The sequence below is a fragment of the Streptococcus sp. HMSC062D07 genome (assembly GCF_001814215.1).
GTDB classification, from domain to species: Bacteria; Bacillota; Bacilli; order Lactobacillales; family Streptococcaceae; genus Streptococcus; species Streptococcus infantis_I.
This window is the reverse complement of sequence record NZ_KV815326.1, coordinates 1-54,569: the sequence shown is the minus strand read 5'-3', so window position 1 is coordinate 54,569 and position 54,569 is coordinate 1. Positions and strand designations below refer to the sequence as shown.

At 39.6% G+C, this 54,569-nt stretch carries 63 protein-coding genes, 1 tRNA gene, 1 other RNA gene and 1 pseudogene (1 of these 66 running past the window's edge); 48 read left to right on the top strand and 18 right to left on the bottom strand.

Translation table 11 applies throughout. The annotated features are described in order from the left end of the window. The 3 genes from HMPREF2957_RS03475 to pdxT form a co-directional block, all read left to right on the top strand. On the top strand, positions 1–550 hold the 3' portion of the coding sequence (locus HMPREF2957_RS03475; protein WP_070677545.1) for a Pr6Pr family membrane protein. 83 nt of this gene lie to the left of the window's left edge; the window shows 550 of its 633 coding nt (coding positions 84–633); its start codon lies beyond the left edge, outside the window; the stop codon is at positions 548–550. Between the two features lie 139 nt (positions 551–689). Beyond that, positions 690–1,565, top strand: coding sequence for a pyridoxal 5'-phosphate synthase lyase subunit PdxS (gene pdxS, locus HMPREF2957_RS03470; RefSeq protein ID WP_004253907.1), 876 nt, complete (start codon positions 690–692; stop codon positions 1,563–1,565). Then, positions 1,566–2,138, top strand: coding sequence for a pyridoxal 5'-phosphate synthase glutaminase subunit PdxT (gene pdxT, locus HMPREF2957_RS03465; protein ID WP_070677543.1), 573 nt, complete (start codon positions 1,566–1,568; stop codon positions 2,136–2,138). A 32-nt stretch (positions 2,139–2,170) separates the two neighbouring features. Here the strand turns inward: pdxT and HMPREF2957_RS03460 are convergent, their stop codons facing one another. Together HMPREF2957_RS03460 and HMPREF2957_RS03455 are read right to left on the bottom strand one after the other, a co-directional pair. After that, entirely contained in the window at positions 2,171–2,818 is a 648-nt protein-coding gene (locus tag HMPREF2957_RS03460; protein ID WP_070677541.1) for a PAQR family membrane homeostasis protein TrhA, read from the bottom strand. Then, positions 2,808–3,263: a DUF1836 domain-containing protein gene (locus HMPREF2957_RS03455; RefSeq protein ID WP_070677539.1), complete on the bottom strand. Its 456-nt coding sequence runs from the start codon at positions 3,261–3,263 to the stop codon at positions 2,808–2,810. Before HMPREF2957_RS03455 ends, HMPREF2957_RS03460 begins: the two co-directional genes overlap by 11 nt. A gap of 134 nt (positions 3,264–3,397) precedes the next feature. Here HMPREF2957_RS03455 and HMPREF2957_RS03450 point away from each other — a divergent pair, with 134 nt between their 5' ends. The 7 genes from HMPREF2957_RS03450 to trxB all read left to right on the top strand — a co-directional run bounded on the left by HMPREF2957_RS03450 (position 3,398) and on the right by trxB (position 7,752). Next, entirely contained in the window at positions 3,398–3,898 is a 501-nt protein-coding gene (locus HMPREF2957_RS03450) for a GNAT family N-acetyltransferase (protein WP_070677537.1), read from the top strand. Continuing rightward, positions 3,891–4,403 (top strand): methylated-DNA--[protein]-cysteine S-methyltransferase, encoded by a 513-nt coding sequence (locus HMPREF2957_RS03445; RefSeq protein ID WP_398577645.1) that lies wholly within the window; start codon positions 3,891–3,893, stop codon positions 4,401–4,403. The genes HMPREF2957_RS03450 and HMPREF2957_RS03445 overlap by 8 nt, the downstream gene beginning before the upstream one ends. Before the next feature lie 11 nt (positions 4,404–4,414). After that, entirely contained in the window at positions 4,415–4,771 is a 357-nt protein-coding gene (locus HMPREF2957_RS03440; RefSeq protein WP_004253927.1) for a Spx/MgsR family RNA polymerase-binding regulatory protein, read from the top strand. A 156-nt stretch (positions 4,772–4,927) separates the two neighbouring features. Then, complete coding sequence (locus HMPREF2957_RS03435) at positions 4,928–5,728, top strand: amino acid ABC transporter permease (protein WP_049494837.1); 801 nt, start codon at positions 4,928–4,930, stop codon at positions 5,726–5,728. Further along, on the top strand, positions 5,728–6,471 hold the full coding sequence (locus HMPREF2957_RS03430; RefSeq protein ID WP_004253930.1) for an amino acid ABC transporter ATP-binding protein: 744 nt from the start codon (positions 5,728–5,730) through the stop codon (positions 6,469–6,471). Before HMPREF2957_RS03435 ends, HMPREF2957_RS03430 begins: the two co-directional genes overlap by 1 nt. 79 nt (positions 6,472–6,550) lie before the next feature. Continuing rightward, positions 6,551–6,775 carry a DUF4059 family protein gene (locus HMPREF2957_RS03425; RefSeq protein WP_004253933.1) on the top strand — a complete coding sequence of 75 codons (225 nt, stop codon included), beginning with the start codon at positions 6,551–6,553 and terminating at the stop codon, positions 6,773–6,775. A gap of 65 nt (positions 6,776–6,840) precedes the next feature. Beyond that, on the top strand, positions 6,841–7,752 hold the full coding sequence (gene trxB / locus HMPREF2957_RS03420) for a thioredoxin-disulfide reductase (RefSeq protein ID WP_049494833.1): 912 nt from the start codon (positions 6,841–6,843) through the stop codon (positions 7,750–7,752). 32 nt (positions 7,753–7,784) lie between these two features. On the opposite strand, the gene rlmB is transcribed toward trxB, so the two are convergent. Together rlmB and def are read right to left on the bottom strand one after the other, a co-directional pair. Next, positions 7,785–8,513, bottom strand: a complete 729-nt coding sequence (gene rlmB, locus HMPREF2957_RS03415) for a 23S rRNA (guanosine(2251)-2'-O)-methyltransferase RlmB (RefSeq protein ID WP_070677535.1) — start codon at positions 8,511–8,513, stop codon at positions 7,785–7,787. 44 nt (positions 8,514–8,557) lie between these two features. Next, on the bottom strand, positions 8,558–9,169 hold the full coding sequence (gene def, locus HMPREF2957_RS03410; protein WP_070677533.1) for a peptide deformylase: 612 nt from the start codon (positions 9,167–9,169) through the stop codon (positions 8,558–8,560). Positions 9,170–9,316: 147 nt separating this feature from the next. Between def and HMPREF2957_RS03405 the strand changes: the two genes are divergently transcribed. The 5 genes from HMPREF2957_RS03405 (at position 9,317) to HMPREF2957_RS03385 (ending at position 14,173) form a co-directional block, all read left to right on the top strand. Further along, a complete protein-coding gene (locus HMPREF2957_RS03405; RefSeq protein WP_070677531.1) occupies positions 9,317–10,636 on the top strand; it encodes a CapA family protein in 1,320 nt (439 codons plus the stop codon). A 24-nt stretch (positions 10,637–10,660) separates the two neighbouring features. Further along, complete coding sequence (locus tag HMPREF2957_RS03400) at positions 10,661–11,488, top strand: Cof-type HAD-IIB family hydrolase (protein ID WP_070677529.1); 828 nt, start codon at positions 10,661–10,663, stop codon at positions 11,486–11,488. Between the two features lies 1 nt (position 11,489). Then, positions 11,490–12,125: an SGNH/GDSL hydrolase family protein gene (locus HMPREF2957_RS03395; RefSeq protein ID WP_070677527.1), complete on the top strand. Its 636-nt coding sequence runs from the start codon at positions 11,490–11,492 to the stop codon at positions 12,123–12,125. 60 nt (positions 12,126–12,185) lie between these two features. Continuing rightward, positions 12,186–12,533: a transfer-messenger RNA gene (ssrA, locus tag HMPREF2957_RS03390) on the top strand. Positions 12,534–12,838: 305 nt separating this feature from the next. Then, complete coding sequence (locus tag HMPREF2957_RS03385) at positions 12,839–14,173, top strand: Nramp family divalent metal transporter (RefSeq protein WP_000094597.1); 1,335 nt, start codon at positions 12,839–12,841, stop codon at positions 14,171–14,173. 79 nt (positions 14,174–14,252) lie between these two features. Here HMPREF2957_RS03385 and HMPREF2957_RS03380 read toward each other — a convergent pair. Beyond that, positions 14,253–14,340: transfer RNA gene (locus HMPREF2957_RS03380), tRNA-Ser, on the bottom strand. Positions 14,341–14,501: 161 nt separating this feature from the next. On the opposite strand from HMPREF2957_RS03380, the gene HMPREF2957_RS03375 reads away from it, so the two are divergent. The 4 genes from HMPREF2957_RS03375 to HMPREF2957_RS03360 all read left to right on the top strand — a co-directional run bounded on the left by HMPREF2957_RS03375 (position 14,502) and on the right by HMPREF2957_RS03360 (position 20,526). Continuing rightward, positions 14,502–15,242, top strand: a complete 741-nt coding sequence (locus tag HMPREF2957_RS03375; protein ID WP_070677525.1) for a DeoR/GlpR family DNA-binding transcription regulator — start codon at positions 14,502–14,504, stop codon at positions 15,240–15,242. Continuing rightward, entirely contained in the window at positions 15,239–16,150 is a 912-nt protein-coding gene (gene pfkB / locus HMPREF2957_RS03370; RefSeq protein WP_006148803.1) for a 1-phosphofructokinase, read from the top strand. The genes HMPREF2957_RS03375 and pfkB overlap by 4 nt, the downstream gene beginning before the upstream one ends. Further along, positions 16,147–18,102, top strand: coding sequence for a PTS fructose transporter subunit IIABC (locus tag HMPREF2957_RS03365; protein ID WP_070677523.1), 1,956 nt, complete (start codon positions 16,147–16,149; stop codon positions 18,100–18,102). Before pfkB ends, HMPREF2957_RS03365 begins: the two co-directional genes overlap by 4 nt. Before the next feature lie 141 nt (positions 18,103–18,243). Beyond that, positions 18,244–20,526 carry a DNA translocase FtsK gene (locus HMPREF2957_RS03360; RefSeq protein WP_398577644.1) on the top strand — a complete coding sequence of 761 codons (2,283 nt, stop codon included), beginning with the start codon at positions 18,244–18,246 and terminating at the stop codon, positions 20,524–20,526. Between the two features lie 40 nt (positions 20,527–20,566). Here the strand turns inward: HMPREF2957_RS03360 and HMPREF2957_RS03355 are convergent, their stop codons facing one another. Further along, positions 20,567–20,971, bottom strand: coding sequence for a DUF6556 family protein (locus HMPREF2957_RS03355; RefSeq protein ID WP_070677518.1), 405 nt, complete (start codon positions 20,969–20,971; stop codon positions 20,567–20,569). A 136-nt stretch (positions 20,972–21,107) separates the two neighbouring features. Between HMPREF2957_RS03355 and HMPREF2957_RS03350 the strand changes: the two genes are divergently transcribed. The 10 genes from HMPREF2957_RS03350 (at position 21,108) to HMPREF2957_RS03305 (ending at position 31,255) form a co-directional block, all read left to right on the top strand. Next, entirely contained in the window at positions 21,108–22,250 is a 1,143-nt protein-coding gene (locus HMPREF2957_RS03350) for a cysteine desulfurase family protein (protein WP_070677516.1), read from the top strand. 8 nt (positions 22,251–22,258) lie between these two features. Beyond that, positions 22,259–23,473: a tRNA uracil 4-sulfurtransferase ThiI gene (gene thiI, locus HMPREF2957_RS03345; protein WP_070677514.1), complete on the top strand. Its 1,215-nt coding sequence runs from the start codon at positions 22,259–22,261 to the stop codon at positions 23,471–23,473. Positions 23,474–23,608: 135 nt separating this feature from the next. Then, positions 23,609–24,433, top strand: a complete 825-nt coding sequence (locus tag HMPREF2957_RS03340) for an alpha/beta hydrolase (RefSeq protein WP_070677512.1) — start codon at positions 23,609–23,611, stop codon at positions 24,431–24,433. Positions 24,434–24,454: 21 nt separating this feature from the next. Further along, positions 24,455–25,195 (top strand): esterase family protein, encoded by a 741-nt coding sequence (locus HMPREF2957_RS03335; protein WP_036754292.1) that lies wholly within the window; start codon positions 24,455–24,457, stop codon positions 25,193–25,195. Between the two features lie 12 nt (positions 25,196–25,207). Continuing rightward, entirely contained in the window at positions 25,208–26,374 is a 1,167-nt protein-coding gene (locus HMPREF2957_RS03330; protein ID WP_070677510.1) for an ATP-grasp domain-containing protein, read from the top strand. A gap of 158 nt (positions 26,375–26,532) precedes the next feature. Further along, on the top strand, positions 26,533–27,438 hold the full coding sequence (gene gla, locus HMPREF2957_RS03325; protein ID WP_004253806.1) for an aquaglyceroporin Gla: 906 nt from the start codon (positions 26,533–26,535) through the stop codon (positions 27,436–27,438). Between the two features lie 163 nt (positions 27,439–27,601). Further along, the gene (locus HMPREF2957_RS03320; RefSeq protein WP_070677507.1) at positions 27,602–28,135 is read left to right on the top strand and encodes a YutD family protein; all 534 of its coding nucleotides are present in this window, start codon (positions 27,602–27,604) and stop codon (positions 28,133–28,135) included. Between the two features lie 16 nt (positions 28,136–28,151). Continuing rightward, complete coding sequence (gene rlmN / locus HMPREF2957_RS03315; RefSeq protein WP_004253810.1) at positions 28,152–29,237, top strand: dual-specificity RNA methyltransferase RlmN; 1,086 nt, start codon at positions 28,152–28,154, stop codon at positions 29,235–29,237. 1 nt (position 29,238) lies between these two features. Then, entirely contained in the window at positions 29,239–29,712 is a 474-nt protein-coding gene (locus HMPREF2957_RS03310; RefSeq protein WP_070677505.1) for a VanZ family protein, read from the top strand. A 1-nt stretch (position 29,713) separates the two neighbouring features. Next, complete coding sequence (locus HMPREF2957_RS03305) at positions 29,714–31,255, top strand: ABC-F family ATP-binding cassette domain-containing protein (protein WP_070677503.1); 1,542 nt, start codon at positions 29,714–29,716, stop codon at positions 31,253–31,255. A gap of 101 nt (positions 31,256–31,356) precedes the next feature. Here the strand turns inward: HMPREF2957_RS03305 and HMPREF2957_RS03300 are convergent, their stop codons facing one another. The 8 genes from HMPREF2957_RS03300 to HMPREF2957_RS03265 form a co-directional block, all read right to left on the bottom strand. Further along, the gene (locus HMPREF2957_RS03300; protein ID WP_070677501.1) at positions 31,357–32,640 is read right to left on the bottom strand and encodes a hypothetical protein; all 1,284 of its coding nucleotides are present in this window, start codon (positions 32,638–32,640) and stop codon (positions 31,357–31,359) included. A gap of 111 nt (positions 32,641–32,751) precedes the next feature. Then, positions 32,752–32,991 carry a zinc-ribbon domain-containing protein gene (locus tag HMPREF2957_RS03295; RefSeq protein ID WP_080981077.1) on the bottom strand — a complete coding sequence of 80 codons (240 nt, stop codon included), beginning with the start codon at positions 32,989–32,991 and terminating at the stop codon, positions 32,752–32,754. Between the two features lie 33 nt (positions 32,992–33,024). Then, entirely contained in the window at positions 33,025–33,831 is an 807-nt protein-coding gene (locus HMPREF2957_RS03290; RefSeq protein ID WP_049494599.1) for a peptidylprolyl isomerase, read from the bottom strand. A gap of 53 nt (positions 33,832–33,884) precedes the next feature. Further along, positions 33,885–34,715, bottom strand: a complete 831-nt coding sequence (locus HMPREF2957_RS03285; protein WP_049494600.1) for an HAD family hydrolase — start codon at positions 34,713–34,715, stop codon at positions 33,885–33,887. Between the two features lie 13 nt (positions 34,716–34,728). Then, positions 34,729–35,472 carry a DeoR/GlpR family DNA-binding transcription regulator gene (locus tag HMPREF2957_RS03280; RefSeq protein ID WP_070677499.1) on the bottom strand — a complete coding sequence of 248 codons (744 nt, stop codon included), beginning with the start codon at positions 35,470–35,472 and terminating at the stop codon, positions 34,729–34,731. A gap of 112 nt (positions 35,473–35,584) precedes the next feature. Continuing rightward, a complete protein-coding gene (locus HMPREF2957_RS09115; protein ID WP_148131975.1) occupies positions 35,585–35,746 on the bottom strand; it encodes a hypothetical protein in 162 nt (53 codons plus the stop codon). 248 nt (positions 35,747–35,994) lie between these two features. After that, a complete protein-coding gene (locus tag HMPREF2957_RS03270; RefSeq protein WP_042769224.1) occupies positions 35,995–36,219 on the bottom strand; it encodes a helix-turn-helix transcriptional regulator in 225 nt (74 codons plus the stop codon). Positions 36,220–36,221: 2 nt separating this feature from the next. Further along, the gene (locus tag HMPREF2957_RS03265; RefSeq protein WP_070677497.1) at positions 36,222–36,818 is read right to left on the bottom strand and encodes a hypothetical protein; all 597 of its coding nucleotides are present in this window, start codon (positions 36,816–36,818) and stop codon (positions 36,222–36,224) included. Positions 36,819–37,288: 470 nt separating this feature from the next. On the opposite strand from HMPREF2957_RS03265, the gene rpsP reads away from it, so the two are divergent. From rpsP to HMPREF2957_RS03230, 7 genes are all read left to right on the top strand, one after another. Then, complete coding sequence (gene rpsP / locus HMPREF2957_RS03260; RefSeq protein WP_070460902.1) at positions 37,289–37,561, top strand: 30S ribosomal protein S16; 273 nt, start codon at positions 37,289–37,291, stop codon at positions 37,559–37,561. A gap of 19 nt (positions 37,562–37,580) precedes the next feature. Then, positions 37,581–37,820, top strand: coding sequence for an RNA-binding protein KphA (kphA, locus tag HMPREF2957_RS03255; RefSeq protein WP_000379617.1), 240 nt, complete (start codon positions 37,581–37,583; stop codon positions 37,818–37,820). Between the two features lie 42 nt (positions 37,821–37,862). Beyond that, the gene (locus HMPREF2957_RS03250; protein WP_070460904.1) at positions 37,863–38,195 is read left to right on the top strand and encodes a MazG nucleotide pyrophosphohydrolase domain-containing protein; all 333 of its coding nucleotides are present in this window, start codon (positions 37,863–37,865) and stop codon (positions 38,193–38,195) included. A 96-nt stretch (positions 38,196–38,291) separates the two neighbouring features. Beyond that, the gene (locus tag HMPREF2957_RS03245; RefSeq protein ID WP_070460906.1) at positions 38,292–39,074 is read left to right on the top strand and encodes an alpha/beta fold hydrolase; all 783 of its coding nucleotides are present in this window, start codon (positions 38,292–38,294) and stop codon (positions 39,072–39,074) included. 36 nt (positions 39,075–39,110) lie between these two features. After that, on the top strand, positions 39,111–39,629 hold the full coding sequence (gene rimM / locus HMPREF2957_RS03240) for a ribosome maturation factor RimM (protein ID WP_070460908.1): 519 nt from the start codon (positions 39,111–39,113) through the stop codon (positions 39,627–39,629). Then, positions 39,619–40,338 carry a tRNA (guanosine(37)-N1)-methyltransferase TrmD gene (gene trmD, locus HMPREF2957_RS03235; protein ID WP_004253068.1) on the top strand — a complete coding sequence of 240 codons (720 nt, stop codon included), beginning with the start codon at positions 39,619–39,621 and terminating at the stop codon, positions 40,336–40,338. Before rimM ends, trmD begins: the two co-directional genes overlap by 11 nt. A gap of 12 nt (positions 40,339–40,350) precedes the next feature. Beyond that, on the top strand, positions 40,351–40,689 hold the full coding sequence (locus HMPREF2957_RS03230) for an ATP cone domain-containing protein (RefSeq protein ID WP_004253071.1): 339 nt from the start codon (positions 40,351–40,353) through the stop codon (positions 40,687–40,689). A 29-nt stretch (positions 40,690–40,718) separates the two neighbouring features. Here HMPREF2957_RS03230 and HMPREF2957_RS03225 read toward each other — a convergent pair whose 3' ends face one another. Then, a complete protein-coding gene (locus tag HMPREF2957_RS03225; protein ID WP_004253077.1) occupies positions 40,719–41,039 on the bottom strand; it encodes a hypothetical protein in 321 nt (106 codons plus the stop codon). A 92-nt stretch (positions 41,040–41,131) separates the two neighbouring features. Between HMPREF2957_RS03225 and HMPREF2957_RS03220 the strand changes: the two genes are divergently transcribed. After that, positions 41,132–41,347 (top strand): YdbC family protein, encoded by a 216-nt coding sequence (locus tag HMPREF2957_RS03220; RefSeq protein WP_004253080.1) that lies wholly within the window; start codon positions 41,132–41,134, stop codon positions 41,345–41,347. A gap of 51 nt (positions 41,348–41,398) precedes the next feature. Here the strand turns inward: HMPREF2957_RS03220 and HMPREF2957_RS03215 are convergent, their stop codons facing one another. Beyond that, positions 41,399–41,938 (bottom strand): biotin transporter BioY, encoded by a 540-nt coding sequence (locus HMPREF2957_RS03215; RefSeq protein WP_004253081.1) that lies wholly within the window; start codon positions 41,936–41,938, stop codon positions 41,399–41,401. A gap of 140 nt (positions 41,939–42,078) precedes the next feature. After that, complete coding sequence (gene gor / locus HMPREF2957_RS03210) at positions 42,079–43,425, bottom strand: glutathione-disulfide reductase (protein ID WP_070677495.1); 1,347 nt, start codon at positions 43,423–43,425, stop codon at positions 42,079–42,081. Between the two features lie 238 nt (positions 43,426–43,663). Here gor and HMPREF2957_RS03205 point away from each other — a divergent pair, with 238 nt between their 5' ends. The 11 genes and pseudogenes from HMPREF2957_RS03205 to HMPREF2957_RS03155 all read left to right on the top strand — a co-directional run bounded on the left by HMPREF2957_RS03205 (position 43,664) and on the right by HMPREF2957_RS03155 (position 53,949). Then, the gene (locus HMPREF2957_RS03205; protein ID WP_070677493.1) at positions 43,664–44,851 is read left to right on the top strand and encodes an efflux RND transporter periplasmic adaptor subunit; all 1,188 of its coding nucleotides are present in this window, start codon (positions 43,664–43,666) and stop codon (positions 44,849–44,851) included. Then, a complete protein-coding gene (locus HMPREF2957_RS03200) occupies positions 44,835–45,536 on the top strand; it encodes an ABC transporter ATP-binding protein (protein WP_004253086.1) in 702 nt (233 codons plus the stop codon). Before HMPREF2957_RS03205 ends, HMPREF2957_RS03200 begins: the two co-directional genes overlap by 17 nt. A 1-nt stretch (position 45,537) precedes the next feature. After that, entirely contained in the window at positions 45,538–46,794 is a 1,257-nt protein-coding gene (locus HMPREF2957_RS03195; protein WP_070677491.1) for an ABC transporter permease, read from the top strand. A 134-nt stretch (positions 46,795–46,928) separates the two neighbouring features. Next, positions 46,929–48,926, top strand: coding sequence for a methionine--tRNA ligase (metG, locus tag HMPREF2957_RS03190; protein ID WP_070677489.1), 1,998 nt, complete (start codon positions 46,929–46,931; stop codon positions 48,924–48,926). 103 nt (positions 48,927–49,029) lie between these two features. Continuing rightward, positions 49,030–49,956, top strand: a complete 927-nt coding sequence (locus tag HMPREF2957_RS03185) for an aldo/keto reductase (protein ID WP_070677487.1) — start codon at positions 49,030–49,032, stop codon at positions 49,954–49,956. 152 nt (positions 49,957–50,108) lie between these two features. Beyond that, a pseudogene (locus HMPREF2957_RS09475) lies at positions 50,109–51,143 on the top strand (DNA/RNA non-specific endonuclease). Positions 51,144–51,249: 106 nt separating this feature from the next. After that, a complete protein-coding gene (locus HMPREF2957_RS03175) occupies positions 51,250–51,486 on the top strand; it encodes a DUF2829 domain-containing protein (protein WP_070677485.1) in 237 nt (78 codons plus the stop codon). Further along, the gene (locus tag HMPREF2957_RS03170) at positions 51,479–52,177 is read left to right on the top strand and encodes a 3-oxoacyl-ACP reductase (RefSeq protein WP_070677483.1); all 699 of its coding nucleotides are present in this window, start codon (positions 51,479–51,481) and stop codon (positions 52,175–52,177) included. The genes HMPREF2957_RS03175 and HMPREF2957_RS03170 overlap by 8 nt, the downstream gene beginning before the upstream one ends. 9 nt (positions 52,178–52,186) lie before the next feature. After that, positions 52,187–52,687 carry an NUDIX hydrolase gene (locus tag HMPREF2957_RS03165; protein ID WP_070677481.1) on the top strand — a complete coding sequence of 167 codons (501 nt, stop codon included), beginning with the start codon at positions 52,187–52,189 and terminating at the stop codon, positions 52,685–52,687. Then, entirely contained in the window at positions 52,665–53,564 is a 900-nt protein-coding gene (locus tag HMPREF2957_RS03160) for a putative PEP-binding protein (RefSeq protein ID WP_070677479.1), read from the top strand. The genes HMPREF2957_RS03165 and HMPREF2957_RS03160 overlap by 23 nt, the downstream gene beginning before the upstream one ends. Further along, a complete protein-coding gene (locus HMPREF2957_RS03155) occupies positions 53,509–53,949 on the top strand; it encodes an ASCH domain-containing protein (protein ID WP_070677477.1) in 441 nt (146 codons plus the stop codon). The genes HMPREF2957_RS03160 and HMPREF2957_RS03155 overlap by 56 nt, the downstream gene beginning before the upstream one ends. Positions 53,950–54,143: 194 nt before the next feature. On the opposite strand, the gene HMPREF2957_RS03150 is transcribed toward HMPREF2957_RS03155, so the two are convergent. Then, on the bottom strand, positions 54,144–54,569 hold a 426-nt coding region (locus HMPREF2957_RS03150; protein ID WP_148131973.1), incomplete at its 5' end, for an LPXTG cell wall anchor domain-containing protein.

The window sequence follows — 54,569 nt, the reverse complement described above, 5'->3', positions numbered from 1 at the left end:
CAAACGCGGTGGTTTAGGGATGTTGCTTTACTACACAGTACTTTCTAACCTTTTGGTTGTACTTTTTACAGGTTATCTTTTGTTAAAGATGCGTAGTGGCGGTGATAGTTGGCAGAATCCTGGTATTCTACGTCTCAAAGGTGGCGTCACTATGAGTATTATGATTACTTGTGTCATCTATCATTTCATGCTAGCTCCCTTGACGACAGATTTTTACCGTTTGGAAAATTTCCTTTGCCATTATATTGTCCCTCTCTGGTTTTTAGCAGATACAATTATTTTTGATAAGAGTCGTCAATATAAGTTAGTTGATCCCATGCTTTGGACTAGCCTTCCTTTGCTTTATATGATTTTTGCCCTTTTAAACGGTTTTGTTTTAAAGATGGATGTCCCTAATGCTAAGGATAGTCCCTTCCCTTATTTCTTTTTGAATGCTACCAAACATGGTTGGGGCTTTGTCTTTAAATGGGCAGCAACTATCTTTGTTGCCTACATGGTTTCAGGATATCTCTTTTATCTTATAAAAAGTATTAAAAAAACTAAGAAATAAAAAGTACCCAATGTGGGTGCTTTTTTTGTGATAGAGATAATTGTACCCGGACAAATCGATTTATTTTATCTTGTTATGCAGTCTTTTATACCTTACAATAAAACTGTAGCTACCAATACAACTATTGAGGATGAAAAAAATGACTGAAAATCGTTATGAATTAAATAAGAATTTGGCACAGATGCTTAAAGGTGGCGTCATCATGGATGTCCAAAACCCTGAACAAGCAAGAATTGCTGAGGCTGCAGGTGCGGCAGCAGTTATGGCTTTGGAACGAATCCCAGCTGATATTCGTGCAGCAGGTGGTGTCTCTCGCATGAGTGATCCAAAGATGATTAAGGAAATCCAAGAAGCAGTCAGCATTCCAGTTATGGCTAAGGTTCGAATTGGGCATTTTGTTGAAGCACAGATTTTAGAAGCTATCGAGATTGACTATATCGATGAGAGCGAAGTTCTATCTCCAGCTGACGATCGTTTCCATGTGGACAAGAAAGAATTTCAAGTTCCTTTTGTTTGTGGTGCTAAAGACCTAGGAGAAGCCTTGCGCCGTATCGCTGAAGGAGCTTCTATGATCCGTACAAAAGGGGAACCAGGAACAGGAGACATCGTTCAGGCGGTTCGTCATATGCGTATGATGAATCAAGAAATTCGCCGCATTCAAAACCTCCGTGAGGACGAGTTATATGTTGCTGCAAAAGAACTCCAAGTACCTGTAGAATTAGTTCAATATGTCCACGAAAATGGGAAATTACCAGTTGTCAACTTTGCAGCTGGAGGGGTTGCAACACCAGCGGACGCTGCTCTTATGATGCAGCTAGGTGCAGAAGGTGTGTTTGTTGGCTCAGGGATTTTCAAATCAGGTGATCCTGTTAAACGTGCGGCAGCAATTGTCAAAGCTGTTACCAATTATCAGAATCCTCAAATTCTGGCTCAAATTTCGGAAGACTTGGGAGAAGCCATGGTTGGTATCAATGAGAATGAAATCCAAATTCTCATGGCGGAGCGAGGAAAATAGATGAAAATCGGAATCTTGGCCTTGCAAGGTGCCTTTGTAGAACACGAGAAAATGCTTGCTCAACTAGGAGTTGAAAGTATTGAACTGCGAAACCTAGAAGATTTTCAGCAACATAGAAGTGAGCTATCAGGATTGATTTTGCCAGGCGGTGAGTCAACGGCCATGGGGAAACTGTTGCGAGATCAGCAGATGCTAATTCCTCTAAGAGAGGCTATTCTCAATGGTTTACCAGTCTTTGGAACTTGTGCGGGTTTAATTTTGCTAGCAAAACAAATCACTTCTAAAGAGGAAAGCCATCTAGCAACCATGGACATAGTAGTAGAGCGCAATGCCTATGGACGTCAGCTAGGAAGCTTTTATACAGAAGCTGACTGCAAGGGCGTTGGAAAAATTCCAATGACTTTTATCCGTGGCCCGATTATCAGTAGTGTTGGTGAGGATGTTGATGTTTTAGCAATTGTGAACGATCAAATCGTTGCGGCACAAGAAAAAAATATGCTGGTAACCGCCTTTCATCCTGAATTGACAAATGATCTTCGCCTGCATCAGTACTTTATAAATATGTGTAAATAAAAAAAGAAGTTGGGATTTTTCCAACTTCTTTTTTACATGTAATAAACAATAGCAATGTATTGGAGAGCAGAGGCTGCTAGAATGAAGAGATGCCAAATCATATGGAAGTATGGTTTCTTTTTAGCGTAGAATCCAGCGCCAACTGTATAGCAAAGGCCACCTGATACCATAAGACTCCAAAACATTGAACTTGTCTGACTGATGATTGCTGGTAAGATAGCCAATACAAGCCATCCCATGATGAGGTAAAGGATGAGACTGAATTTTTCATTAACCTTCTTGGCAAAGATTTTATAAAGAATACCGAAAATAGTTGTCCCCCACTGAATGGCGATAATCAGATAACCAAACCAATTATTCATCAGGGTTAAAACCACTGGTGTATAAGAACCTGCAATCGCAACGTAAATCATAGAATGGTCAATAATTCGTAACACATATTTATGAGTTGAACCATAAGCCATAGAATGATAAATAGTTGATGATAAGAACATGAGAAAGAGGCTGATGACGAAGATGGAAACTCCGATAGACGATAAGAAACCATGAGCCTCATAACTGTAAGTAGATGAAATGGGTAGTAGGATGAGCATGATAAATGCTCCTACAGCATGGGTGACACTGTTGGCAATTTCTTCTCCAAAACTAAGTCGTTTACTAAGTTTGAAACTAGTATTCATTTGTTTCCTCCTCTTGAGTTTCTGTATAGACTAGTGTAAGTGTTTGATGATAGAGTTTGACCGTTTGGCAGCTTGCCTGGATAATGGGATTAGCTGGATCAATATCTTCATTCATATAGTCCACAAAAGCATTGTAAAGTTCTTCTGAATTAGTGTCTGTGTGAAGGGTATTAAGGGTTTGAGCAATTTCTTGGATAGAAAAAACGGACTTGAGAGTGGTAATAGCAATCAATCGTGCGATTTGTTTGCGTTGGTATTTTTTCTTTTCAGGTTTACTGATATAACCGTGTTTGACATAGTTGTTCACCATGGATGCTGTCAAACCTTTCTCCTTGTCAGGAGAAGCTGGAGGACAGATTTGATTGACATAGAGCAGAACCTGGTCCAGATAGAGATTGATACTTGGAATTTCTTCCCATTTTGGATAGGAAAAAGTAGTATTCATTTCCAACTCCTTTTTATCTAGTTTTAATAACTAGATTATAAAATATTAGAAATAATAAGTCAAGTTTCAAGTGCTTGTAGAAAGAAATAATTTATGCTATGATGAGAGAAAATAGTATGAAAAGAGGATAAATGATGGAGATTCGCTTAGCCTTTCCAAACGAAGTTGATGCAATTATGCAAGTGATTGAGGGAGCCAAGAAATATTTGGCAGAAGCTGGTAGCACTCAGTGGCAAAACGGCTACCCAGATGCAGATACCATTATTGAAGATATCATCTCTGGTCAAGCTTATGTAGCCTTAGACGAAGGCGACCTCTTAGTCTATGCAGCAGTGACTAAGAGCCCAGAAAAAGCTTATGAAGCAATCTATGATGGCAACTGGGAGGGGAATGAAGCAGAATACTTAGTATTTCACCGTATTGCCGTTGCTAGAGATGCGCAAGGTCAAGGTGTTGCTCAGACCTTTTTAGAAGGCTTGATTGAAGGCTTCGATTACCTAGATTTTCGTTCAGATACACACGCTAAAAACATAGCCATGCAGCATATCTTTGAAAAACTTGGCTTCAAACAGGTTGGTAAAGTTCCAGTAGACGGGGAACGCTTGGCCTATCAAAAATTAAAATCAAATGTCTAAGAAGTATGTAAAGATGCTATACAAGTCACCGATTGGCCCCCTATCTCTGGTAGCAGATGACCACTATTTGTTTGGGATATGGATTGAAGAAGAGAGCGATTTTGAGAAGGGGTTATCTGAAAATGATGTGACTGTTGTTGAAAGTCATCCCATTTTAAATCAAATTACTTCCTATTTAGAGACTTATTTTAAGGGGCAAGATCAAGACTTATCTGGATTACCTTTAGCTCCTGTCGGTAGTGACTTTGAAAAAAGAGTCTGGAACTACTTGCGAGGAATTCCTTTTGGTCAGACAGTTACTTATGGACAAATAGCTAAGGACCTGCAAGTAGCTTCTGCCCAAGCAGTCGGAGGAGCAGTAGGTCGCAATCCCTGGTCTATCCTTGTACCTTGTCACCGTGTGCTAGGTGCTGGAGGACGTCTGACAGGCTATGCTTGGGGACTCGAAAAGAAGGCTTGGCTCTTGAGGCATGAAGGTGCAAGTTATCAAGAAAATAAAAAATAGAAAGAGAAAAAATGTTAGAATTTATCGAATATCCAAAATGTACAACTTGTAAAAAAGCTAAGAAAGAATTAGATCAACTCGGACTAGAATATCAGGATGTTCATATCGTTGAAGAGACTCCGAGTGAAAAGGTCATTTTAAACTGGCTCGAAACTTCGGGATTTGAATTGAAGCAATTTTTTAATACTAGTGGAATCAAATATCGTGAACTCGGATTGAAAGATAAGGTTGGAACATTGTCTAACAAAGAAGCAGCCAAACTCTTGGCCAGTGATGGTATGCTGTTAAAACGTCCAATACTTGTTGAAAATGGTCTTGTAAAACAAATTGGCTATCGTAAAACATACAATAACTTGGATTTGAATTAGTTTTTTTCTATCTCCTTGATAGATAAAATATATAACCTCCCACTTTTAAAGTATGATAAACTAGAGGGTAGATGAAATCTGATATGCTCGTAGCAAATATTTTTAATTAGAGCATAAGTATGATAGAATGAATCATTATCTTGAGAGGATGTTTCTATGAATGTTACAACGATTTTAGCATCTGATTGGTATCAAAATTTGATGCAATATATTCCAGATGGCAAACTTTTTAGTTGGCGTTCTGTCTTTGATGGGATTCCAAGAATTGTACAGCAATTACCTACAACATTGATGTTAACGGTATTTGGTGCCTTTTTTGGTATCATGCTAGCCCTAGTCTTTGCTATCGTGAAAATCAACCGAGTTAGATTTATTTACCCATTACAAGCTTTTTTTGTTAGTTTCCTAAAAGGAACCCCAATTTTAGTTCAACTGATGTTGACTTATTACGGGATTCCATTAGCTTTGAAAGCCTTGAATCAACAATGGGGAACTTCTCTGAACATTAATGCTATTCCAGCAGCAACATTTGCGATTGTGGCTTTTGCTTTTAACGAGGCAGCCTATGCCAGCGAAACTCTTCGTGCGGCAATTCTTTCTGTAAATCCAGGTGAGATTGAAGCTGCTCGTAGTCTTGGTATGACACGTGCGCAAGTTTATCGTCGTGTGATTATTCCCAATGCAGCAGTAGTTGCAACACCAACCTTGATTAACTCCTTGATTGGCTTGACCAAGGGGACTTCCCTAGCTTTCAGTGCAGGTGTTGTAGAAGTCTTTGCCCAAGCTCAGATTTTGGGTGGTGCAGACTATCGTTACTTTGAACGTTTCATCTCAGTAGCTCTCGTCTACTGGGTGGTAAATATCGTTATTGAAAATCTTGGCCGTTTCATTGAAAGAAAAATGGCTATTACAGCACCAGATAATGTTGAGACAGATGTGAAAGGAGAGCTTCGCTAATGATTAAAATTTCAAATTTAAGCAAATCCTTTTCAGGTCAAACTGTTTTGGATCATCTGAATTTAGATATTCAAAAAGGAGAAGTTGTTGCCTTAATTGGTTCTTCAGGAGCTGGGAAATCAACTTTTCTTCGTAGCCTAAACTATCTAGAAACTCCTGATAGTGGAAGTATTCAGATTGATGATTTCAAAGTTGATTTTTCTCAAATTACGCAAGAAGAAATTCTAACTCTTCGTCGTAAATTATCGATGGTTTTCCAACAGTTTAATTTATTTGAGCGTAGAACAGCGCTAGACAATGTTAAAGAAGGCTTGGTGGTAGTTAAAAAATTATCGGACGAAGAAGCGACTGAAATTGCTAAGGAAGAACTAGCTAAGGTTGGGCTTTCTGATCGTGAACAGCATTATCCGCGTCACTTGTCTGGAGGACAAAAACAACGGGTCGCTATAGCTCGTGCTCTAGCCATGAAACCAGACGTCTTACTCTTGGATGAACCGACTTCAGCACTGGACCCAGAATTGGTTGGTGAGGTAGAAAGATCGATTGCTAATGCTGCAAAATCAGGTCAAACTATGGTTTTGGTTAGTCACGATATGTCATTTGTTGCTCAAGTAGCTGATAAGGTTTTATTCTTGGATAAAGGAAAGATTATTGAATCTGGAACACCGGATGAGATTATCAACCATCCTAAAGAAGAACGAACAAAAGAGTTCTTTGCTAGTTACAAACGGACCTATATCTGATATAATAGAAGATAAGAAAAACTCAGTTGGCTAAGCTAACTGGGTTTGCTCTTTAAAAATAATAGAAATGAGAGAGAGCATGCTAGTTCAGCTATTTGCTTTGTATTTAGAGAGTTTGGTTTTGACGATTTTACTAGTCTTGGTTGTCTTAGGGATTTGGATTGGTTTTAGAGCCCTGTCAGGTGTCGATAAAACTGCTAAGGAGCGTCAGGCTCACCTCTATGATATGATTATGATTGGAGTTCTAACAATTCCAGTATTGTCTTTTGCAACCATGAGCATCTTGTTGGTTCTCAAGGCTTAATAGTTGTCAAATAGGATTTTATCCGTTAGAATAAGAATAGTTACAACAAGAAAGAAGGAAATAGAATGTACGATACGATTATTATCGGTGCAGGTCCTGCTGGGATGACTGCAGCCTTGTATGCAGCTCGCAGCAATCTCAAAGTAGCTTTGATTGAAGGTGGTCTTCCTGGAGGTCAGATGAACAATACTTCTGACATTGAAAACTATCCAGGTTATGCTAACATTAGTGGACCTGAGTTAGCAGAAAAGATGTTTGAACCTCTTGAAAATCTAGGTGTCGAACATCTCTATGGCTTTGTAAAAGATATTGAGAACCATGATGATGTTAAGAAAGTAATCACAGACGATGAAGAATTTGAAACGCGCACAGTTATCGTAGCGACTGGTTCAAAACATCGCCTCTTAGGAGTTCCAGGAGAAGAAGAACTGAATAGTCGTGGAGTTTCCTACTGTGCGGTTTGTGATGGAGCCTTTTTCCGTGACCAAGATTTGTTGGTTGTAGGTGGAGGAGATTCGGCTGTTGAAGAAGCAATCTTCTTAACACAGTTCGCCAAATCTGTAACCATCGTTCACCGTCGTGATGAACTTCGTGCTCAAAGAGTATTGCAAGACCGCGCCTTTGCCAATGATAAAATCAACTTCATTTGGGATTCTGTTGTCAAAGAAATCAAGGGTGAAAACCGTGTGGAGTCAGTTGTCATTGAAAATGTTAAAACAAATCAAGTGACTGAACATGCCTTTGGAGGTGTCTTCATCTATGTTGGTTTAGATCCAGTTAGCGATTTTACAAAAGATTTACAAATCCAAGATGAGTCAGGTTGGATTGTGACAGATGACCACATGAAGACAAGTGTTGCAGGTGTCTTTGCAGTTGGAGATGTTCGTCAGAAAGACCTTCGCCAAGTTACAACAGCAGTTGGAGATGGTGCTATTGCAGGTCAAGAAGCCTATAAATATATTACTGAACACAGTTAAAAAAGTTTCCAATCATTTGATTGGAAACTTTTTTATAATCGATTGCGGAAGACTTCGTACATAAGAATAGCAGCAGCAACGCTTGCATTGAGACTCTGTACATGTCCATTCATTGGAATAGTGATCATCTCGTCCACTTGCTTTTTGATGTTACTTGAGATACCTTTTCCTTCATTTCCGATAATGAGGGCGACCTTTCCACTGGTGTTCCATTTATGGCAAGGAGTTCCATTCATATCAGTTCCAAAGGTCCAAAAGCCTTCTTCTTTTAGCTTGTCCAAGGTTTGGCTGAGATTGGTAACACGAGCGATAGGCACATGCTCGATGGCGCCCGTTGCTGTTTTTGCAACTACGGGTGTCACACCAACAGCTCGATGTTTGGGAATAATGACGCCTGAAACATTGGTTGCATCAGCTGTTCTTAGGATAGAACCTAAGTTATGAGGGTCAGTTAGTCCGTCTAGAATCAATACTAGTGGGTTTTCTTCTTGACGGGTTTTGGCAAGAATCTGCTCAAGTTCTGTGTAGGCAAATTCAGAAACACGTAGGACAAAACCTTGGTGAACAGCTCCTTCAGTCATTTCGGAAAGAGATTTTTTTGAAGTCCAAGAGATGGATACTTTCTTTTCAGTCGCCAGTTCCTTGACTTTTTCTACATTCTTACCTCGTAAATCATCCTGGAGATAGAGTTTGTTTCCAGTATTTGCTAACAGTGCTTCGGTAACGGCGTGAACGCCATAGACAATATCATTTGTTTTCATGGCTCTATTATAACATAAAACCCCGTTGTTGAACGGGATTTTCTTTATTCCAGAATGAGTAAACCTTCTTTGACTGCGAAAGGATCCTTTTCATTGATACGATCATAAAACATAACACCATTTAAGTGGTCGATTTCATGTTGTACAACGATGGAGTTGTAGCCTTTTAGCTTGATGCGATGTTTTTCACCATCCTTGTCAAAGTAGTCAACAGTCACTCGAGCGTGACGGATAACATAACCTGGGACAGCACGATCGACTGATAGGCAACCTTCTCCCTCTCCTAGAGCAGCGTCTTGGACTGAGTGTGAGACAATCTTAGGATTGTACATAACAGCTTGTAAGTCATAGGCTTCTTGAGGTGTTTCACCTTCCTCAGTGATATTAGGAACTAAAACAGCAATGATGCGTTTTGAGATATCTAATTGTGGTGCAGCAAGTCCGACTCCTCCACGTAGACCTAACTTTTCAGCCATAACTGGGTCTTGCGAATGTTTTAAAAATTGCATCATTTTCTCTCCGAGAATGATATCTTGATCACTCAATGGGAAAGTGACTTCCTCGGCAACTGCACGTAGGGTTGGATTGCCCTCGCGGATAATATCTTTCATATCGATTAAATGTGAAGCTTTTGTAATACGTTCTATAGCAGACATCTTCTCTCCTTCCTTCCATTACAATTCCATGATAACACAAAATAGTTGAGAAAGAAAGTCACAGAAGTTGCTAATAAAAGGAAATACCAATTTGTCTGTGGTATAATAAAGTAAGGAGACTTGCATCAAAAAGCAAGGAGAAAAGATATGGAAAAACGTAGTAGTAGAAATCAAAAAGATCCTGTCTTAGGACTTGTCAGAAAATTTATTCGTTTTTTTAGAAACTATCGCCAATGGAGTAATAAAACCTTTATTGTGGTTTTGTTAATCGTAGTTGCTATTTCTATGGCATTGACCTTATTATCTGAAGGGATAAAGGGGATTCCATTAGTGAATAGTAGTGTAACTACAGTGAGTCAGAGTGCTGATTCTAAGGAGAAAACTACTGTAACGGAACAGGAAACAAGTGCTCGCATCATGGCAAATGGTGATTTGCTTTACCATGACATCATCTACATTTCAGCTAAAAAATCAGACGGTAGCTACGATTTTCATGAAAACTTTGAATACGTAAAACCTTGGCTGAAGCAAGCTGACTTAGTTCTTGGTGATTTTGAAGGAACCGTAAATAAAGATCACTATCTTGCAGGTTATCCTTTGTTTAATGCACCTGGTGAAGTTATGGATGCTATAAAAGATGCAGGCTATCAAGTGCTAGACTTGGCTCACAATCATATCTTGGATTCTCAGATTGAGGGAGTGGTATCAACTGCGGATGCTATTGAAAAGGCAGGAATGACACCAGTCGGTGTTTATACTCATGAAGCTAGAGATAAGGCGCCTTTAGTTATCAAGGAAGTCAACGGAATTAAAGTTGCTATTTTAGCCTATTCCTATGGTTTTAATGGCATTGAACAAAGCATTTCTCAAGAGGATTATAATCGCTATCTTTCAGACTTAGATGAAGATAAAATGAAGGCTGAAATTGAGCGAGCAGAGAAAGAGGCAGATATTACAATTATCATGCCTCAGATGGGAGTTGAGTATCAAATTGAGCCGACTGAGGAGCAAAAGAAACTTTACCATAAAATGATTGATTGGGGTGCTGATATTATCTTTGGTGGTCATCCTCACGTTGTTGAACCAGCTGAAACGGTTGAAAAAGAAGGTGATAAAAAGCTTATCATTTACTCTATGGGGAATTTCATCTCAAATCAACGGATTGAAACCATGCAGGATGTTGAAAATGCCAAGTGGACGGAACGTGGAGTTCTCATGGATGTGACCATTAAGAAGAAATCTGGTAAAACGACTATCGAAACTGCCCAAGCCCATCCAAGCTGGGTGAGTAGGACTCCAAAGGGAGGCTATTCTCCAGAAGGATACCCACTCTATCTTTACCAAACTTATATCCTGGAAGACTTTATTGAGGGTGGGAAATACCGTAGTCAGTTAGACGAGGCTACCAAGGAACGGATTGATACAGCCTATAAAGAAATGAATGAACATGTAGGTTTGAAGTGGTAGTGATTCGAATCTCAAGGAGACAAAATGGAAATTAAGATAGTAGCAACGGATATGGATGGTACTTTGTTAGATCCAAGAGGTCAACTAGACCTTCCTCGCTTAGAGAAAATTTTGGATAAGCTGGACCACCGTGGCGTTCGGTTTGTCATTGCGACTGGAAATGAAGTTCATCGTATGCGACAATTACTGGGACATCTAGCAGAAAGAGTCGTTCTGGTAGTTGCTAATGGTGCTCGGATATTCGAAAATAATGAATTGATTCAAGCACAAACTTGGGATGATGCCATGGTTGATAGGGCTTTAGCTCATTTTAAAGGTAGAGAATGTCAGGATCAGTTTGTCGTAACTGCGATGAATGGTGGTTTTGTAAAGAAAGGTACTGTTTTTACAGAACTTGATAAATTTATGACTCCAGAGATGATTGAGAAGCTCTATCAACGAATGAACTTTGTCGATGAATTTGACTCTAATCTCTTCGGTGGTGTTCTCAAGATGAGTATGGTAGTTGGTGAAGAACGATCCGATTCGGTTTTACAGGAAATTAATGACTTGTTTGATGGGCATGTGCGAGCTGTTTCCAGCGGTTATGGCTGTATTGATATCTTACAAGATGGGATTCATAAGGCGTGGGGGCTAGTAGAATTACTCAGACGTTGGAACTTAAAACCTGAACAAATCATGGCCTTCGGTGATAGTGAAAATGACATTGAAATGTTAGAGTTGGCCGGAATTTCATACGCTATGGAAAATGCAGAAGAGGCTGTTAAGAGAGTTGCGACAAAAGTAGCTCCAGCCAACAGTCAGGCGGGTGTTTACAAAGTTTTAGAGAACTGGCTAGAAAGAGGAGAATAACTTGGCAGTACAGCTATTAGAAAATTGGCTCTTAAAAGAGCAGGAGAAAATCCAAACCAAGTATCGTGAACTCAACCAGATTTCTGTAATTGAACCAGATATCATCTTTATTGGAGATTCTATTGTTGAGTATTATCCCTTGCAAGAATTACTAGGGACAACAAAGACCATTGTGAACCGAGGTATTCGAGGCTATCAAACTGGACTTTTACTAGATAACCTTGATGCCCACCTCTATGGTGATGCAGTGGATCAAATTGTGCTTTTGATTGGGACCAATGACATCGGGAAAGATGTTCCAATGAGTCAAGCATTAACGAATCTTGAAAGTGTAATTCAAAGTATTTCTCGTGACTATCCGCTGTCACAGATTAAGCTAGTTTCTATTCTGCCAGTTCATCAAGGGGAAGAATACAAACAGACAGTTTATATTCGCACAAATGAGAAAATCAAGGCCTGGAACCAAGCCTATCAAGAGCTAGCTTCTGCATACATGCAGGTAGAATATGTGTCTGCTTTTGAAGAGCTACTCGATCAGGAAGGGCAACTCAAATCTGACTATACAACAGATGGGCTTCACCTTAGCGTTTCTGGCTATCAGGCTCTATCAGAAATCTTGAAAACTAGACTTTTCTAGACATCTACTTGCATTTTTGCTTTTTTAACCTAGATAAGGTATAATATCTTTATAGTCTTTGGGGTCGTTACGGATTCGACAGGCATTATGAGGCATATTTTGCGACTCGTGTGGCGACGTAAACGCTCAGTTAAATATAACTGCAAAAAATAACACTTCTTACGCTCTAGCTGCCTAAAAACCAGCAGGCGTGACCCGATTCGGATTGCTCGTGTCTGATGATGGGTCTTATTATTAGCGAGATACGATCAAGCTTTGTCTAGCAGTTTGGTAAGAGATTTATAGACTCGCAGTTCCTAGGCTTGAGTTATGTGTCGAGGGATTGTTAAAACAATACATAACCTATGGTTGTAGACAAATATGTTAGCAGGTGTTTGGACGTGGGTTCGACTCCCACCGGCTCCATTGATAATTTACATTGTTTTGTAAATCTTTCTAAAACGTTGTTTTTACAACGTTTTTTATTTTATTCTTTGGTATTCTTTTGCAAAAAAAGAATACAACATTTTGTTGTATCCTAAATATTAAATCAAGTCCTGAATTTTCTTAAGTTTTTATCATATTTTCTGTTATAATTAAGGTGCCTTAAGAAAAATAATGAAAAAACTAAATGTTTTTCATATAGTTTTCATTGTTTTAATAGTTTAAAGTCAATCTTATTTTTCTCTAATAGAAAATAATGAAAAAGTAGGTTTAGAAAGAGGTAAGTATCTATGTCTTCTCATAAAAAAGTGTCACTCTCTGAGATTAATCAATCTATCGATACTCCAAATAACAATCATTTCTGGCAAAATTTAAAGGCCTTTTTAGGTCCGGGTGCTCTTGTCGCAGTTGGTTATATGGATCCAGGAAACTGGATTACCAGTGTAGTCGGTGGTGCTTCCTATAAGTATAGTCTCTTGTTTGTTATCTTGATTTCATCTCTCATTGCCATGCAACTTCAGCAGATGGCAGGAAAGCTTGGTATTGTAACCCAGATGGACCTGGCTCAAGCAACGGCTCATCATTCACCTAAATGGCTTCGTTATAGTCTATGGGTGATTTTAGAATTAGCCTTGATGGCGACAGATCTGGCAGAAGTTCTAGGTTCAGCGATTGCTCTCAATCTTCTCTTTAAGATTCCGATTATGATAGCAATTCTCTTGACCGTGTTGGATGTTTTTCTCTTATTGCTTCTGATGAAATTTGGCTTTAAGAAGATTGAAGCTATTGTGACAACACTGATTTTAACCATTCTAGCAATTTTTACCTATCTAGTAGCTTTGTCACATCCAAGCTTCCAAGGAATCGTTGAGGGTTATCTACCGAATGCAACCTTATTTGAAAGTCCCTTGCCAGGGCATGAAAGTCAATTAACCTTGGCACTAGGGATCGTGGGAGCAACGGTTATGCCCCATAACCTCTATTTGCATTCTTCCTTGTCTCAAACTCGGAAAATCAATCACAAGGACAAGAATGATGTTCGAAAAGCCGTGCGCTTTATGACCTGGGATTCAAATCTTCAACTGTCCTTGGCCTTTATCGTTAACTCCCTTCTATTAATCCTCGGGGCGGCTCTCTTTTTCGGCCATGCATCCGAGATTTCTGCCTTCTCTCAAATGTATAATGCCTTGCAGGATTCTACCATTGCGGGAGCTATAGCTAGCTCAACCTTATCAACCTTGTTTGCCTTGGCCCTATTAGCCAGTGGTCAGAATTCGACAATTACGGGTACCTTGACTGGACAAATCGTTATGGAGGGTTTCTTGCATATGAGATTGCCTCAGTGGTTCATTCGTTTGGCAACTCGTCTCTTTGCCTTGTTGCCTGTCATGATTGTAGCGGTTCTGTTTGGTCATCAGGAAAAAACCTTGGATCAGTTATTGGTATATTCGCAGGTCTTTCTTTCAATCGCTCTTCCGTTTTCAATCTTCCCTTTGATTTATCTAACTTCTAAGAAATCACTGATGGGCGAATTTACCAATGCCAAATGGAATACCATCCTTGGTTATATTGTTTCAATTATCTTAACAATTCTCAATGTGAAATTGTTATTTGATATTTTCTAAGAAATTCACCCAAGTTAGAAAACAAACATATAAGAAAAAAGATACCCAAGATTTCTTGGGTATCTTTTTTGAAAATAAACGGAAGACATGGGATTCGAACCCACGCACGCTTTAACACGCCTACCGCGTTTCCAACACGGCCTCTTAAGCCTCTTGAGTAATCTTCCATTGTTTACTAACCTAGTCTACCATAAAGCCTTCTTTCTTGCAAATTTATTTGAAGATGAGGAGCTAGTGACAGAAAATGAAAGAAAGTGACAAAAAATGCTTGACTTTGATATTTTTTATGATAGAATGAATAATGTAATCGTTAACAGGAGGTAAACTAGTGCTAAAAAGTGAACGAAAACAGGTGATTTTAGAAGAATTGAAACAGCATAAAATCGTCTCACTTGAGAAATTAGTAGGTTTGTTAGATACTTCAGAATCAACGGTCAGACGTGATTTAGATGAATTGGAGTCTGAAAATAAACTTCGTCGAGTGCATGGAGGAGCAGAGTTGCCTCACTCCTTGCAAGAAGAAGAAACCATTCAAGAAAAATCTGTCAAAAACCTTCAAGAGAAAAAGTTGATTGCTCAAAAAGCATCTTCCCTCATCAAAGAAAAAGATGTTATCTTTGTGGATGCAGGAAGTACGACAGCCTTTCTCATTAAAGAATTGGAGCGAAAAGACATTACGGTGGTAACCAATTCCATTCACCATGCGGTTCAATTAGTGGATAAGCAAATCCCAACAGTCATTATCGGTGGTGGAGTCAAGATGACAACTGATGCCAGTATCGGAGGAGTAGCTCTCAATCAGATTAACCAACTGCACTTTGATCGTGCCTTTATTGGAATGAATGGTGTAGATGAAGGTTACTTTACAACTCCAGATATGGAGGAGGGCGCAGTCAAGCGTGCTATCTTAGAAAATGCTAAACAGACATATGTTCTAGCAGATTCATCCAAGCTTGGTCAGTCTTGTTTTGCTAAGGTAGCTCCTATAAAACGTGCTATTGTGATTACAAGCAAGGGTCATGAGCTCTTGCCAGCTATCAAAGAGAAAACGGAGGTAATAGAAGTATGATTTATACAGTCACACTCAATCCATCTATAGACTACATTGTCCGTTTGGACAAAGTGGAAGTTGGTAGTGTCAATCGTATGGATAGTGATGATAAGTTTGCTGGTGGTAAAGGTATCAATGTTAGCCGTGTCTTGAAGCGTTTGGATATTCCAAATACAGCGACAGGTTTCATCGGAGGCTTTACTGGAAAATTTATCACAGATACTTTAGCTGAAGAACAAATTGAAACGCAATTTGTCCAAGTGGCAGAAGATACGCGTATCAATGTTAAGATTAAAGCCGACCAAGAAACAGAAATCAATGGGACAGGCCCTAATGTTGAGCCCGAACAACTTGAAGAGTTAAAAGCCATTCTTTCAAGTCTGACAGCAGAAGATACAGTAGTATTTGCTGGATCAAGTGCTAAAAACTTGGGTAATGTTGTTTACAAAGAATTAATTGCTTTGACGCGTCAGACAGGCGCTCAAGTAGTCTGTGACTTTGAAGGTCAAACCTTGATTGATAGTTTGGATTATCAACCACTTTTAGTCAAACCAAACAATCATGAACTGGGAGCTATCTTTGGAGTCAAGCTTGAAAGCCTTGATGAAATAGAGAAATACGCTCGAGAATTGCTGGCTAAAGGTGCTCAAAACGTTATTATCTCTATGGCTGGTGATGGAGCCCTTCTGGTAACATCAGATGGAGCATACTTTGCTAAACCGATTAAAGGAACCGTGAAAAACTCAGTTGGTGCTGGTGACTCGATGGTTGCTGGATTTACGGGTGAGTTTGTCAAATCAAAAGACGCAGTAGAAGCCTTCAAGTGGGGAGTGGCATGTGGAACAGCGACCACCTTCTCAGATGATTTGGCAACTGCAGCATTTATTAAAGAAACTTATGAAAAAGTTGAGGTAGAAAAAAGATGAAAATTCAAGATTTATTGAGAAAAGATGTCATGTTGCTTGATTTGCAAGCAACTGAAAAAACAGCAGCTATCGAAGAAATGATTCATAGCTTGGTTGAACACGGATATGTGACAGATTTTGAAACCTTCAAAGAAGGAATTTTAGCGCGTGAAGCTTTGACTTCTACAGGCTTGGGCGACGGTATCGCTATGCCACACAGCAAAAATTCTGCTGTAAAGGAAGCTACAGTTCTCTTTGCTAAGTCGAACAAGGGTGTTGACTATGAAAGTTTAGACGGACAAGCAACTGACCTCTTCTTTATGATTGCTGCTCCAGAAGGTGCCAATGATACTCACTTGGCTGCCTTGGCAGAATTGTCACAATATTTGATGAAAGACGGCTTTGCTGACAAACTTCGTCAAGTAACATCAGCTGACCAAGTCATTGAACTCTTTGACCAAGCTTCAGAAAAAGCTCAAGAGCCAGTTCAAGCACCTGCAAATAGTTCTGATGACTTTATCGTTGCTGTAACTGCTTGTACAACAGGTATCGCCCACACTTATATGGCCCAAGAAGCTCTCCAAAAAGTAGCTGCTGAAATGGGTGTTGGTATTAAGGTTGAAACTAATGGTGCCAGCGGTGTTGGTAACCAATTGACAGCAGAAGATATCCGCAAGGCTAAAGCTGTAATTATTGCTGCAGATAAAGCAGTTGAAATGGATCGTTTCGATGGCAAACCATTGGTAAATCGTCCAGTAGCAGACGGTATTCGTAAAACTGAAGAATTGATCAACCTTGCTCTTTCTGGAAATGCTGAAGTTTACCATGCTGCTAATGGAGCGCAAGCTTCAACAGCATCTAATGAAAAACAAAGTATAGGTGGTGCCTTCTACAAACACTTGATGAGTGGTGTATCTCAAATGTTGCCATTCGTTATCGGTGGTGGTATCATGATTGCCCTTGCCTTCTTGATTGATGGTGCTATGGGTGTGCCAAATGATAGCCTCGGAAATCTTGGATCTTACCATGAACTTGCTTCTATGTTCATGAAAATCGGTGGCGCAGCCTTTGGTTTGATGCTTCCAGTATTTGCAGGATATGTTGCTTACTCAATCGCTGAAAAACCAGGTTTGGTAGCAGGTTTCGTAGCTGGTGCTATCGCCAAAGAAGGTTTTGCCTTTGGTAAAATCCCTTACGCTCAAGGTGGTGAAGCAACTTCAGCTCTTGCAGGTGTATCATCAGGTTTCCTTGGAGCCCTTGTTGGTGGATTTATCGCAGGTGCCTTGGTACTCTTGGTTAAGAAATACGTGAAGGTTCCTCGTTCACTTGAAGGTGCAAAATCAATCCTTCTCTTGCCACTTTTTGGAACAATCTTGACAGGCTTTGTCATGCTAGCTGTTAATATCCCAATGGCCGCAATCAACACTGGTATGAACAACTTCCTTGGTGGCCTTGAAGGTGGATCAGCTGTCCTTCTTGGAGTCGTTCTTGGAGGAATGATGGCTGTCGATATGGGTGGACCTGTCAATAAAGCAGCCTACGTCTTTGGTACTGGTACTCTTGCAGCAACAGTGGCAACAGGTGGTTCAGTAGCCATGGCAGCCGTTATGGCTGGAGGAATGGTTCCACCACTTGCAATCTTTGTGGCAACACTTCTCTTCAAGAATAAATTTACCAAAGAAGAACGTAACTCTGGTTTGACGAACATCGTTATGGGCTTGTCATTCATCACTGAAGGAGCGATTCCATTTGGTGCAGCAGACCCAGCTCGTGCTATCCCAAGTTTTATCCTTGGTTCAGCGGTAGCAGGTGGACTCGTTGGTCTTGCAAATATCAAGCTCATGGCTCCTCACGGAGGAATCTTCGTTATCGCCCTTACTTCAAATGCTCTTCTTTACCTTGTCTTTGTCTTGGTAGGAGCAATTGTCAGTGGTGTAGTTTACGGTTACCTTCGTAAACCATTAGAAAAATAATCACAAACACATTCAAATGACTGAACACGAAAGTGGGCAGTCATTTTTTTAACCTCTCGAAAAGTTCATGAAATATGATATAATAGAAGCATGGCAAACAAGAATACAACTAAAACAAGACGAAGACCGTCTAAAGCAGAATTGGAAAGAAAACAAGCGATTCAACGAATGTTGATTTCCTTAGCTTTGGCGATCTGTTTAATTTTTGCTGCTCTTAAATGGGGAGCTGTCGGAATCACTGTTTATAACCTGATTCGCTTACTCGTAGGGAGTTTAGCATACTTAGCTATATTCTCTCTCTTGATTTATCTATTCTTTTTTAAATGGATTCATAAACAAGAAGGCTTGCTAGCAGGTTTCTTCTTTATTTTTGCAGGCTTACTCCTCATCTTTCAAGCTTATCTTGTCTGGAAGCTTAGCATGGCAAATGCTATTTTTCAAGGAACAATTGGACAAATCTTTAAAGATTTAACCAGTTTTCAAGTAACCAGTTTTGCAGGGGGTGGCTTGTTAGGGGTAGGTCTCTACATTCCGGTAGCCTTTTTGTTCTCAAACATCGGTACCTATTTCATAGGGGCAATCTTAATCCTAATCGGAGCTCTTTTAATGAGTCCATGGTCTATCTATGATATTGCTGATTTTCTTTCAGCTCGATTTGCTATCTGGATGGAGCGCCGTGAACAGAAAAAACAAGAGCGCTTTATCAAGCGTGAAGAGGAAAAGGCACGAAGAGAAGCAGAAGAGCAAGCAAGACTTGAAAAAGAAAGAGAAGAGCAGGCTTTGCTTGACATGCAGCCTGTAGATATGGAAACTGGAGAAATCTTATCAGACCAACCACTGCAAGAATTTCCTCCACTTCCAGAGGAGGAATGGCTAGAACCTGAGATTATTCTCCCGCAAGCTGATTTTTATTCCCCTGAAGAAGGAGACTATCCAGAGGAAGAAGTTTTCTCTGAAGATGATGATGACGAAGAGGTTGAAGTAGATTTTTCTGCTAAAAAAGCCTTGGAGTATAAGCTTCCAAGCTTGCAACTCTTTGCGCCAGATAAACCAAAAGATCAGTCTAAAGAAAAGAAAATCGTTCGAGAAAATATCAAAATTTTGGAAGAAACCTTTGCAAGTTTTGGTATCAAGGTAACTGTTGAACGTGCTGAAATCGGTCCGTCGGTGACCAAGTATGAGGTTAAACCAGCAGTTGGCGTTCGTGTCAATCGCATTTCTAACCTAGCAGACGACTTGGCTCTAGCCTTGGCTGCTAAGGATGTTCGTATCGAGGCTCCAATTCCTGGTAAATCCTTAGTCGGGATTGAAGTGCCGAACTCGGAAATTGCAACTGTATCCTTCCGTGAGCTTTGGGAACAATCTCAAACAAAACCTGAAAATCTTTTAGAAATTCCTCTTGGGAAAGCAGTCAATGGTACGGCTCGTAGTTTTGATTTGGCAAAAATGCCTCACTTGCTAGTGGCCGGTTCTACAGGTTCTGGTAAATCCGTTGCAGTTAATGGCATTATCGCAAGTATTTTGATGAAGGCTCGCCCTGACCAGGTTAAGTTTATGATGGTGGACCCTAAGATGGTTGAGCTTTCAGTATACAACGATATCCCTCATCTCTTGATTCCAGTTGTGACCAACCCTCGTAAGGCCAGTAAGGCCCTTCAAAAAGTCGTTGATGAGATGGAAAACCGCTACGAACTATTTGCTAAGGTTGGCGTTCGAAATATTGCCGGTTTCAATGCTAAAGTTGAGGAATTCAACGCTCAATCAGAGTACAAACAAGTGCCTCTACCTTTAATCGTCGTGATTGTGGATGAGTTGGCTGACCTCATGATGGTTGCTAGCAAGGAAGTAGAAGATGCCATTATCCGACTTGGACAGAAGGCGCGTGCGGCTGGTATTCACATGATTCTTGCAACCCAGCGTCCTTCAGTGGATGTTATCTCTGGTTTGATTAAGGCAAATGTGCCTTCACGTGTAGCATTCGCGGTTTCTTCAGGAACAGATTCACGTACGATTTTGGATGAAAATGGTGCGGAGAAATTACTCGGCCGAGGGGATATGCTCTTTAAACCAATCGATGAAAATCACCCTGTTCGCTTGCAAGGTTCCTTTATCTCTGATGATGATGTGGAACGTATCGTAAACTTCATTAAGGCTCAAGCTGATGCGGATTATGATGAAAGCTTTGACCCAGGAGAAGTATCTGAGACAGAAGGTGATTTTGGCTCTAGCGATGATGGTGGAGATCCACTTTTCGAAGAAGCCAAGGCACTTGTTATTGAAACTCAAAAAGCAAGTGCATCCATGATTCAGCGCCGTCTATCTGTTGGTTTTAACCGAGCCACTCGATTGATGGAAGAATTAGAGATGGCTGGAGTTATTGGTCCTGCTGAAGGGACAAAACCTCGAAAAGTCTTACAACAATAAAAAAATAGCTTCTTTCCGAAACTGGAGAGAAGCTTTATTGTTAAGGGTTTGTTTTATTGTCTGTCGCAACTGTATCAGATTGAGCAACTCCATCAGTTTGATTTTTTGGGATGTTGTTAGAAGCTTGAGTAGTCTCTTCTGATTGAACATTATTGTTTTTATCGTCAACTCCACTATTTGCAGAATTAGTTTCTTGGTTGCTTCCTTGATTCTGTTCAGGTGCATTGGATTCGGCGGGAGCTTCCTTTTGAACTTCCTTGATAATGGTTGTTTGTGTAGTCGTATCTTTATGATCCTTGTTTTTATCTAAAGCATTCATGATAGTGATACTAGCTGTAATCAAACCAAGGATACTGGCTAAAGTTGCAATTGTTTTTTGAAAGACGGTAAAGCCTTTTTTGATATGTTCAGTTTTAGGTTTTGATTTTCTACGATAGTTAGACATAATTTCTCTCCTTTACCATGATTCATTATACCCAAAATCTTTAAAAAAAACTTAAATGAACCTGAACGGCATTTCTTGTCGCCTGAACTGTTTCGTGTTACAATAGAAGGAGTGATTTTAGAAAGTGTGAGAAACAATGATTTACTTTGATAATTCGGCTACGACCAAGCCTTATCCTGAAGTACTTGAAACTTACATGCAGGTGTCTGCAAAAATTATTGGTAACCCATCTAGCCTTCATCGTTTGGGTGATCAGTCTACCAGAATTTTAGAAGCTTCTCGTCAGCAGATCGCAGATTTAATTGGCAAGAAAAGTGAAGAAATCTTCTTTACCTCTGGTGGTACCGAAGGAGATAACTGGGTTATCAAAGGTGTCGCTTTTGAAAAAGCTCAGTTTGGTAAACACATCATCGTGTCGGAAATTGAGCATCCAGCAGTCAAGGAGTCAGCTATCTGGCTGAAAACACAAGGGTTTGAAGTAGATTTTGCACCAGTAGATGAAAAAGGATTTGTAGATGTAGCTGCTTTAGAAAATCTACTTCGTCCTGATACAACGCTAGTCTCTATCATGGCAGTCAACAATGAAATTGGCTCCATCCAACCCATCCAAGCCATTTCAGAACTTTTAGCGGATAAACCAACTATTTCCTTCCATGTTGATGCGGTTCAAGCTTTAGCTAAGATTCCGACAGAAAAGTATTTGACTGACCGAGTGGATTTTGCGACCTTCTCTAGTCATAAATTCCACGGAGTTCGTGGTGTTGGATTTGTTTATATCAAGTCTGGCAAGAAAATCACCCCCCTATTAACTGGTGGTGGCCAAGAGCGTGACTATCGTTCAACAACTGAGAATGTAGCAGGAATTGCAGCAACAGCCAAGGCACTGCGTCTAGCTATGGAAAGATTGGAATTGTTTTCTAACAAAACGAGTCAGATGAAGGCAGTCATCCGTCAAGCTCTACTCGAATATCCAGATATTTTTGTTTTCTCAGGTGAGGAAGACTTTGCGCCTCATATTTTGACTTTTGGAATTAAGGGAGTTCGTGGGGAAGTCATCGTTCATGCATTTGAAGACCATGATATTTTCATTTCCACAACCTCTGCTTGCTCGTCCAAGGCAGGAAAACCTGCTGGTACCTTGATTGCCATGGGAGTTGAAAAAGATAAGGCTCAGTCAGCAGTACGCCTTAGCTTAGACCTAGAAAATGACATGAGTCAAGTTGAGCAATTTTTGACCAAACTAAAATTAATTTACAATCAAACTAGAAAAGTAAGATAGGAGCATTCATGCAATATTCAGAAATTATGATTCGCTACGGGGAACTTTCAACCAAAGGTAAAAACCGTATGCGTTTCATCAATAAACTACGTAATAATATCTCAGATGTTTTATCTATCTATCCTCAAGTCAAGGTAACTGCTGATCGCGACCGTGCCCATGCTTATCTTAATGGAGCCGACTATGCAGCAGTAGCTGAGTCTCTCAAACAGGTTTTCGGGATTCAAAACTTTTCTCCAGTGTATAAGGTTGAAAAATCTGTAGAAGTTCTTAAATCTGCTGTTCAAGAGATTATGAAAGACATCTATAAGGATGGTATGACCTTTAAAATCTCAAGTAAGCGTAGCGACCACAACTTTGAGTTAGATAGTCGGGAACTCAATCAGACACTTGGTGGAGCAGTATTTGATGCTATTCCAAATGTACAAGCCCAGATGAAAAATCCGGATATCAATCTGCAAGTGGAGATTCGTGAAGAGGCGGCCTATCTTTCCTATGAGACCATTCGTGGTGCTGGTGGTTTGCCAGTTGGAACTTCTGGGAAAGGTATGCTCATGTTGTCAGGGGGGATTGACTCTCCTGTAGCAGGTTATCTTGCACTAAAACGTGGTGTAGATATCGAGGCTGTTCACTTTGCTAGCCCACCATATACTAGTCCAGGTGCCCTCAAGAAAGCTCAGGATTTGACCCGTAAATTGACTAAGTTCGGTGGGAATATCCAGTTTATCGAAGTACCTTTCACTGAGATCCAAGAAGAAATTAAAGCCAAGGCTCCAGAAGCCTACCTCATGACTCTGACTCGCCGCTTTATGATGCGGATTACCGACCGAATCCGTGAAGTGAGAAAAGGTTTGGTCATCATCAATGGTGAAAGTCTTGGTCAGGTGGCAAGCCAAACCCTAGAAAGTATGCAGGCTATCAATGCCGTAACCAATACACCGATTATCCGACCAGTTGTAACCATGGATAAGTTGGAAATCATTGATATTGCGCAGGAAATTGATACCTTTGAAATTTCTATCCAACCCTTTGAAGACTGTTGTACGATTTTTGCACCTGATCGTCCTAAAACAAATCCAAAGATTAAGAATGCGGAGCAGTATGAAGCCCGTATGGATGTTGAAGGATTGGTTGAGCGAGCAGTGGCAGGAATTATGATTACTGAAATTACCCCTCAAGCTGAGAAAGATGCGGTTGATGAGTTAATTGATAACCTCCTTTAATCAGAAAAACCAGAGGAAAAAATAAAATAAGTAAAAAAAGTTAGTTTATTGTCCTAAATTTGGACGGAAACTGACTTTTTTTCTATTTTTATGATATAATTAGGTAAAATTTTGAATATAGAGAGTTTTCTGACAATGAATCAATCCTACTTTTACCTGAAAATGCGAGAACATAAGCTGAAGGTTCCATACACAGGTAAGGAACGCCGTGTACGTGTTCTCCTTCCTAAAGACTATGAGAAGGACACGGATCGCACTTATCCAGTTGTCTATTTCCATGATGGTCAAAATGTCTTTTATAGTAAAGAATCCTATGTCGGTCATTCATGGAAGATCATTCCTACCATTAAACGGAATCCGGATATCAGCCGTATGATTGTAGTGGCCATTGATAATGATGGTCTAGGACGAATGAATGAGTACGCGGCATGGAAATTCCAAGAGTCTAATATTCCCGGTCAACAGTTTGGTGGTAAGGGAGTCGAGTACGCTGAGTTTGTCATGGAAGTGGTCAAACCCTTTATTGATGAAAATTATCGTACAAAATCAGACCGTAAGCACACTGCTATGGTTGGGTCTTCTCTAGGCGGCAATATTACTCAGTTTATTGGCTTGGAGTATCAGGATCAGATTGGGTGTTTGGGAGTGTTCTCATCAGCCAACTGGCTTCACCAAGAGGCCTTTGATCGCTATATGGAGCGTAAAAAACTATTACCTGACCAGCGTGTCTTTATCTATGTTGGAACGGAAGAAGCAGATGACACGGATAAGACCCTCATGGCTGGTAATATCAAGCAGGCCTATATTGACTCTTCTCTTTGCTATTATCATGATTTGATAGCAGGAGGAGTTGAGTTGGAAAATCTCTCTCTCAAGGTTCAAGCCGGGGCTATCCACCATGAAATTCCATGGTCAGAAAATCTTCCAGCTTGTCTACGCTTTTTTGCAGAAAATTGGTAATTAGTATAAAGGAGACAGGATATGCATATTGAACATCTTAGCCACTGGAGTGGTCATCTTAACCGTGAAATGTATGTCAATCGATACGGACATGGAGGCATCCCAGTTGTTGTCTTTGCTTCTTCAGGTGGTAGCCACAATGAATACTATGATTTTGGAATGATTGATGCTTGTGCATCCTTTATTGAAGAAGGTCGCGTGCAGTTCTTTACCCTTTCAAGTGTAGATAGTGAGAGCTGGCTTGCGACTTGGAAAAATAGTCATGATCAAGCTGAGATGCACCGTGCCTATGAACGATATGTGATTGAAGAAGCTATTCCTTTTATCAAGCACAAGACAGGCTGGTTTGACGGTATGATGACAACAGGATGCTCTATGGGAGCCTATCACGCTTTGAATTTCTTCCTCCAACATCCAGACGTCTTTACCAAGGTAATCGCCCTCAGTGGTGTCTACGATGCTCGTTTCTTTGTTGGAGATTACTACAACGATGATGCTATCTATCAAAATTCACCAGTAGACTATATCTGGAATCAAAATGATGGTTGGTTTATCGATCGTTACCGTCAGGCTGAGATTATTGTTTGTACAGGTCTAGGTGCTTGGGAACAGGATGGCCTGCCTTCTTACTACAAGTTAAAAGAAGCCTTTGACCAAAAACAAATTCCTGCTTGGTTTGCAGAATGGGGGCACGATGTTGCCCATGACTGGGAATGGTGGCGTAAACAAATGCCATATTTCCTCGGTCATATGAGTCTATAAAAGGAGTTGCTTATGAATTATCTTGTAATTTCACCCTATTACCCACAAAATTTTCAGCAATTTAGTATTGAGCTAGCCAATAAAGGAATCACAGTTCTAGGGATTGGGCAAGAACCCTACGAACAACTAGATGAACCATTACGCAATAGCTTGACGGAGTACTTCCGAGTTGATAATCTTGAAAATATCGATGAGGTTAAACGAGCAGTTGCCTTTCTTTTCTATAAGCATGGTCCAATTGACCGCATTGAATCACACAATGAATACTGGCTAGAGTTGGATGCTGCCCTTCGTGAACAGTTCAATGTTTTTGGTGCCAAACCAGAAGATCTCAAGAAGACCAAGTTCAAGTCTGAGATGAAAAAACTCTTCCAAAAAGCTGGGGTACCAGTTGTTCCAGGTGCTGTCATTGAAACAGAAGCAGATGTTGACAAAGCTGTGAAAGAAATCGGTCTTCCCATGATTGCAAAACCTGACAATGGAGTAGGTGCGGCAGCAACCTTCAAACTAGAAACAGAAGATGATGTAAACCACTTTAAGGCTGAATGGGACCACTCAACCATTTATTTCTTTGAAAAATTTGTTACCTCTAGTGAAATCTGTACCTTCGATGGTTTGGTGGATAGAGATGGGAATATCGTCTTTTCAACTACCTTTGACTATGCACATACACCCCTTGATCTTATGATTTACAAGATGGACAATTCTTATTATGTTCTTAAAGATATGGATACAAAATTGCGTAAATATGGTGAGGCTATTGTCAAGGAATTTGGTATGAAAGAACGTTTCTTCCACATCGAGTTCTTCCGTGAGGGTGATGATTATATTGCCATTGAGTACAATAACCGTCCAGCCGGTGGCTTCACTATTGATGTCTATAACTATGCGCATTCCTTGGATTTGTACAAGGGCTATGCAGCTATTGTTGCAGGTGAAGGATTCCCAGAGTCTCCGTTTGAAACCCAGTATTGCTTAGCAACATCTCGTCGTGCCAATGCTAACTATGTTTATTCAGAAGAAGACTTGCTCGCTAAATATGGTCAGCAGTTCAAGGTAAAGAAAATCATGCCGGCAGCCTTTGCTGAATTGCAAGGAGACTATCTCTATATGCTTACGACACCAAGTCGTGAGGAAATGGAGCAGATGATTAAGGATTTTGGTCAGCGTCAAGAATAATCGAAATTAGGACTTAACAAAGGATGTTTGTTAGGTCTTTTTTGTAGACTTGAAATAAAAGCGTTTTCCCTTTGGATTCTTTTAGAAAATCTGTTGCTAAAAGGTTTAAAAATTGATAGAATAGGGATTGTCTAAAAAATATTAAGGAGAATCTATCAATGGATTTCACATGGGCAGTCAAATATGCCACTGAATTTTTGGGAACAGCTATCTTGATTATCTTGGGTAATGGTGCAGTTGCCAACGTTGAACTTAAAGGTACGAAAGGTCACCAAAGTGGCTGGCTCGTTATCGCTGTTGGTTACGGTATGGGGGTTATGATCCCTGCCTTGATGTTTGGTAATGTTTCTGGTAACCACATCAACCCAGCCTTCACTCTTGGACTTGCAGTTAGCGGTCTCTTCCCTTGGTCACAAGTAGCCCAATACATCATCGCGCAAGTTTTGGGAGCAATCTTCGGACAAGCCTTGGTTGTTGCAACTCACCGTCCCTACTACTTGAAAACAGAAAATCCAAATAACATCTTGGGAACTTTCTCAACAATTTCAAGTATCGACCACGGAACAAAAGAATCACGCTTCGCAGCAACTGTGAACGGATTTATCAATGAGTTTGTTGGGTCATTTGTTCTTTTCTTCGCAGCACTCGGTATGACAAAGAACTTCTTTGGTGCTGAATTGCTTTCTAAAGCCCAAGGATTGATTAATGACCAAGTGGCACAAGCGACTGCTCAAGGTCAAACAATTCCTCAAGAACAAGTAACAGCAGCTCTTGAACAAGCAAAAACTCAAGTGGCTCCATTCTTGTCACCAGGTCTTGGTATCGCACACTTGGCTCTTGGTTTCTTGGTAATGGCTTTGGTTACTTCACTTGGAGGACCTTCAGGACCAGGTTTGAACCCAGCTCGTGACTTTGGACCACGTCTTCTTCACGCTGTACTTCCGAAATCAATCCTTGGTGAACACAAGGGTGATTCAAAATGGTGGTATGCTTGGGTACCAGTAGTTGCACCGATTGCTGCTGCTATTGCCGCTGTAGCACTTTTCAAATTACTTTACCTATAATATTTAAAAACTGGGTTTTCCCAGTTTTTTCTTTTTTGTACAGATGTGTCTTTTAGAATTAAAGGGTGAAATCGTCAGACTTTTTTCATTTTAAATCAAAAGCTGTAAATATGGCAAAAATATGGTAAAATAGAGTATTAAGTAAACGTTAAAAAGGAATATTATGCGTAAAGAAATTGCACCTGAATTATACAATTACAATAAATTCCCTGGTCCAGAATTTCATCTATCTGGAGATAAAGTCGAGGCTGAAGGTTTCACCTTCAACTTGATTGAAAATAGTAAGGAAGCCTTTGATGCAACAGCTTTTACTCAACGCTTTTCGGAAGTTTTAAACAAGTATGATTATATTGTAGGAGACTGGAGCAATGAGCAGTTGCGCTTGCGAGGATTCTACAAGAATGAGCGAGCTGAAGAATCTCTCGAGAAAATCAGTCGTTTACAAGATTACCTACTCGAGTATTGTAGCTATGGATGTGCCTACTTTGTCTTAGAAAACGAGACACCGAAACGTGCACCATTTGACCAAAAAATGCGCAAGAAAGAAGAAGAGAAAGACAACCGTAAAGGGAAAAAGTCTTCTCAAAATAAGAAAAGAAATCATACGGACAAGAGAAATAGACGTCGTCGTAAAGAACAGAAACCTCAGAATGAAGAAAAGGGACAACGTCATTTCGTCATCCGTAAGAAAGACTAGAAAATAAGGAGAAAAGATGAAACCGTCGATTTATAGTTTAACACGCCAAGGTATGCAAGAATGGGTCTTAGAGCAAGGAGAAAAGAAATTCCGAGCGGATCAAATCTGGGAATGGCTTTACCGTAAACGTGTTCAGACATTTGAAGAAATGACTAACTTGTCTAAGGATTTGATTGCCAAACTCAACGAGCAGTTTGTAGTCAATCCCTTGAAACAACGTATCGTTCAAGAGTCAGCCGATGGTACTGTGAAGTACCTCTTTGAGTTACCAGATGGTATGCTGATTGAGACTGTGCTTATGCGTCAACACTACGGTTTATCAGTCTGTGTAACAACTCAGGTAGGATGTAATATCGGTTGTACCTTCTGTGCGTCAGGTTTGATCAAGAAGCAACGTGACCTCAATAACGGAGAAATTGTGGCTCAAATTATGCTTGTTCAAAAATATTTTGACGAACGTGGTCAAGATGAGCGTGTTAGCCATATCGTTGTTATGGGTATTGGAGAACCATTTGATAACTACAATAACGTTTTGAACTTTATCCGTACCATCAATGACGATAAGGGAATGGCAATCGGTGCTCGTCATATCACCGTATCAACCTCTGGCTTGGCTCATAAGATTCGTGAGTTTGCCAATGAAGGAGTACAGGTTAACCTTGCTGTTTCTCTTCATGCTCCAAACAATGAACTGCGTTCAAGCATTATGAAGATTAACCGTGCCTTTCCAATTGAAAAACTCTTTGCAGCGATTGAGTATTACATCGAAACAACCAACCGCCGTGTAACTTTTGAGTATATCATGCTTAATGAAGTCAATGACGGAGTCGAACAAGCACTTGAGTTGGCAGAATTGCTTAAGAACATTAAGAAATTGTCATATGTCAACTTGATTCCTTACAACCCGGTCAGTGAGCACGACCAATATAGTCGTAGTCCCAAAGAGCGTGTCATGGCCTTCTATGATACACTCAAGAAAAAAGGCGTCAACTGTGTCGTTCGTCAAGAACACGGTACAGATATCGATGCCGCATGCGGACAATTGCGTTCAAATACCATGAAACGTGATCGCCAAAAAGCAGTAGCTGAAGTAAATCCATAAGATGAATCGAAAAAAATTACTAAGCCTGGGAATCGTGCTATACAGTCTTTGTATCGTCTGTTTTTGTTTTACTCCCCAGCCTCAACTTCCTACAGGAGTGGAAACTCCAGGTATTCAAACTTTTGGACGCCTGGTTTTTCTTTTGACGCCTTTTAACTCCCTTTGGAATCTGGGAGAAGTAACTAGCCCTCTACAACTGTTTTGGATTATTTTGCAAAATGCTTTAAATATCCTCTTGCTCTTCCCATTAATTTTCCAGCTTCTCTATCTTATACCTGCACTAAGAAAAACGAAGCGTGTGATTTTGTTTAGCTTTTTATTGAGCTTGGGAATCGAATGCACACAGCTAGTTTTAGACTTTTTCTTTGATTTCAATCGGGTCTTTGAGATTGATGATTTATGGACCAACACTTTGGGTGGTTACCTGGCTTGGGTCCTTTATAAACTACTACATAAAAACAAGATAAGGAATTAAAATGAGTATCTTAGAAGTAAAAAATTTAAGTCACGGTTTTGGTGACCGTGCGATTTTTGAAGACGTGTCCTTTCGTCTCCTAAAAGGTGAACATATCGGTCTGGTCGGTGCTAATGGTGAAGGGAAATCAACCTTCATGAGCATCGTGACTGGTAAGTTGGTACCTGATGAAGGTAAGGTGGAATGGTCCAAATATGTTACAGCAGGTTATCTGGACCAGCATGCAGTTCTCAAAGAAGGTCAAACTGTGCGTGGTGTTTTGCGTACAGCCTTTGACGAATTATTCAAAGCCGAAGCTCGTATCAATGATCTCTACATGGAAATGGCAGAAGAGGGCGCTGATATTGATGCCCTAATGGAAGAAGTCGGCGAACTTCAGGACCGTTTGGAAAGTCGTGACTTCTATACCTTGGATGCTAAGATTGACGAAGTCGCGCGTGCTCTTGGTGTCATGGATTATGGTATGGATACGGACGTAACAGCCTTATCTGGTGGACAAAGAACCAAGGTACTTTTAGCCAAACTCCTCCTTGAAAAGCCAGATATCTTATTGCTTGACGAGCCGACCAACTATTTGGATGCGGAGCATATTGACTGGCTCAAACGTTATCTTCAAAACTATGAGAATGCCTTTGTTCTTATCTCACACGATATTCCTTTCCTTAATGATGTTATCAATATCGTATATCATGTAGAAAACCAACAGTTGACTCGTTATTCTGGAGATTACTACCAGTTCCAAGAAGTATATGCCATGAAGAAATCGCAGCTGGAAGCAGCCTATGAGCGTCAACAGAAAGAAATTGCTGATCTCAAGGATTTCGTAGCCCGTAATAAGGCGCGTGTTGCTACCCGTAATATGGCCATGTCTCGCCAGAAGAAATTGGATAAGATGGACATTATCGAACTTCAAAGTGAGAAACCAAAGCCGTCCTTTGATTTTAAACCAGCTCGTACACCTGGACGCTTTATCTTCCAAGCCAAAGACTTACAGATTGGTTACGACCGCCCACTTACAAAACCATTAAATCTTACCTTTGAGCGCAATCAAAAGGTTGCCATCATCGGTGCCAATGGTATCGGTAAAACAACCCTCTTGAAGTCTCTTTTGGGCATTATTCCGCCAATTGCTGGTGAAGTTGAACGTGGTGATTATCTAGAACTCGGCTACTTTGAGCAAGAAGTGGAAGGCGGCAATCGTCAGACACCTTTAGAAGCTGTTTGGAATGCCTTTCCAGCTCTCAACCAAGCTGAAGTTCGTGCAGCCCTTGCTCGCTGTGGCTTGACGACTAAGCATATCGAAAGCCAGATTCAAGTTCTATCAGGTGGGGAGCAAGCCAAGGTTCGTTTCTGTCTCTTGATGAATCGTGAGAACAATGTCCTTGTTCTAGACGAGCCAACCAACCACTTGGATGTGGATGCCAAGGATGAGCTAAAACGAGCTCTGAAAGAATATAAAGGCTCTATCCTTATGGTTTGCCACGAACCAGACTTCTATGAAGGCTGGATGGATCAAATCTGGGATTTCAATGAACTAACATAAATAGCCATAAAAAAGCCAAGTCTATTTGACTTGGCTTTTTTACGAGGATTGCAACTAGTAGAAGTCATAATGCTATCTCCTAGTTTTTGTATCAAAAATAACTAATTGGTTTGATTTCCCACGATTTCATCCTCTTCAAAGTGTCCCACACCATCTTCAACAACAAATGGGCAAGTAACTTTCTTTTTTATTCCATTTTCATCATAGGAACTAGTGATGTTATAGATTCCATCGGAAAATGAATTTTTTGGTAAAGATAAGATTCTTTCCTTAAAGGCATCCACAGGACTACCATTTTCTGCCTTTATAATCGAAAGGTCACAATCAAAATCGAGAGTAAGACCTTTGTTTTTCATGAGATCTTTTGTTGTAATATTATAAAATCCAGCTGCGTCAGAATCTCCTTTTTCTCGATTGCTGACAGCCTGCTTAATCATTGCAACATAGTAGTTTTCTATTGGATATTTTCCAAATTTAAAACTAGAAGCTATTGGTGTATCAAAAAGCTTATTTATTTTGTCAGCAGTAGTATTTTTGATACTATCTTCTTCTTGTTGTAGATTCGGTCTTTCTTTGTATACATCTAGTAAGAAACTGAATTCGTCTTGTTTGACAGTGTGAAACAGTGCCTTTTCTTTGTCATTAAGAAGTGTTTCGAGATCTGTTCCTGAAGGAAGAAAGAAATTTGATAAATGTTCTCCATCCTTTCCATGAATTTTTGCAGTAGTAGTTTCTTTTAAAATAGTTCCATCGGATAAATTTTCTGTATATGTTAGCTTGTAGGCAGTTCCATAAAATGCTTCAATCTCTCTGTGTTTATCAACTACCTCAACCTTTCCCTTAAGTCCAAGTGATTGAAATTCTTCAGCGAAAGAAGGAGTAGTATTTTTAATTGAGGAGGAAGTGGCTGTGATCAGTCCTAGGCAAGTGTATAAAATTACCGTAACAGCAAAGACAAAACCAAGTTTTGCCGAAATATCTTTCACTTGCCCTAACTTGATCGTCTGATAAATACCGATAAGGAGAACGATAGAGTACACAATACTAGCGCTAACTAGTAGTGGATAATTATCAATGTAATTAAGTGGAGCACCCTTAAAACCTATTATTTGCATGAAAAATCCAATTGTAGCTAGAATTAACTGTATTGTACATGTCTTTTGAATCAACTCATTATCTTCAAAGGAGGCTTTTAATTTTGAAATATCTCTAAAAATAAAAATATTTCCTAGCACTATTCCAGCATATGATGCGAAAAATGCCGGCCACAAGATTATAAAAGCAAAACCTCCGGAATCATATGTAATCGAATAAACAACATTAAAGATTAAATACGAAGGTAAGAGTAAACCAAGCCGGAATATATTTATCTTATAGGGTTTCATAGGAGAACCTCCTCGTTACTATTGACTAAATTATATCATATTTGAATTAGAAAATAGAGCGTTTACATGGAAGTGTAAATAAAAAAAGATAGGCACATGACCTATCTTTTATTAATAGTTTAGATATTGTTCAACCTCAGACTTTTGAATTTCTTTTCCATAGTGACAAATCGGGCAAGAAACGAAATAGGTTTTACCGTAAGGAAAGAGTGGAATCCAGTAAAGAGTGAACTTGCGTCCGTATTCCGTAATTTCCCAAGTACCAACATTGTTACAATGACCACATTCGATAGCAGTTTGTGTATGTCCCAACACTTTTTGGTAACCTTTTGACCCCCAAAATAGAATCATTTTAACATCTCCTTATAGTTATAGTTAATGGTGTTATTGTTTACTGAAATCGTAGTCTTTAACAATTTCGATACTGTCGATAGTGATAGCAGTAGTTGGTTTGTCTTTTTCGTCTTTTTCAGCCTTGGCAATTTTATCTACTACATCCATCCCATCAATGACTTGACCAAAGACTGGGTGTTTTCCATCTAAAGTTGGATTTCCACCTTCTTTGTAGGCCTCGATAATTTTCTTAGGATAGCTACTTGTTGGAAGTTTAGCAGAATAATCTGTTGTACTTTGGTTGATAAAGAATTGGCTACCATTTGAATTTGGTTGACCAGTATTAGCCATTGATAAAGAACCACGGATATTATAGAGGTATGGAGAAATTTCGTTTTTGAAACCTGTTCCCTTGTCCTTGGTTTTGTCTTTATCGTGCCAGATAGATTCCCCACCTGTTCCATCTCCCTTAGGATCTCCAGTTTGTACCATAAATCCATCAATCACACGGTGGAAAGTAACACCATTGTAGTAACCTTCTTTAGCATGAATAAGAAAATTTTCAACTGCAAGAGGGGCTAACTTTGGAAAAAGTTTGATACGAATATCACCTAGACTTGTGTGAAGGATAGCCTCAGCTTCGTCTTCAGTTACTTCCTTAGAAAGTTGAGGGAAGTTGGCATTTTCATTTGTTAAGGCGTCTTTCAAATCTTTTTTTGCTTGAGTAGCGGATTTAGAACTTTCTTCAGCAGCAATTTTAGAATCTACGTAATCATCACCACGAAGTGCACGTTGGATACTTGTACATCCACCAAGAGCAAAAGTTGAAATGAGTAGTAGTGTAGCTAATTTTTTCATATTAGTCCTTTCAAAAATCATTTTTACCATTGTACCCTAAAAGGAAGTGGATTTCAAATATTCAATTGTGATGATTCCGATAGTACATACAATTTTATAGCCTTGCTTACACCATTTTGATCATTAGAATCTGTTACTCTATTTGAGCAAGTTTTAACTTCTGTAGGAGCGTTTCCCATTGCAACACCAAGTCTAGCAGTCTCAATCATTGGAATGTCATTATAATTATCTCCAATGGTCATAATTTCAGTAAGTGATAGTTGATAATACTTGGCTAATTCTAATAAAGCTTGTTTTTTGGATACTTGATTATGTGTAACTTCTAGATAGTTATCTTTAGAGAGATAGAAGTCGGTTTGAGGGAAATCTATTGAGGATAAGGTTTTTTGAAGTTTCTGTATGGTATCCGTATTATCTATCAGCAAAAGTTTATGAACAAGAGTTTTCTCGTCTCTTATAAAATCTGCTATAGATGTAACTTTTGGACTTTCTCCAGTAATAGTTGCTTCGATTTCTACCCATTCATCAATAGTATTCACAAGCCAATCTTTTCCAGAATAAACATTTATAGAAACTGTCGGGAATTCTTTTTTCAAAAAGTCATGAAGTAAGAGCAATTCGCTTTTATCAATAGAATGCTGACTTAGGATTTTATCTCCTAAACTGATGAGTGCTCCATTATAGCAGGCAATAGGAAAGTCGGTGATGCCAAGTTCTTTAGAAATTGGAGCTATACCGAGAGGAGATCTAGCAGAAGCTAGAACAAAAGGAATATTACATTGTTTTAAAAGTGGCATCAGTTCTATCAAATGAGAATCTAATTGGTGATTTTTATCCAGAATAGTGCCGTCAATATCACTCATAATTAATTTAATTCTTGACATATTTTGCTCCTTTTTAAAAGAGGATCGTTGTTCTACCATCTAAAGATTCTTGTATTTCTACATCAGGCTCTTTATCTGTAATCCAGTAATCAAAATCAGCTAGTTCAGAAAGTATAAAATGAGAGTGTTTGTTTATCTTTCCTGTTTCAGCTAGCAAAACACGAATAGCACTTGTTTTAAATGCTCTTTTTTTCATGAGAACATCTTCTTGATCCTCAAAGCTAACTTGCCCGTCTGAAAGACTAGCAGCGCCAAAAAATGCTACATCAAATCTAATTCCCTCTAAAGTATTGGATTCTTCTAGTGAATAATAAAAACGATTCTGTCTATGAAATTTTCCACCGAGAATATGAAAATCGACATTTTCATTATTTCCTAAGATAAGTGCGTTATCTAATGAATGACTGAAAATAGTAACTTTTTTATCTATAATTTTTGCTAACTCAAGTATAGTGGTTGAAATATCAAAGAATATCAGTTGTGAATCGGAAATGAGTTGGGTAGCTAAATGAGCAATTTTCGCTTTTTCTTTAGAAGACTGTTCTGCTCGACCTTGAAAACCAAGAATTACTTGTTTTTTTATTGGCAACAAACCTCCGTGAGTTCGGTGCGCTCGCTTTTCCTTTGCAAGAATGGAAAAATCTCTCCGGATAGTATCCTTGGATACTTGGAAATAGTCAACCATTTCTCTTGCCGATAGACTTCCTCTATCTTCTAAAAGTTTTATGATTTCTTCTAATCTTTGTGCTTGGTACATAGGAATTCCTCCTTTTTTTAATACTATACTCTTTTTATAAGCATTTGTCAATAATTGTAATGATTTGTAAGTGTTTTAAAAAATTACAAAAAAATCAACCAGCTTTGGTTGATTAAAGATTCTTTTTAGGATGGCGGTCAATGATTACTTGATGGTCTTTGAGAGCTTGTTCACCTTTTGGAGTTAGTTTATAGCCACGAATCGAAAAGCGGTTAGCTAATTCTTCTTCTGAAAAATGATCATGAAGTGCTTGATTCAAGTCAGAAGCCTTCATTTTGTAGAGCCCAGTAACCCCCTTCTTTTTTAAGGATACTCTTTTTCATAGTAGCATTTAGATGGTTAAGCGAGTCAAAGGCTGTTTCAATTGTAGCATAGTCTTTTTCAACAAGTGTTTCTAAGTGTTTTGGTGCGTCAATGCCATAAGAATTACTATATTTTAAAAGAGTATATTTTCTAAGGATTTATTCTTTCGGCTTCAATTCCTAATGAAGCAATGAACTTAATGATAGGTCTCGAAAAGAATTATGCTTCCTCTTTCTGTCTGAGTTCAAAGAGGTCTTCTACTTTCAGATTAAAAACTTGAGCAATTTTAAGAGCCATTTCCAGTGAAGGATTGTAACGGTTATTTTCCAAGTGCAGAATTGTCTCGCGTCGCATGCCGATGAGGTCGGCTAACTCCTGCTGGGTCATGCCTGTGGACTCACGAACAGATTTGAGATTAGTAATAATATTGCTTTCTTTGGCCATGCTTATCCTCTCCGTTCCAAGATAAGATAGACAACCGCAAAGATGCAAATCAAGGCAGCTATGCTAAAAAATATCTGTCCCATGTAAAGAGTGAGAGACCCCATATACCCAATGATAACTGCTAGGATCATCAGTGCGCCTAGTATAAAAACAAACATCAAGCTAGCTGCCTTGGCTAAATTAGCATAAAAGCGTTCGTCCGGAGTTTCCTTGACATTTTTCAAACAGAAAAAGCCAAATACAATCACTTCAATAACGAGGCCAATTCCCAAAATCCATTCTTTAATACCAGAACTTACGCTTGGGGTCGCAAGCCAAATCCCTACTGTATAAAAAATGCTAGCTGCAAAAATAAGTATCGAGTAAAGCTTTGCAGACAAGTCAAAAATAATCTTCCCCTTATCTTTCTGACTCTTATGAGGCCGTGGTTTCATATGTAGCCAGCTCCAAATAGCTACAATCTGACCTAACGCTGAAATACCAACAATAACTAACTTGGGTTCCCAACTAAGATTAGAACCAAATAAAACAATAAAATCAATAAAGAGAGCTACGGCAATCATTGCAATGAGGCCACGCATTTTTTGACTTTTTTTCATGATAGACTCCTTTTTTGTGTTATAAATATATAACATTTGAATGTTATGTTATAAATATATCACACTTAATTTTAGAAAGCAAGAATTTTATGTATCAATGTGGCAATTATTTGAAAAAATTTTTTAATTAAAGACCTCGCTAGTCAAACAACTAAAGAATTCTTTGAAGCAATGTTTGGATAGTTTCGTTAATAGTATTTGTTGATAAAGAATTTTTGGAAAATCTAGATACTGTATGAATCTCTGCTTTTTTTCTTAGACTGTTATAAAGTCTGTCAGAATAAGGTTTGTAGGTGTAGAAGTTAATTTTTTCTTTCTAATTTATCCCTATTAGTCTAAAAAATTTAAAAATTTTAAACTCTGTCAAGTTTTTTTCTTGACACCTCTCAGAAATCTGCTATAATGGAACATGTGGTAAATAGCCTAGCTATTTGACCGAACAAAAAAATAAAAGAAAAGAGATATTAAAAATGGCAGTAAAAATCCGTTTGACTCGTATGGGTTCTAAGAAAAAACCTTTCTACCGTATTAACGTTGCAGATTCACGTTCACCACGTGATGGACGTTTCATCGAAACAGTTGGAACTTACAACCCACTTGTTGAAGAAAACCAAGTAACTTTGAAAGAAGACCGCGTTCTTGCATGGTTGGCTGATGGAGCTCAACCTTCAGATACAGTTCGCAACATCCTTTCAAAAGAAGGCGTATTGAAAAAATTCCACGATTCTAAATTCTCTAAATAAGTTTAAAGTAGGTTGACAGATGGATACGATTGAAAATCTCATTATTGCAATTGTGAAACCTTTGATTTCACAACCAGATGCCTTAACTATCAAGATTGAAGATACACCGGAATTTTTGGAATATCATTTGGATCTTGACCAGAGCGATGTGGGTCGTGTAATCGGTCGTAAGGGTCGCACTATCTCTGCGATAAGAACGATTGTCTACTCTGTCCCAACTGAAGACAAAAAAGTAAGAATCGTTATTGATGAAAAATAAGAAAAGCGGGACGAGGTCTCGCTTTTTTTGCAAGGAGAAGGAATGAGAGATTTAACAGTTAGACAACTAGAGGAATACTTACTTGATCATTACCAACAATCTAGAACAGAAGAAGGACTTTTTATCAAACTAGTGGAAGAAGTTGGAGAAGTCGCTGAGGTTTTAAATGGACGTTCAGGTAGAAAAGAGGGTGTCCAAGATTCAAACGAGGAATTGGCAAAGGAGTTGGCAGATATCATTCACTACACAGTGGCAATTGCAGCTATCAACCATATCGACCTAACGAAGACCATTTTTGAAAAAGACAAAAAGGCAGCCATCAAGTATCAACATGAACAAGATTTGGAAGGCTTCTTAGCAGGAAACCATCCATAGTTCTCCTTTTCTCCAACTTGTGAAAATCCCTGGAACGTGATAAAATAAAGGGTAAGGGTATATAATAAATCATTGTATAGAATGAGTGGTTTCTTTATGAAGAGGTTTGAAGTATCTACAGAAATTGGTAGTCTCTCTGTTACTTATCAAAAGCAAAAGAAAGTGCTAGTTTGTTTAAGTGGCGCAGGTTTGCTACCTAGTTATGAAAATTTTTCACTTATACTTGAAAAACTTCCTCCCACAATTGGTTATTTGACAATTGATTTTCCAAACACAGGTAGGAGTCTGATTTATAACCAAGCTGGAAAAAATCTAGATAATCTTACAGATGCGGTTTATGAAGTACTTGAAGAGTTGGAGATTTCTGAATATATACTTTGTGTACATAGTTTGAGTGGAATTGTAGCTTGCAAATTACTCAACAAACCAATTAAGTGTCGGGCCTTAGTAGCGATTGAACCAACAACTAAAAAAGTAATGTTTGCTGATTTTTCAGAAAATCCTTATCCAGAAATGGAAGAGCAGACGAGACTGATTGAAGAATTCGGTCCTGAACTTTATTTTAAGAACTTAATTCAAGCCACATTTAGCCCTGAAACTAACAAAGAAATTTGGAAATTAATGCAAGAAAAAGGCTCAGAGTTGGAACATCAAGATCCAGAGTTTCAGGTATCTGTTGAGATCACCGAGGAAGATTTTGAGGATATGTCAATAGCAGATCGTATCCCTGTATTTATTTTTTGTCAGGCTTATAGAGAAAAAGAGTACAGAGAATCAGAATATTGGACTTCCAGTACCAAACTCATTTTAGGAGGGAATCACCATTATTTACAGTGGTCTGAATCAGAGAAAATTGTAGATATTATTAAAAAATTGTAAGAAGAAAATGGAGATAAGGAAATTACAGGAGATCAAATGAACTATTTTAACGTTGGGAAAATTGTCAATACCCAAGGCTTGCAAGGTGAGATGCGAGTCTTGTCAGTGACAGATTTTACTGAAGAACGCTTTAAAAAAGGGGCAGAGCTTGCCTTATTTGATGAAAAAGATCAATTTGTGCGAACAGTGGTCATTGCAAGCCACCGTAAACATAAAAACTTTGATATCATCAAGTTTAAAGATATGTACCATATCAATGACATCGAAAAATACAAGGGTCACAGTTTGAAGGTTGCTGAGGAAAATCTCAATGACCTCGATGATGGTGAGTTTTATTACCACGAGATTATCGGTTTAGAAGTCTATGAGGGAGATAACTTGATTGGAACTATCAAGGAAATCCTTCAGCCTGGAGCCAATGATGTTTGGGTAGTCAAACGCAAAGGCAAACGAGACCTACTCTTACCTTATATCCCGCCTGTAGTTCTCAATATAGATATTCCGAATAATCGTGTGGACGTTGAACTCTTAGAAGGGTTAGACGATGAAGATTGATATTTTAACCCTCTTTCCAGAAATGTTTTCACCCCTAGAACATTCCATCGTTGGAAAGGCTCGAGAAAAGGGTCTCTTAGATATCCACTATCATAATTTTCGTGACTACGCTGAAAAGGCCCGCCATGTGGATGACGAACCCTATGGCGGTGGTCAAGGGATGCTCCTACGAGCGCAACCCATCTTTGATGCCTTTGATGCGATTGAAAAAAAGAATCCGCGCGTGATCCTCTTAGATCCAGCTGGAAAACAGTTTGACCAATCTTATGCTGAGGATTTGGCGCAAGAAGAAGAGCTTATCTTTATCTGTGGTCACTATGAGGGCTATGACGAGCGGATTAAGGCCTTAGTAACTGATGAAATTTCTCTAGGAGATTATGTCCTTACTGGTGGAGAACTAGCAGCGATGACCATGATTGATGCGACGGTGCGCTTGATTCCAGAAGTTATTGGGAAGGAAGCAAGTCACCAAGATGATAGCTTTTCATCAGGACTCTTGGAATATCCTCAGTACACAAGACCTTACGATTATCGTGGAATGCTAGTTCCAGATGTTCTCATGAGTGGACACCATGAAAACATACGTCAATGGCGACTCTATGAGAGTCTTAAGAAAACCTACCAACGTAGACCTGATTTGCTGGAAGAGTATGAACTGACAGCAGAAGAAGAGAAAATGTTAGCAGAAATTAAAGAAAATAACAATTAAAAGGAGAAAACTATGCAAGTAATTAAACGTGATGGACAAGTCGCTGATTTTGATCCAGATAAAATCTACCAAGCTATCCTTAAGGCGGCTCAGACAGTCTATGTTTTGACTGACGATTTGCGCCAAAACCTAGCTCAAGTTACTAAAAAAGTTGTGTTGGATTTAGAAGAAGCAAAAGTAGAACGTGCGACTATCAGTATGATTCAATCAATGGTTGAGCACCGCTTACTTGGTGCTGGCTACATTACAATCGCAGAACACTATATCTCTTATCGTTTGCAACGTGATTTGGAGAGAAGTGGTTATGGCGACCACATCGCTGTTCACCTTCATTTTGAACAAATTCGCTAAGATAAAAAGAGTGAGATGATAGAAGCATCTCACTCTTTCTTAAATCTTCTTTTTTGGGCCGTTTGGATAGTAGAAGGAACGAAAGTTACTCTTCGAATATCCGACACTCGAATAATACGGCTGACGTTTTTGGCGAAATTTTTAACAATAATTTGTTGGCGGTCAGTATCATACTTGATAATATCGCCTGTAAAACTTGACTCAGCAAAAATAATGTGTACAGCTGTTTTTTTAGCTAGGGCTTCTTCAAGTCTAGCAATTAGGGGATCGCTTTTTTCAGGAATGGAATCTTCATGTCCATTAATAAAATCATGAACTTTTTGCAAAGCCTGTTTTAATAAATCTTTCATTCCGGCCTCCCTTCTTTACATCATTATATAAAAATTTTATGAAATCTACAAGATTTTTCGAATAATCAATTGAGAACAAAAAGGAGAAAAACATGGCAGAATTTACATTTGAAATTGAAGAACATTTGCTAACTCTATCTGAAAATGAAAAAGGATGGACCAAAGAAATCAATCGTGTCAGCTTTAATGGTGCACCAGCGAAGTTTGACATTCGTAGCTGGAGTCCTGACCACACCAAGATGGGGAAAGGAATTACCCTCTCAAATGAAGAATTTCAAATCATGGTGGATGCTTTTAAGAATCAATAAACTTTCATCTAAGATTAATTAAAAAGAGGTTAGGGAAAATCCCTGCCTCTTTTATTTGCTTGAAAAATAAGCTTGTGTACGAAGACGTTGGAGTAGTGGTCGGCTGATGAAGCTAATGGCTACAATTTTGGCAAGATCAGGTATGATAAAGGGAATAACACCGACAGCCAGTGCTTTATCAAAAGGCATTCCAGCTAAGAAGTGGAGACTGAGAATACCACCAACAAAAACAAGTGAATCTCCCAAGAGATTTGCAAAGAAAATACGTAGGACACCACTATTGGTGTGAATGAGATAGGAAGCAAGCCCTGCATAGACAAGGTCGAACCAAAGATAACCAGCGCTTGGTCCAACTAAAACATGAAATCCAGCTCCACCGTTAGCAAATACCGGAAGACCAATAGCTCCAAGTAAGAGATAGAGTCCGACAGAGAGAACAGCTTCCCTTGGTCTAAAAACAGTAGCGATGAGTCCAATAGCAAAGTTTTGCAGAGTGAAAGGAACTGGACCAATCGGCATACTAATTTGGGCCAATACTGCAATAAGAGCCGCTCCAATAGCAGGAATAGCGTAAATGTGTGCTTTTTTCAAAATAGTTAACCTCTTCTATAAATTATAGTAACTATTATACTAAATGAGATATGAATGTCAACCTATTTTAAAATAAAAGGTTACAAATTTGTAACGGTCGATTTAGAGTAAAAAAGAGACCAAGGGGTCTCTCTTTTCTTTTAACGCATGGTCACAAATTCTTCTGAGCCAGTTGGGTGGATAGCGACAGTAGCATCAAAGTCAGCTTTTGTAGCTCCCATCTTGATAGCAACTGCGAAACCTTGAATCATTTCGTCAACGCCATAGCCGATTCCATGAAGGCCAACTACTTTTTCGTCTGCACCAGCTGTTACGAGCTTGAAGCGAGCTTCTTGGCGGTGACTAGTAACGGCAGAATACATAGATGCAAATTTTGAAGTATAGACTTTAACGTTTTCTTGGCCGTACTCTTTGATAGCTTCTTCCTCAGTCAGACCGACTGTTCCGATTGCTGGGTGTGAGAAAACTACAGTCGGAATAGTCGTGTAGTCCATTTTAGCATTGGTTTTACCGTTGAAAAGTCTTTCGGATAGGGTACGACCAGCCTTTATAGCGACAGGAGTTAGTTCCTTTTCACCGGTGACATCTCCAAGAGCGTAGATACCTTCAACGATAGTATTTTGGTATTCATCAACCTGGATAAAGCCGCGTTCATTGAGGGTAACACCAGCTTTTTCGAGTTGAAGTCCTTCAACATTTGGACGGCGACCAGTTGCCCAGATAACTTGACTGGCAGTATGAGAGCTGCCATCTTCGAAATGAATGGTAATACCTTGTTCAGTTTCTTCAAGTTTAGCAGGAACCTTATGGGTGTGGAGGTTTAGTCCTGTATTTTCCATTTCTTGAACTAGACTCTCAACGATATAGCCATCAAATCCACGTAGCGGACGTTCACGACGGACAAATAAATCTGTCTTTACACCAAGTGTATGGAGTACACCAGCTAATTCTACAGCAATGTAACCAGCACCTAGAATAGCTACCGATTCAGGTAACTCTTCCCAGGCGAAGATATCATCTGAGCTACCACCTAGTTCAGCACCAGGAATAGCAGGGATATGAGGATGAGCTCCAGTCGCAATTACAATATGCTTAGCGTGGATCAACTCACCATTAACGCTGACAGTATGAGCATCGACAAACTCGGCACGTCCTTCAATCAAATCAACACCATTACGCTTGAAGCTTCCATCATAAGAAGAACGAGCACGGTCAATATAGGCTTCACGATTCTTACGAAGAGTTGCATAATCAAATTCGTTCCCAGTATTTGTGAATCCATAGTCAGGTCCATATTTGTGGATACTCTCTGCAATTTGAGCTCCATACCACATGATTTTTTTAGGGACACAGCCGAGGTTGACACAAGTTCCACCTAATTTCTTTTCCTCAATAACTGCCGCCTTAGCACCATGTTCACCAGCACGATTTATGGTAGCAATACCCCCGCTACCTCCACCAATGGCAATAATGTCATATTCTCTCATAGAAAGCTCCTTTAGTTGTTTTCTAGTCATATTCTATCTTTTTTTGGGAGTCAATGCAAAAATCTGCTACGCTTAAATTTCTTAAGAAAATGCTTGCAAAAATAAAAAAGAAGTTGTATTATGTAACTAACACAACAATAAAAGATTTGGCAATTATTTTTGGATGGGCAGAAAGCAATTGTCCAATTTTATGACTTGTGCTATAATCTTAATATATGTTTATAAAAGAGGTATGGATATGAAAAAGAAGTCAAAAGCTAAAAAATGGCCCCTATTTACAGCTATAGGAGTTACGTCAGTTCTTGTAGTAGGAGCAGCTGCTGTTCTTCTATTGAGACAACCAAATCAAGCTGCAACACAAGACGAAACTGCAAAAATCGTTCTTGCCAAAGAGGGATCAGTGGCTTCAACAGTTCTCTTATCTGGTACCGTAACAGCTCAAAATGAACAATATGTTTATTATGATGCTAGTAAAGGTGACTTGGATGAGGTTTCGGTCTCTGTCGGAGATAAGGTAAGTGAAGGCCAAGCTCTTGCTAAGTATAGTAGTACAGAAGCTCAGGCTGCCTATGATGCTGCCAGTCGTGCAGTTGCGAAAGCTGACCGTCATATCAATGAATTGAATGAGGCTCGAAATACCGCCACAGCAACACCTGTGCTCCCTCAAGCTGGGGTTGAAGGCGCTACGGACCAAACCCAAGCACAATCTTCTACATCAGCTACAGCTTCTATCGATTCACAAATCAGTGATGCGCGTGATGTTCGTGCAGATGCAGCGGCACAACTTGAAAAAGCCCAGGCACAGTTGGATGCCGCTACAGTTTTGAGTACAGTAGAAGGTACAGTTGTCGAAGTCAATCGTAATGTTTCAAAATCTCCAACAGGAAATAGCCAAGTATTGGTACATATCGTTAGTAACGACAACTTGCAGGTCAAGGGAGAACTTTCTGAGTACAACCTTGCCAATCTATCTGTAGGCCAAGAAGTTACCTTTACTTCAAAGGTTTACCCAGATAAAACTTGGAATGGTAAGATTAGCTATATTTCAAATTATCCAAAGAACAGTAGCGAAGCAAGTAGTAGCTTAGCTGGTTCAAACACAGGTTCTAAATACCCATATACGGTCGATGTAACTAGTGAAATTGGCGATTTGAAACAAGGTTTTTCTGTCAGTGTCGAAGTGAAAAGTATGAGTAAAGCATTGCTTGTTCCTATTACAAGTATCGTCATGGAAGAAGATAAAAACTATGTTTGGATTCTTGATGAAAATCAAAAGGCCAAAAAGGTTGAAGTTGGATTGGGCAATGCAGATGCAGAAAACCAAGAAATCACATCTGGTCTGACAGATGGAGCAAAAGTCATCAGTAATCCGACAGCTTCCTTGCAAGAAGGAAAAGAGGTGAAGACTGATGAAGCAACTAATTAGCCTCAAAAATATCTGCCGTAGTTATCGAAATGGTGATCAAGAGCTTCAAGTTCTCAAAGACATTAACCTTGAAGTTCACGAGGGAGAATTCGTGGCTATCATGGGACCATCTGGTTCTGGTAAGTCCACCCTCATGAATACCATCGGTATGTTGGATACCCCTACAAGTGGTCAGTATTTTCTAGATGGAAAAGAAGTAGCTGGTTTGGGTGAAAAACAATTAGCCAAGGTGCGAAATCAAGAGATTGGCTTTGTCTTTCAGCAATTCTTTCTCTTGTCCAAAATGAATGCTCTCCAGAATGTCGAACTTCCCTTGATTTATGCGGGAGTTTCAGCTTCAAAACGTCGCAAATTAGCAGAAGAGTATCTGGAAAAGGTTGAACTGACTGAGCGTAGCCATCACTTGCCATCGGAGTTGTCTGGGGGGCAGAAACAAAGGGTTGCCATTGCACGAGCTCTTGTCAACAATCCATCTATTATCTTGGCTGATGAGCCAACTGGAGCTCTGGATACCAAAACGGGTAATCAGATCATGCAACTCTTAGTTGAATTGAACAAAGAAGGAAAAACCATCATTATGGTAACGCATGAGCCTGAAATTGCCGCCTATGCCAAGCGTCAGATTGTCATCCGTGACGGTATCATTTCGTCTGACAGTGCTCAAGTAGAAAAGGAGGAAAACTAAGATGCAGAATCTGAAATTTGCCTTTTCATCCATTTTGGCCCACAAGATGCGTTCCTTCCTGACCATGATTGGGATTATCATCGGTGTTTCCTCAGTTGTCGTGATCATGGCCTTGGGTGACTCTATGTCTCGTCAGGTCAATAAAAACATGACCAAGTCTCAAAAAGACATCCATGTCTTTTTCTCACCTACCAAGAGTAAGGACGGTTCCTTTACACAAAGACAATCTGCACTGACCTTGTCTGGCGGTCAAGAAGATTTTGTTGAACCACCAAAACCTCAAGAATCTTGGGTTAAAGAAGCTGCCAAACTAAAAGGTGTGGACAGCTACTATGTAACCAACTCAGCCAATGTGACCTTGACTTATAAGGATAAAAAGGTCGAACACGCTAACATGACGGGTGGGAATGTCACCTATATGGATGCGGTCGAAAATGAAATTATTGCAGGTCGTAGACTTAAAGCACAAGATTATAAAGATTTTGCAAGTGTGATCATTTTAGATGAAGAGCTTGCCAATAGCCTTTTTGGTTCTGCAAAAGAAGCCCTCAACCAAATTGTTGAAGTAAATGAAATCAGTTACCGTGTTATTGGTGTTTACGCAAGTAAGGAAGCCAAGGCAGCCAAAGCATTTGGTGTTGGAGGACTACCAATCACGACCAATATTTCCTTGGCAGCTAATTTTAACACAGACGAGATTTCAAATATTGTCTTCCGTGTTAACGATACGAGCTTGACTCAGACTTTGGGTCCAGAGTTGGCAAGAAGAATGACAGAGATTGCAGGTCTTCAACAAGGGGAATATCAAGTTGCAGATGCGTCTGCTGCCTTCCAAGAAGTTCAACAACTCTTTGGCTTCATAACAACGATTATTAGTGCTATTGCAGGGATTTCCCTCTTTGTTGGTGGTACTGGTGTTATGAACATTATGCTTGTTTCTGTGACAGAGCGTACCCGTGAGATTGGTTTACGGAAAGCACTAGGAGCAACTCGGGGTAATATCCTAGTTCAGTTTTTGATTGAATCCATGATTTTAACCTTATTAGGTGGATTCGTTGGTCTACTGCTTGCTGCAGGGGTGACTATGCTTGCAGGGGTTCTTCTTCAAAACTTGATTGCAGGAATCGAAGTTGGTGTATCCATCCCAATCACTCTCTTTAGTTTAGCTGTCTCAGCTAGTATCGGTATGATATTCGGTGTTCTACCAGCCAACAAAGCCTCTAAGCTTGATCCAATCGAAGCTCTTCGCTATGAATAATTTAAAAGATAAAAAAACGAGATAGACATTTGTCTGTCTTGTTTTTGTATGGATTTCTCTATCGAAAATCACTAAAAATGTGGTATAATGAAGTGTTAGAAAAACAGGTTTCATTAGCCTGGAAAGGAAATATTATGTCTGAAAAGAATTTTTATATTACAACACCGATTTACTATCCATCTGGTAAACTTCATATCGGTTCTGCCTACACAACTATCGCATGTGATGTCCTAGCACGTTACAAACGCCTGATGGGCTACGATGTCTTTTATCTGACTGGTCTTGATGAGCATGGTCAAAAGATTCAACAAAAAGCAGAAGAAGCTGGCATCACGCCTCAAGCCTATGTTGACGGAATGGCAGTTGGAGTTAAAGAACTCTGGAAATTGCTTGATATCTCATACGATAAATTCATCCGTACCACAGATGACTACCATGAAAAAGTAGTAGCACAAGTTTTTGAACGCTTGCTTGCTCAAGATGACATCTACCTAGGTGAATACTCTGGCTGGTATTCAGTATCCGATGAGGAATTCTTTACAGAAAGCCAGCTTGCGGAAGTTTTCCGTGACGAAGCTGGAAATGTGACGGGTGGTATCGCTCCATCAGGTCATGAGGTTGAATGGGTTTCAGAAGAATCTTACTTCCTTCGCCTCAGTAAATACCAAGACCGTTTGGTCGAATTTTTCAAATCACATCCTGAATTTATCACTCCAGATGGTCGTCTGAATGAAATGCTTCGCAACTTCATCGAGCCAGGTTTGGAAGACTTGGCGGTTTCTCGTACAACCTTTACCTGGGGTGTACAAGTCCCATCAAATCCAAAACACGTTGTCTACGTTTGGATGGATGCCCTTCTCAACTATGCGACTGCTCTTGGTTATGGTCAAGACGATCATGCTAATTTTGACAAGTTCTGGAACGGAACAGTCTTCCAAGTGGTCGGAAAAGACATCCTTCGTTTCCACTCCATCTACTGGCCAATCCTTCTTATGATGTTGGATATCAAATTGCCTGATCGTTTGATTGCCCACGGTTGGTTTGTCATGAAAGATGGCAAGATGTCTAAGTCTAAAGGAAATGTCGTTTATCCTGAAATGTTGGTAGAGCGCTATGGCCTCGATCAACTTCGTTACTACCTCATGCGTAGCCTTCCAGTCGGTTCAGATGGCACCTTCACTCCAGAGGACTATGTAGGGCGCATCAACTATGAATTGGCAAACGACCTTGGAAACCTCCTCAACCGTACGGTTTCAATGATTAACAAGTACTTTGATGGTCAAATCCCTGCCTATGTAGAGGGTGTGACAGAATTTGACAATGAACTTGCTCAAGTGGCAGAACAATCAATCGCTGACTACAATACCTACATGGAAGCAGTTGACTATCCACGTGCACTTGAAGCAGTCTGGACTCTTATCTCACGTACCAATAAATACATCGATGAGACAGCTCCATGGGTACTGGCTAAGGACGAAGCGCACCGTGAGCAATTGGCAAGTGTGATGAGCCACTTGGCAGCTAGCCTTCGTGTCGTAGCTCACTTGATTGAGCCATTTATGATGGAAACCAGTCGTGCAGTCTTGACACAACTTGGTCTAGCAGAAGTTTCTAGCCTTGAAAACTTGAGCTTGGCTGATTTCCCTGCAGGTGTGACTGTAGTGGCCAAAGGAACACCAATCTTCCCACGTCTCGATATGGAAGAAGAAATCGCCTATATCAAGGAACAAATGGAAGGCAACAAGCCAACCGTCGAGAAAGAATGGAATCCAGATGAAGTCGAACTCAAACTGAACAAGGAAGAAATTAAGTTTGAAGACTTTGACAAGGTTGAAATACGTGTCGCAGAAGTAAAAGAAGTTTCTAAAGTAGAAGGTTCTGATAAGTTGCTTCAATTCCGCTTGGATGCTGGAGATGGTGAAGATCGTCAAATCCTTTCTGGTATTGCGAAATACTATCCAAACGAACAAGAATTGGTCGGCAAGAAAGTCCAAATCGTTGCCAACCTCAAACCACGTAAAATGATGAAAAAATATGTCAGCCAAGGGATGATTCTCTCAGCTGAACATGATGGCAAATTAACCCTTCTAACAGTTGATCCAGCTGTACCAAACGGAAGTGTGATTGGCTAAGATTTAAAAAGAACCAGTTTAAACTGGTTCTTTTCTTTTGTAAGGTATCAGTTGATAAAAGTGTCATTCTACTTTATAATGAAGAAAAACGGAGGAAATTGCCATGAAATACATTCCATTTGGTCAAGAGAAAAGAGAATTGTCCGAAATTGTGCTCGGTATGATGCGAATCAGTGACAAGTCAGTTAAAGAGGTTGAGGAGTTGGTTGAAACAGCCCTATCTGTAGGAATCAATGCCTTTGACTTGGCAGATATCTACGGTGGTGGATGTTGCGAAGAATTACTAGGTCAAGTGTTATACAATCGTCCTGACCTGCGAGAAAAGATGTGGATCCAGTCCAAGTGTGGCATTCGCATAGAAGAATTTACCTATTTTGATTTTTCAAAAGATTATATTTTAGAATCAGTAGACGGGATTCTAAAAAGATTGCAGGTTGATTATCTAGATAGCTTGCTTCTCCATCGCCCAGATGCCTTGATGGAAGCTGATCAAGTGGCTCAAGCCTTTGAAATTCTACACAAATCAGGCAAAGTTCGAGACTTCGGTGTGTCCAATCAAAATCCTATGATGATGGAATTACTGAAGAAAGAGGTCAAACAACCTTTATCTATCAATCAATTACAACTAAGCGCAGCTTTCACGCCAGGATTTGAATCAGGTTTCCATGTCAATATGGAAGGTGACAAGGCAGCTTTGCGTGATGGTAGCGTCTTTGAATACTGCAAATTAAACGACATGGTTATTCAAGCCTGGTCAGTCTTGCAATTCGGATATTTCAAAGGGAATTTTGTCGGCAATGAGAAGTTCCAACAACTAAACCAAGTCCTAAATCGATTAGCCTTAAAATACGGTGTGAGCCCATCAGCTATTGCTATCGCTTGGGTGTTACGCTATCCAGCTAAGATGCAGGCAGTAGTAGGAACAACTAACCCTAAACATTTGATAGAAGCAAGCCAAGCTAGTAATGTTAACCTAACTCGAAAAGAATGGTATGAGATTTACCTCGCAGCAGGGAATGATTTGCCTTAGAAACTAAAGAAATATTTTATCAAGAGCGAGGTGATACCTCGCTCTTTTTATATTTATTTAAAAATTTATATAATTGTTTGAAGATGCAAATTATTAATGATAGAATAAAATAACAATATAATAAGAAATCTATAAAATTAGGAGCATTTGAAATGAAAAAAATAGTTTTGACTTCTGTTGTTTTACTTTCACTTTTGACATCTGTTGGTTGCTCGAAGCATAAAGATGAGGCGAGAGCGGCTGAGCCTGTTACGACTGAACAGACTACGCAGGATAATAAAAAGCTATACAAAGAAGCTGGTCTACTTACTTTTAAGAACGAAAAGCAGCTAGAACTCGGGGAACTTGATTCTAAATCTCGCGCAACTTATGCTCATATTCAGCTGAAAGATAGTGATGAACCCAAAGATAAGCGAGAAGCGAAATTAAAGTTTAATCCGGTTGGATGGCATAACTATAAATTTTACTTTGGTGATGGTACAAAGGAAGCCTGGTTGATGAATCGTGGGCATTTAGTTGGTTATCAATTTAGTGGACTCAATGATGAAGGTCGCAATCTTGTTCCTATGTCAGCCTGGTTAAATACAGGTGCCTTTACTGGAACGGATGATAAAAATCAAAGTAGCATGCTCTATTATGAAAATGGACTCGATTCATGACTTGCAAACCATCCTAATTATTATCTTGACTATAAGGTAACAGCAGTTTATAAGGATGATGAATTGATTCCGAGACAGATTGTCCTTCAGTACGTAGGGATTGATTCGGATGGGAATTTACTTGAGATTAAATTAGGTAGTAGTAAGGAAAAACTTGTTAAGTATTCCGTGACCCATGTGACTTTAGAGAATGTTTCAGCAAATGCAGAGATAAATTATGCTGACGGTACTGCAAAGAACACAGTCAAATCAGCTGAGGAACGCGCCGCTGAGCAAAAGGCAGCCGAGGAAAAAGCAAAGAAAGAGGCTGAAGAAAAAGAAGCGCAAGAAAAAGCTAAAAAAGAAGCAGAGAAGAAGGCAACAGAAGAAACGACTCAGCAAGAAACTGAAGCACCAGCACCTGCAGAAGAAGAACCACAAAGTAGTAATACAGGTGGTTACTTTAAAGATAGAAAAGGAAGATGGCATCGACCAAATGGGAAATTTGCCTCTAAAAAAGAAATCAGAGAAGCCGGATTACAGTGGTGATTTAGTAAACCTGGAGAAATCATGAAAAATAAATGTCAAAAAGCCGTTGAAAAACGGTTTTTTGTTATAATGAAATTAAGATTTATAGATAACAAAGGAGAGAAACATGACATTTGAAGAAATTTTACCTGGACTAAAGGCTAAGAAGAAATACGTACGTACTGGATGGGGTGGGGCTGAAAACTATGTGCAGCTTTTTGATACCATTGAGCAAAATGGCTTCGCCCTTGAAGTGATACCCTATTTCCTCATCAACGTATCTGGTGAGGGAGAAGGTTTTTCTATGTGGAGTCCAACTCCTTGTGATGTCTTAGCGACGGATTGGGTGGAAGTCCATGACTAAACGTGTATTGATTACAGGTGTTAGCTCAGGGATTGGTCTGGCTCAAGCCCGACTCTTTTTAGAGAAAGGTTATCAGGTTTTTGGAGTGGATCAGGGTGAAAATCCTGATTTACAGGGTGACTTTCACTTTTTACAACGTGATTTAACGCTTGATTTGGAACCAATTTTTGATTGGTGTCCTCAGGTGGATGTTCTCTGTAATACAGCTGGAGTTTTGGATGACTACAAACCTATACTAGAACAAACAGCTCAAGAAATCCAAGAAATTTTTGAAATCAACTATGTGACACCTGTGGAGTTAACTCGCCATTATTTAACACAAATGCTGGAGAATAAAAAAGGGATCATCATCAATATGTGTTCCATTGCTTCAAGTCTAGCAGGCGGGGGTGGTCACGCCTATACCTCGTCCAAACATGCCTTGGCAGGCTTTACCAAGCAGTTGGCTTTAGACTATGCTGAAGCTGGGATTCAGGTCTTTGGCATTGCTCCTGGTGCAGTTAAGACTGGTATGACAGCAGCTGACTTTGAGCCAGGTGGTCTGGCAGACTGGGTAGCAAGTGAAACACCTATCAAACGCTGGATTGAGCCAGAGGAAGTGGCAGAAGTCAGCCTCTTTTTAGCAAGCGGAAAGGCAAGCACCATGCAAGGACAAATCTTGACTATTGATGGTGGCTGGAGCTTGAAGTAGGAGAATCTGATGGAAATCAAAAATCACTTTGGGGTATACGGAGTCTGTCTTCAAGAGGGAAAACTGCTCTGTATTGAAAAAACAAGAGGCCCCTATCAGCATCGTTTTGACCTACCAGGTGGTAGCCAGGAAGTAGGGGAGGGACTGACTGAAACCCTCAAGAGAGAAGTTCTGGAAGAGACGGGTTATATGCTTAGTCAGTATTCAAATCCTAGGATTTATGATGTGCTGGTTCATGAAGAAGGGCAAGACTTCGCAGTACACCATATTATGGCCTTTTATGATATCGTACTCGATTTCGAAGGCTCTCAAAAATTCCTACCTCATGAAGTTCTTGATGGAAGTAATGATTCAGCAAATGCCATTTGGCTTCCTCTTGAGCAGTTGACCGAAGAAAATGCCTCACCCTTAGTATTGAAGGTGAAGGCAGAGTTACTAGGATTTCCAGAATTAGAACTGATAAGCTATAAGAATTGGAAGGTAAAACATGCAAAATCAACTGGCTTTTAGTGGCGAAAGAATTGATGAAAAAGTTTATCCACATTTATTGCACCACGTCGGCTTGATTCGTGGGGAATACTTGCTAAGAGAGCTCAATCAAAACATACTATTACCAAATTGTCAGCAATTTGTGAAAGATTATCTAGACACTATTTGTCATTTGTACTCATATGAAGAAGTTTGGTATCGCTTTTCAGAGTTAACAAATGCAGAAGCAAATAGTCTAGACGGGACTAAAGAGTATTTTGACGAACGCCACCCCTTATTTGGATACAGAGGTATCAGGCGTTTGTTGGCGTGTCCAGATGAATTTCAGGCTGAGGCAAATGTCGTTACAGATGTTTATCAAAATAATCCCAATTTGTCTGTTATTTTTTCTTTTGTTAATGATGCCGACCAATTAAAACGAGCTATTACATTGTTACGTCAGCATGGTTTTACTGGAAAAGTTGGCACAATGATTGAATTGCCTTCAGCTTATTTTGACTTGGACAGGATACTGGAAACTGGCATTTCAAAGATTGTAGTGGGAATGAATGATTTGACTTCATTTATTTTTGCGACTGTAAGAAACAGTCAATGGCATGATATGGAAAGTCCCATTATGTTAGAAATGCTGAGACAGATGCAGGATAAAGCAAGGATGAAAAAGATAGATTTCGCTGTAGCAGGCTATCTGAATCCTTCTTTCATACAAAAAATGAATCAGATGGGGATTGAGTGCATTATCCACTACAGTTCTATTCCGGAGATTTTTAATTTAGATATTGACTATCCAGATCATCTCAAACGTGTAAAAGAAGAAAGTAAAAAAATACAAAGGAGAACTCATGACACCGCAAGAAATGTGGAATGCATACAAGAAAATCAATCCCTCTATCGGTGATGAGATAGACGCCTGGGCTTTTGGAGTAGAGGCAGATCTCTTGGCTGATTTGGTTCTAAGAGGCAAAAAAACAGCAACAGCCTCAGCTTACGATCTCTACGCATTAGAGGACGAACCTCTTCCACAAGAAGGGACCTTTGATATTATTTTAGACAGCCAAGACCAGGCTGTCTGCATTGTCGAAATTACAAAGGTTTCTGTTCAGCCTTTCTATCAAGTGTCAGCCGACCATGCCTACAAGGAAGGTGAAGGCGATAAATCCTTAGCCTACTGGCGTCAGGTTCATGAGGAGTTTTTCACGGAGTGGCTGGAGGAAGCTGGTCTGACTTTCACACCCGAAAGTAAGGTTGTTTTAGAAGAATTTCGCAAGGTTTACCCTCTGTAGCCTGCTATAAGGAAGAAAGTTTTGGGAATCATTGTCCAGGGCTTTTTTCAATCTATCAAGTGAAGTTGTGGATAAAGTATTTCAAAGATGTTTATCTTTTGAATCCCTATTCAGTCACTTCTACATTGGTTGATTATTTTTCTATAAAAAAGAGAGAGCGTTGCTCTCTCTTTTTTATAGAAAATTATCTAATATTATTTAGAAAATTTGCGTTTCATGATTACAGTACCTGACAAGATTACCACCCCTGCCAATACAAGTACTAGGCTTGTAGCTTCACCAGTAAATGGAAGAGTTGGTCCTTCTTCTGTTGTAGTTGAACGACCTGGTTCTGGAGTTGTAGTTGTTCTACCAGCACCATCTCCATCTCCGTTTCCTGGACGACCTGGTTCTTCAGTAGTAGTGGTTGTTGTAGTTGTTGTAGTGCCACCGTCACCACCACCGTTTCCATTATTTGGAACATATGGGTAAGGCGGTGTAGTTGGTTCTGGTGTTGTAGTAGTCGTTGTAGTAGTTGTGTCTTCTGAAGGAGCTACAGTTGTAGTAGTTGTAGTAGTTGTAGTAGTTGTAGGAGCTTCAGTAGACTTAGGAGCCTCAGTAGTTGTAGGAGCCTCAGTAGT

Excerpts from the sequence above, each read along its gene's own strand:
- HMPREF2957_RS03265 (WP_070677497.1), bottom strand. The coding sequence starts at position 36,818 with ATGAAAAAAAGTCAAAAAATGCGTGGCCTCATTGCAATGATTGCCGTA.
- HMPREF2957_RS03200 (WP_004253086.1), top strand. The coding sequence starts at position 44,835 with ATGAAGCAACTAATTAGCCTCAAAAATATCTGCCGTAGTTATCGAAAT.
- HMPREF2957_RS03280 (WP_070677499.1), bottom strand. The coding sequence starts at position 35,472 with ATGTACCAAGCACAAAGATTAGAAGAAATCATAAAACTTTTAGAAGAT.
- HMPREF2957_RS03460 (WP_070677541.1), bottom strand. The coding sequence starts at position 2,818 with ATGAATACTAGTTTCAAACTTAGTAAACGACTTAGTTTTGGAGAAGAA.
- trmD (WP_004253068.1), top strand. The coding sequence starts at position 39,619 with ATGAAGATTGATATTTTAACCCTCTTTCCAGAAATGTTTTCACCCCTA.
- HMPREF2957_RS03430 (WP_004253930.1), top strand. The coding sequence starts at position 5,728 with ATGATTAAAATTTCAAATTTAAGCAAATCCTTTTCAGGTCAAACTGTT.
- HMPREF2957_RS03340 (WP_070677512.1), top strand. The coding sequence starts at position 23,609 with ATGAATCAATCCTACTTTTACCTGAAAATGCGAGAACATAAGCTGAAG.
- HMPREF2957_RS03160 (WP_070677479.1), top strand. The coding sequence starts at position 52,665 with ATGCAAAATCAACTGGCTTTTAGTGGCGAAAGAATTGATGAAAAAGTT.
- HMPREF2957_RS03425 (WP_004253933.1), top strand. The coding sequence starts at position 6,551 with ATGCTAGTTCAGCTATTTGCTTTGTATTTAGAGAGTTTGGTTTTGACG.
- HMPREF2957_RS03220 (WP_004253080.1), top strand. The coding sequence starts at position 41,132 with ATGGCAGAATTTACATTTGAAATTGAAGAACATTTGCTAACTCTATCT.
- HMPREF2957_RS03205 (WP_070677493.1), top strand. The coding sequence starts at position 43,664 with ATGAAAAAGAAGTCAAAAGCTAAAAAATGGCCCCTATTTACAGCTATA.
- metG (WP_070677489.1), top strand. The coding sequence starts at position 46,929 with ATGTCTGAAAAGAATTTTTATATTACAACACCGATTTACTATCCATCT.
- HMPREF2957_RS03290 (WP_049494599.1), bottom strand. The coding sequence starts at position 33,831 with ATGAAAAAATTAGCTACACTACTACTCATTTCAACTTTTGCTCTTGGT.
- HMPREF2957_RS03365 (WP_070677523.1), top strand. The coding sequence starts at position 16,147 with ATGAAAATTCAAGATTTATTGAGAAAAGATGTCATGTTGCTTGATTTG.
- pdxT (WP_070677543.1), top strand. The coding sequence starts at position 1,566 with ATGAAAATCGGAATCTTGGCCTTGCAAGGTGCCTTTGTAGAACACGAG.
- rimM (WP_070460908.1), top strand. The coding sequence starts at position 39,111 with ATGAACTATTTTAACGTTGGGAAAATTGTCAATACCCAAGGCTTGCAA.
- gor (WP_070677495.1), bottom strand. The coding sequence starts at position 43,425 with ATGAGAGAATATGACATTATTGCCATTGGTGGAGGTAGCGGGGGTATT.
- HMPREF2957_RS03225 (WP_004253077.1), bottom strand. The coding sequence starts at position 41,039 with ATGAAAGATTTATTAAAACAGGCTTTGCAAAAAGTTCATGATTTTATT.
- HMPREF2957_RS03155 (WP_070677477.1), top strand. The coding sequence starts at position 53,509 with ATGACACCGCAAGAAATGTGGAATGCATACAAGAAAATCAATCCCTCT.
- HMPREF2957_RS03250 (WP_070460904.1), top strand. The coding sequence starts at position 37,863 with ATGAGAGATTTAACAGTTAGACAACTAGAGGAATACTTACTTGATCAT.
- HMPREF2957_RS03330 (WP_070677510.1), top strand. The coding sequence starts at position 25,208 with ATGAATTATCTTGTAATTTCACCCTATTACCCACAAAATTTTCAGCAA.
- HMPREF2957_RS03285 (WP_049494600.1), bottom strand. The coding sequence starts at position 34,715 with ATGTCAAGAATTAAATTAATTATGAGTGATATTGACGGCACTATTCTG.
- HMPREF2957_RS03195 (WP_070677491.1), top strand. The coding sequence starts at position 45,538 with ATGCAGAATCTGAAATTTGCCTTTTCATCCATTTTGGCCCACAAGATG.
- HMPREF2957_RS03450 (WP_070677537.1), top strand. The coding sequence starts at position 3,398 with ATGGAGATTCGCTTAGCCTTTCCAAACGAAGTTGATGCAATTATGCAA.
- pfkB (WP_006148803.1), top strand. The coding sequence starts at position 15,239 with ATGATTTATACAGTCACACTCAATCCATCTATAGACTACATTGTCCGT.
- pdxS (WP_004253907.1), top strand. The coding sequence starts at position 690 with ATGACTGAAAATCGTTATGAATTAAATAAGAATTTGGCACAGATGCTT.
- HMPREF2957_RS03170 (WP_070677483.1), top strand. The coding sequence starts at position 51,479 with ATGACTAAACGTGTATTGATTACAGGTGTTAGCTCAGGGATTGGTCTG.
- HMPREF2957_RS03245 (WP_070460906.1), top strand. The coding sequence starts at position 38,292 with ATGAAGAGGTTTGAAGTATCTACAGAAATTGGTAGTCTCTCTGTTACT.
- HMPREF2957_RS03350 (WP_070677516.1), top strand. The coding sequence starts at position 21,108 with ATGATTTACTTTGATAATTCGGCTACGACCAAGCCTTATCCTGAAGTA.
- HMPREF2957_RS03185 (WP_070677487.1), top strand. The coding sequence starts at position 49,030 with ATGAAATACATTCCATTTGGTCAAGAGAAAAGAGAATTGTCCGAAATT.
- def (WP_070677533.1), bottom strand. The coding sequence starts at position 9,169 with ATGTCTGCTATAGAACGTATTACAAAAGCTTCACATTTAATCGATATG.
- HMPREF2957_RS03165 (WP_070677481.1), top strand. The coding sequence starts at position 52,187 with ATGGAAATCAAAAATCACTTTGGGGTATACGGAGTCTGTCTTCAAGAG.
- HMPREF2957_RS03320 (WP_070677507.1), top strand. The coding sequence starts at position 27,602 with ATGCGTAAAGAAATTGCACCTGAATTATACAATTACAATAAATTCCCT.
- kphA (WP_000379617.1), top strand. The coding sequence starts at position 37,581 with ATGGATACGATTGAAAATCTCATTATTGCAATTGTGAAACCTTTGATT.
- HMPREF2957_RS03385 (WP_000094597.1), top strand. The coding sequence starts at position 12,839 with ATGTCTTCTCATAAAAAAGTGTCACTCTCTGAGATTAATCAATCTATC.
- HMPREF2957_RS03400 (WP_070677529.1), top strand. The coding sequence starts at position 10,661 with ATGGAAATTAAGATAGTAGCAACGGATATGGATGGTACTTTGTTAGAT.
- thiI (WP_070677514.1), top strand. The coding sequence starts at position 22,259 with ATGCAATATTCAGAAATTATGATTCGCTACGGGGAACTTTCAACCAAA.
- HMPREF2957_RS03295 (WP_080981077.1), bottom strand. The coding sequence starts at position 32,991 with ATGATTCTATTTTGGGGGTCAAAAGGTTACCAAAAAGTGTTGGGACAT.
- HMPREF2957_RS03300 (WP_070677501.1), bottom strand. The coding sequence starts at position 32,640 with ATGAAACCCTATAAGATAAATATATTCCGGCTTGGTTTACTCTTACCT.
- HMPREF2957_RS03335 (WP_036754292.1), top strand. The coding sequence starts at position 24,455 with ATGCATATTGAACATCTTAGCCACTGGAGTGGTCATCTTAACCGTGAA.
- rlmN (WP_004253810.1), top strand. The coding sequence starts at position 28,152 with ATGAAACCGTCGATTTATAGTTTAACACGCCAAGGTATGCAAGAATGG.
- trxB (WP_049494833.1), top strand. The coding sequence starts at position 6,841 with ATGTACGATACGATTATTATCGGTGCAGGTCCTGCTGGGATGACTGCA.
- HMPREF2957_RS03270 (WP_042769224.1), bottom strand. The coding sequence starts at position 36,219 with ATGGCCAAAGAAAGCAATATTATTACTAATCTCAAATCTGTTCGTGAG.
- HMPREF2957_RS03175 (WP_070677485.1), top strand. The coding sequence starts at position 51,250 with ATGACATTTGAAGAAATTTTACCTGGACTAAAGGCTAAGAAGAAATAC.
- HMPREF2957_RS03405 (WP_070677531.1), top strand. The coding sequence starts at position 9,317 with ATGGAAAAACGTAGTAGTAGAAATCAAAAAGATCCTGTCTTAGGACTT.
- HMPREF2957_RS03305 (WP_070677503.1), top strand. The coding sequence starts at position 29,714 with ATGAGTATCTTAGAAGTAAAAAATTTAAGTCACGGTTTTGGTGACCGT.
- HMPREF2957_RS03355 (WP_070677518.1), bottom strand. The coding sequence starts at position 20,971 with ATGTCTAACTATCGTAGAAAATCAAAACCTAAAACTGAACATATCAAA.
- gla (WP_004253806.1), top strand. The coding sequence starts at position 26,533 with ATGGATTTCACATGGGCAGTCAAATATGCCACTGAATTTTTGGGAACA.
- HMPREF2957_RS03445 (WP_398577645.1), top strand. The coding sequence starts at position 3,891 with ATGTCTAAGAAGTATGTAAAGATGCTATACAAGTCACCGATTGGCCCC.
- HMPREF2957_RS03310 (WP_070677505.1), top strand. The coding sequence starts at position 29,239 with ATGAATCGAAAAAAATTACTAAGCCTGGGAATCGTGCTATACAGTCTT.
- HMPREF2957_RS09115 (WP_148131975.1), bottom strand. The coding sequence starts at position 35,746 with ATGAAGGCTTCTGACTTGAATCAAGCACTTCATGATCATTTTTCAGAA.
- HMPREF2957_RS03435 (WP_049494837.1), top strand. The coding sequence starts at position 4,928 with ATGAATGTTACAACGATTTTAGCATCTGATTGGTATCAAAATTTGATG.
- HMPREF2957_RS03230 (WP_004253071.1), top strand. The coding sequence starts at position 40,351 with ATGCAAGTAATTAAACGTGATGGACAAGTCGCTGATTTTGATCCAGAT.
- HMPREF2957_RS03455 (WP_070677539.1), bottom strand. The coding sequence starts at position 3,263 with ATGAATACTACTTTTTCCTATCCAAAATGGGAAGAAATTCCAAGTATC.
- HMPREF2957_RS03440 (WP_004253927.1), top strand. The coding sequence starts at position 4,415 with ATGTTAGAATTTATCGAATATCCAAAATGTACAACTTGTAAAAAAGCT.
- rlmB (WP_070677535.1), bottom strand. The coding sequence starts at position 8,513 with ATGAAAACAAATGATATTGTCTATGGCGTTCACGCCGTTACCGAAGCA.
- rpsP (WP_070460902.1), top strand. The coding sequence starts at position 37,289 with ATGGCAGTAAAAATCCGTTTGACTCGTATGGGTTCTAAGAAAAAACCT.